Annotated in this window: 51 protein-coding genes and 2 pseudogenes (1 of these 53 only partly in view); 29 read left to right on the top strand and 24 right to left on the bottom strand. The window is 70.9% G+C overall.

The annotated features are described in order from the left end of the window. The 10 genes in view from ACFHWY_RS18215 to ACFHWY_RS18170 are tightly spaced (at most 10 nt apart) and all read right to left on the bottom strand, a layout consistent with a single transcriptional unit that may run on beyond the window. Positions 1-68: the start of an LLM class flavin-dependent oxidoreductase gene (locus ACFHWY_RS18215; protein WP_416581401.1), read on the bottom strand. It extends 916 nt beyond the left edge of the window; 68 of the gene's 984 nt are visible here — the first part of the coding sequence; its start codon is at positions 66-68; its stop codon lies beyond the left edge, outside the window. Next, positions 65-391 (bottom strand): TIGR04076 family protein, encoded by a 327-nt coding sequence (locus tag ACFHWY_RS18210; RefSeq protein ID WP_221084651.1) that lies wholly within the window; start codon positions 389-391, stop codon positions 65-67. The genes ACFHWY_RS18215 and ACFHWY_RS18210 overlap by 4 nt, the downstream gene beginning before the upstream one ends. Then, entirely contained in the window at positions 388-759 is a 372-nt protein-coding gene (locus ACFHWY_RS18205) for a nuclear transport factor 2 family protein (RefSeq protein WP_416581400.1), read from the bottom strand. The genes ACFHWY_RS18210 and ACFHWY_RS18205 overlap by 4 nt, the downstream gene beginning before the upstream one ends. 4 nt (positions 760-763) lie before the next feature. Further along, on the bottom strand, positions 764-2,437 hold the full coding sequence (locus ACFHWY_RS18200) for a DUF885 domain-containing protein (RefSeq protein ID WP_416581399.1): 1,674 nt from the start codon (positions 2,435-2,437) through the stop codon (positions 764-766). Continuing rightward, positions 2,434-3,672: an amidohydrolase family protein gene (locus ACFHWY_RS18195; RefSeq protein WP_416581398.1), complete on the bottom strand. Its 1,239-nt coding sequence runs from the start codon at positions 3,670-3,672 to the stop codon at positions 2,434-2,436. The genes ACFHWY_RS18200 and ACFHWY_RS18195 overlap by 4 nt, the downstream gene beginning before the upstream one ends. A gap of 10 nt (positions 3,673-3,682) precedes the next feature. Beyond that, positions 3,683-4,663, bottom strand: coding sequence for an ABC transporter ATP-binding protein (locus ACFHWY_RS18190; RefSeq protein ID WP_416581397.1), 981 nt, complete (start codon positions 4,661-4,663; stop codon positions 3,683-3,685). After that, on the bottom strand, positions 4,660-5,637 hold the full coding sequence (locus ACFHWY_RS18185) for an ABC transporter ATP-binding protein (protein ID WP_416581396.1): 978 nt from the start codon (positions 5,635-5,637) through the stop codon (positions 4,660-4,662). The genes ACFHWY_RS18190 and ACFHWY_RS18185 overlap by 4 nt, the downstream gene beginning before the upstream one ends. Before the next feature lies 1 nt (position 5,638). Next, positions 5,639-6,556, bottom strand: coding sequence for an ABC transporter permease (locus tag ACFHWY_RS18180; protein WP_416581395.1), 918 nt, complete (start codon positions 6,554-6,556; stop codon positions 5,639-5,641). Further along, entirely contained in the window at positions 6,553-7,644 is a 1,092-nt protein-coding gene (locus ACFHWY_RS18175) for an ABC transporter permease (RefSeq protein ID WP_416581394.1), read from the bottom strand. Before ACFHWY_RS18175 ends, ACFHWY_RS18180 begins: the two co-directional genes overlap by 4 nt. Before the next feature lie 10 nt (positions 7,645-7,654). Next, positions 7,655-9,262 carry an ABC transporter substrate-binding protein gene (locus tag ACFHWY_RS18170; protein ID WP_416581393.1) on the bottom strand — a complete coding sequence of 536 codons (1,608 nt, stop codon included), beginning with the start codon at positions 9,260-9,262 and terminating at the stop codon, positions 7,655-7,657. Positions 9,263-9,552: 290 nt separating this feature from the next. Between ACFHWY_RS18170 and ACFHWY_RS18165 the strand changes: the two genes are divergently transcribed. The 4 genes from ACFHWY_RS18165 (at position 9,553) to ACFHWY_RS18150 (ending at position 11,947) form a co-directional block, all read left to right on the top strand. Then, positions 9,553-10,089, top strand: coding sequence for a cupin domain-containing protein (locus ACFHWY_RS18165; RefSeq protein WP_416581392.1), 537 nt, complete (start codon positions 9,553-9,555; stop codon positions 10,087-10,089). Positions 10,090-10,355: 266 nt separating this feature from the next. Continuing rightward, positions 10,356-10,685, top strand: coding sequence for an ArsR/SmtB family transcription factor (locus tag ACFHWY_RS18160; RefSeq protein ID WP_416581391.1), 330 nt, complete (start codon positions 10,356-10,358; stop codon positions 10,683-10,685). Beyond that, positions 10,685-11,401 (top strand): cation transporter, encoded by a 717-nt coding sequence (locus ACFHWY_RS18155; protein ID WP_416581390.1) that lies wholly within the window; start codon positions 10,685-10,687, stop codon positions 11,399-11,401. The genes ACFHWY_RS18160 and ACFHWY_RS18155 overlap by 1 nt, the downstream gene beginning before the upstream one ends. Before the next feature lie 168 nt (positions 11,402-11,569). Further along, positions 11,570-11,947 (top strand): MmcQ/YjbR family DNA-binding protein, encoded by a 378-nt coding sequence (locus ACFHWY_RS18150; RefSeq protein WP_416581389.1) that lies wholly within the window; start codon positions 11,570-11,572, stop codon positions 11,945-11,947. Positions 11,948-12,049: 102 nt separating this feature from the next. Here the strand turns inward: ACFHWY_RS18150 and ACFHWY_RS18145 are convergent, their stop codons facing one another. After that, the gene (locus tag ACFHWY_RS18145) at positions 12,050-12,316 is read right to left on the bottom strand and encodes a metal-sensitive transcriptional regulator (protein WP_416581388.1); all 267 of its coding nucleotides are present in this window, start codon (positions 12,314-12,316) and stop codon (positions 12,050-12,052) included. 264 nt (positions 12,317-12,580) lie between these two features. Between ACFHWY_RS18145 and ACFHWY_RS18140 the strand changes: the two genes are divergently transcribed. The 4 genes from ACFHWY_RS18140 (at position 12,581) to ACFHWY_RS18125 (ending at position 16,835) form a co-directional block, all read left to right on the top strand. Further along, positions 12,581-13,171: a rhodanese-like domain-containing protein gene (locus tag ACFHWY_RS18140; RefSeq protein WP_416581387.1), complete on the top strand. Its 591-nt coding sequence runs from the start codon at positions 12,581-12,583 to the stop codon at positions 13,169-13,171. Continuing rightward, positions 13,168-14,931, top strand: coding sequence for a SulP family inorganic anion transporter (locus ACFHWY_RS18135; protein WP_416581386.1), 1,764 nt, complete (start codon positions 13,168-13,170; stop codon positions 14,929-14,931). The genes ACFHWY_RS18140 and ACFHWY_RS18135 overlap by 4 nt, the downstream gene beginning before the upstream one ends. 2 nt (positions 14,932-14,933) lie before the next feature. Then, positions 14,934-15,374 carry a carbonic anhydrase gene (locus ACFHWY_RS18130; RefSeq protein WP_416581385.1) on the top strand — a complete coding sequence of 147 codons (441 nt, stop codon included), beginning with the start codon at positions 14,934-14,936 and terminating at the stop codon, positions 15,372-15,374. A 72-nt stretch (positions 15,375-15,446) separates the two neighbouring features. Beyond that, positions 15,447-16,835 (top strand): MBL fold metallo-hydrolase, encoded by a 1,389-nt coding sequence (locus tag ACFHWY_RS18125; protein ID WP_416581384.1) that lies wholly within the window; start codon positions 15,447-15,449, stop codon positions 16,833-16,835. 108 nt (positions 16,836-16,943) lie between these two features. Here ACFHWY_RS18125 and ACFHWY_RS18120 read toward each other — a convergent pair whose 3' ends face one another. Further along, positions 16,944-17,324 (bottom strand): MmcQ/YjbR family DNA-binding protein, encoded by a 381-nt coding sequence (locus ACFHWY_RS18120; protein ID WP_416581383.1) that lies wholly within the window; start codon positions 17,322-17,324, stop codon positions 16,944-16,946. Between the two features lie 263 nt (positions 17,325-17,587). Between ACFHWY_RS18120 and ACFHWY_RS18115 the strand changes: the two genes are divergently transcribed. Then, the gene (locus tag ACFHWY_RS18115; protein WP_416581382.1) at positions 17,588-17,806 is read left to right on the top strand and encodes a hypothetical protein; all 219 of its coding nucleotides are present in this window, start codon (positions 17,588-17,590) and stop codon (positions 17,804-17,806) included. A 188-nt stretch (positions 17,807-17,994) separates the two neighbouring features. Beyond that, positions 17,995-19,437 carry a cellulase family glycosylhydrolase gene (locus ACFHWY_RS18110; protein WP_416581381.1) on the top strand — a complete coding sequence of 481 codons (1,443 nt, stop codon included), beginning with the start codon at positions 17,995-17,997 and terminating at the stop codon, positions 19,435-19,437. Positions 19,438-19,536: 99 nt separating this feature from the next. Here the strand turns inward: ACFHWY_RS18110 and ACFHWY_RS18105 are convergent, their stop codons facing one another. Then, positions 19,537-20,973, bottom strand: a complete 1,437-nt coding sequence (locus tag ACFHWY_RS18105; RefSeq protein ID WP_416581380.1) for a glucose-6-phosphate dehydrogenase — start codon at positions 20,971-20,973, stop codon at positions 19,537-19,539. Positions 20,974-21,105: 132 nt separating this feature from the next. Between ACFHWY_RS18105 and pgi the strand changes: the two genes are divergently transcribed. Further along, positions 21,106-22,740, top strand: coding sequence for a glucose-6-phosphate isomerase (pgi, locus tag ACFHWY_RS18100; protein WP_416581379.1), 1,635 nt, complete (start codon positions 21,106-21,108; stop codon positions 22,738-22,740). 223 nt (positions 22,741-22,963) lie between these two features. After that, positions 22,964-23,263 (top strand): BON domain-containing protein, encoded by a 300-nt coding sequence (locus tag ACFHWY_RS18095; protein WP_416581378.1) that lies wholly within the window; start codon positions 22,964-22,966, stop codon positions 23,261-23,263. A 60-nt stretch (positions 23,264-23,323) separates the two neighbouring features. Here ACFHWY_RS18095 and ACFHWY_RS18090 read toward each other — a convergent pair whose 3' ends face one another. Further along, a complete protein-coding gene (locus ACFHWY_RS18090) occupies positions 23,324-23,872 on the bottom strand; it encodes an STAS domain-containing protein (protein WP_416581377.1) in 549 nt (182 codons plus the stop codon). Positions 23,873-24,085: 213 nt separating this feature from the next. On the opposite strand from ACFHWY_RS18090, the gene ACFHWY_RS18085 reads away from it, so the two are divergent. Together ACFHWY_RS18085 and ACFHWY_RS18080 are read left to right on the top strand one after the other, a co-directional pair. Further along, positions 24,086-25,192, top strand: coding sequence for an L-dopachrome tautomerase-related protein (locus ACFHWY_RS18085; protein WP_416581376.1), 1,107 nt, complete (start codon positions 24,086-24,088; stop codon positions 25,190-25,192). A gap of 107 nt (positions 25,193-25,299) precedes the next feature. Next, positions 25,300-25,470, top strand: a complete 171-nt coding sequence (locus ACFHWY_RS18080) for a hypothetical protein (RefSeq protein WP_416581375.1) — start codon at positions 25,300-25,302, stop codon at positions 25,468-25,470. Positions 25,471-25,473: 3 nt separating this feature from the next. Here ACFHWY_RS18080 and ACFHWY_RS18075 read toward each other — a convergent pair whose 3' ends face one another. Further along, positions 25,474-27,219, bottom strand: coding sequence for a glycosyltransferase 87 family protein (locus ACFHWY_RS18075; RefSeq protein ID WP_416581374.1), 1,746 nt, complete (start codon positions 27,217-27,219; stop codon positions 25,474-25,476). A gap of 90 nt (positions 27,220-27,309) precedes the next feature. On the opposite strand from ACFHWY_RS18075, the gene ACFHWY_RS18070 reads away from it, so the two are divergent. Then, positions 27,310-28,671 carry a PHB depolymerase family esterase gene (locus ACFHWY_RS18070; protein ID WP_416581373.1) on the top strand — a complete coding sequence of 454 codons (1,362 nt, stop codon included), beginning with the start codon at positions 27,310-27,312 and terminating at the stop codon, positions 28,669-28,671. 208 nt (positions 28,672-28,879) lie between these two features. After that, the gene (locus tag ACFHWY_RS18065; RefSeq protein WP_416581372.1) at positions 28,880-30,484 is read left to right on the top strand and encodes an RICIN domain-containing protein; all 1,605 of its coding nucleotides are present in this window, start codon (positions 28,880-28,882) and stop codon (positions 30,482-30,484) included. 368 nt (positions 30,485-30,852) lie between these two features. Here the strand turns inward: ACFHWY_RS18065 and ACFHWY_RS18060 are convergent, their stop codons facing one another. From ACFHWY_RS18060 to ACFHWY_RS18050, 3 genes are all read right to left on the bottom strand, one after another. Then, positions 30,853-32,274: an endo-1,4-beta-xylanase gene (locus tag ACFHWY_RS18060; RefSeq protein ID WP_416581371.1), complete on the bottom strand. Its 1,422-nt coding sequence runs from the start codon at positions 32,272-32,274 to the stop codon at positions 30,853-30,855. Positions 32,275-32,475: 201 nt separating this feature from the next. Next, the gene (locus ACFHWY_RS18055; RefSeq protein WP_416581370.1) at positions 32,476-33,591 is read right to left on the bottom strand and encodes an acetylxylan esterase; all 1,116 of its coding nucleotides are present in this window, start codon (positions 33,589-33,591) and stop codon (positions 32,476-32,478) included. A gap of 21 nt (positions 33,592-33,612) precedes the next feature. Beyond that, on the bottom strand, positions 33,613-34,644 hold the full coding sequence (locus tag ACFHWY_RS18050) for a LacI family DNA-binding transcriptional regulator (protein WP_416581369.1): 1,032 nt from the start codon (positions 34,642-34,644) through the stop codon (positions 33,613-33,615). Between the two features lie 301 nt (positions 34,645-34,945). Here ACFHWY_RS18050 and ACFHWY_RS18045 point away from each other — a divergent pair, with 301 nt between their 5' ends. From ACFHWY_RS18045 to ACFHWY_RS18015, 7 genes are all read left to right on the top strand, one after another. Further along, positions 34,946-37,324, top strand: coding sequence for a glycoside hydrolase family 3 N-terminal domain-containing protein (locus tag ACFHWY_RS18045; protein ID WP_416581368.1), 2,379 nt, complete (start codon positions 34,946-34,948; stop codon positions 37,322-37,324). Continuing rightward, positions 37,321-38,292: an ABC transporter permease gene (locus ACFHWY_RS18040; RefSeq protein WP_416581367.1), complete on the top strand. Its 972-nt coding sequence runs from the start codon at positions 37,321-37,323 to the stop codon at positions 38,290-38,292. The genes ACFHWY_RS18045 and ACFHWY_RS18040 overlap by 4 nt, the downstream gene beginning before the upstream one ends. Then, positions 38,289-39,224, top strand: a complete 936-nt coding sequence (locus ACFHWY_RS18035; protein ID WP_416581366.1) for a carbohydrate ABC transporter permease — start codon at positions 38,289-38,291, stop codon at positions 39,222-39,224. The genes ACFHWY_RS18040 and ACFHWY_RS18035 overlap by 4 nt, the downstream gene beginning before the upstream one ends. Before the next feature lie 43 nt (positions 39,225-39,267). Then, positions 39,268-40,905: an extracellular solute-binding protein gene (locus ACFHWY_RS18030; RefSeq protein WP_416581365.1), complete on the top strand. Its 1,638-nt coding sequence runs from the start codon at positions 39,268-39,270 to the stop codon at positions 40,903-40,905. Between the two features lie 76 nt (positions 40,906-40,981). Next, complete coding sequence (locus tag ACFHWY_RS18025) at positions 40,982-42,511, top strand: GH39 family glycosyl hydrolase (protein WP_416581364.1); 1,530 nt, start codon at positions 40,982-40,984, stop codon at positions 42,509-42,511. Further along, a complete protein-coding gene (locus tag ACFHWY_RS18020; protein WP_416581363.1) occupies positions 42,508-43,191 on the top strand; it encodes a hypothetical protein in 684 nt (227 codons plus the stop codon). Before ACFHWY_RS18025 ends, ACFHWY_RS18020 begins: the two co-directional genes overlap by 4 nt. Beyond that, positions 43,188-45,212 carry a beta-galactosidase gene (locus tag ACFHWY_RS18015; RefSeq protein ID WP_416581362.1) on the top strand — a complete coding sequence of 675 codons (2,025 nt, stop codon included), beginning with the start codon at positions 43,188-43,190 and terminating at the stop codon, positions 45,210-45,212. The genes ACFHWY_RS18020 and ACFHWY_RS18015 overlap by 4 nt, the downstream gene beginning before the upstream one ends. Before the next feature lie 56 nt (positions 45,213-45,268). Here ACFHWY_RS18015 and ACFHWY_RS18010 read toward each other — a convergent pair whose 3' ends face one another. Then, a complete protein-coding gene (locus tag ACFHWY_RS18010; protein ID WP_416581445.1) occupies positions 45,269-46,111 on the bottom strand; it encodes a LysR family transcriptional regulator in 843 nt (280 codons plus the stop codon). Between the two features lie 101 nt (positions 46,112-46,212). On the opposite strand from ACFHWY_RS18010, the gene ACFHWY_RS18005 reads away from it, so the two are divergent. From ACFHWY_RS18005 to ACFHWY_RS17995, 3 genes and pseudogenes are all read left to right on the top strand, one after another. Next, complete coding sequence (locus ACFHWY_RS18005) at positions 46,213-46,947, top strand: SDR family oxidoreductase (protein WP_416581361.1); 735 nt, start codon at positions 46,213-46,215, stop codon at positions 46,945-46,947. A gap of 265 nt (positions 46,948-47,212) precedes the next feature. Further along, positions 47,213-47,293 (top strand): annotated as a pseudogene (locus ACFHWY_RS18000) (TetR family transcriptional regulator); the annotation flags it as partial. Positions 47,294-47,513: 220 nt separating this feature from the next. Continuing rightward, a complete protein-coding gene (locus tag ACFHWY_RS17995; protein ID WP_416581360.1) occupies positions 47,514-47,801 on the top strand; it encodes a hypothetical protein in 288 nt (95 codons plus the stop codon). Positions 47,802-47,825: 24 nt separating this feature from the next. Here the strand turns inward: ACFHWY_RS17995 and ACFHWY_RS17990 are convergent, their stop codons facing one another. Both ACFHWY_RS17990 and ACFHWY_RS17985 read right to left on the bottom strand, forming a co-directional pair. Then, a complete protein-coding gene (locus ACFHWY_RS17990; RefSeq protein ID WP_416581359.1) occupies positions 47,826-48,494 on the bottom strand; it encodes a class I SAM-dependent methyltransferase in 669 nt (222 codons plus the stop codon). Positions 48,495-48,605: 111 nt separating this feature from the next. Continuing rightward, positions 48,606-50,759 carry an alpha-glucuronidase gene (locus tag ACFHWY_RS17985; RefSeq protein ID WP_416581358.1) on the bottom strand — a complete coding sequence of 718 codons (2,154 nt, stop codon included), beginning with the start codon at positions 50,757-50,759 and terminating at the stop codon, positions 48,606-48,608. A gap of 176 nt (positions 50,760-50,935) precedes the next feature. Here ACFHWY_RS17985 and ACFHWY_RS17980 point away from each other — a divergent pair, with 176 nt between their 5' ends. Continuing rightward, entirely contained in the window at positions 50,936-51,340 is a 405-nt protein-coding gene (locus ACFHWY_RS17980; RefSeq protein WP_416581357.1) for a DUF2267 domain-containing protein, read from the top strand. On the opposite strand, the gene ACFHWY_RS17975 is transcribed toward ACFHWY_RS17980, so the two are convergent. Both ACFHWY_RS17975 and ACFHWY_RS17970 read right to left on the bottom strand, forming a co-directional pair. Beyond that, on the bottom strand, positions 51,337-52,032 hold the full coding sequence (locus ACFHWY_RS17975; RefSeq protein ID WP_416581356.1) for a roadblock/LC7 domain-containing protein: 696 nt from the start codon (positions 52,030-52,032) through the stop codon (positions 51,337-51,339). The genes ACFHWY_RS17980 and ACFHWY_RS17975 overlap by 4 nt on opposite strands. A 250-nt stretch (positions 52,033-52,282) precedes the next feature. After that, entirely contained in the window at positions 52,283-53,563 is a 1,281-nt protein-coding gene (locus ACFHWY_RS17970; protein WP_416581355.1) for a YncE family protein, read from the bottom strand. A 67-nt stretch (positions 53,564-53,630) separates the two neighbouring features. On the opposite strand from ACFHWY_RS17970, the gene ACFHWY_RS17965 reads away from it, so the two are divergent. Both ACFHWY_RS17965 and ACFHWY_RS17960 read left to right on the top strand, forming a co-directional pair. Then, on the top strand, positions 53,631-54,185 hold the full coding sequence (locus ACFHWY_RS17965; protein ID WP_416581444.1) for an RNA polymerase sigma factor: 555 nt from the start codon (positions 53,631-53,633) through the stop codon (positions 54,183-54,185). Further along, positions 54,178-54,912 (top strand): hypothetical protein, encoded by a 735-nt coding sequence (locus tag ACFHWY_RS17960; RefSeq protein WP_416581354.1) that lies wholly within the window; start codon positions 54,178-54,180, stop codon positions 54,910-54,912. Before ACFHWY_RS17965 ends, ACFHWY_RS17960 begins: the two co-directional genes overlap by 8 nt. A 1,039-nt stretch (positions 54,913-55,951) precedes the next feature. On the opposite strand, the pseudogene ACFHWY_RS17955 reads toward ACFHWY_RS17960, so the two are convergent. After that, positions 55,952-56,280, bottom strand: a pseudogene (locus ACFHWY_RS17955) (hypothetical protein); the annotation flags it as partial.

Raw genomic sequence — 56,280 nt, 5'->3', positions numbered from 1 at the left:
TCGGCCAGCTCTGCGTACTCGTCGGCGGACTTGTCCGACTGTAGGCCCACGCCCACCAGCCGGGTCACGTCAACTCCTCGGTGGGGATCTGCCGCCGGCCGGTGCGTTCGATCCGCATGATGACCCGCTCGTCCGGGTCCGGGCAGGCGACGTGGCTGTCCCGGGCCATCCAGTCCCCCTCGGCCAGGGCACGCTGCTTGGCCGGCAGCAGCGGCAGGCACGCGGCGAGGGCGTACAGGCAGAAGTGCTGGCCGGCGGGGATGCTGAGCCGGCACGACTCGGTCAGGTCGAGGTGGTCTCCGGGCTTCATGCCGCACACCGAACGGCCCTCGATGCGCTCCACCACGACCCGCAGGTCGTAGACGTCGGTGGTGGGCTGTTCGTCGCTCATCGGACGGCCTCCGCGTGGTGGTGCACGATCCGCCAGCCGGCGCCCTCGCGGCGCAGCACGTCGGTCACCCGGAAGCAGGTGTCCGGCCGGTCGCCGCCGTGGCGGGCCCGCAGCACGTACCGGACCAGGCCGGTGTCGCCCCACGCGTCGGCATGGAGCTGTTCGGGCGCCACGGTGAGCGGCGCCGGTCCGGCCGCCTCGGCCGCCCGCCGATCGCGCAGCGCGTGCAGATCGGCCAGGCCGTGCAGCAGCTGACCGGCGTCGCTCTCCCAGATGGTCAACTCGGGGTGCAGGTGGGCGTCGAAGGCGGACCGATCCCCCAGTGATCGGTACATCTGGCTGATCGTGGTGGTGAGTTCGACGGTCATCGGGTCACTTCCGGTCGAGGGCGGCGGCGGAGGGTCGGAACGTTTCGGCGAGGCGGTCACGCAGCGGCTCCAGGCCCATCGGCCCGAGCGCCAACGCGGTGTGGTGGAAGCGTTTGCGGTCGAAGGCGGCGCCGGCGCGCCGTTCGGCGTCCCGGCGGGTCTGCTGCCACAGCCGGGCGCCGACCTTGAACGCGAGGGCCTGCGCCGGCCAGCCCAGGTAGCGGTCGACCTCGAAGCGGGCGGTCGCGGCGTCCAGCCCGACGACCCGGGTCAGGAAGTCCACGGCCAGCGCGGGGCTCCAGCGCGAGGCGGCGGTGAACCCGTTGCCGGCCGGGATCGGCAGGTCGAGGTGCAGGCCAAGGTCGACGACGACCCTGGCGGCCCGCCACAGCTGTCCGTCGAGCATGCCGAGCCGCTCCGCCGGGCCGGTGTAGAGGCCGAGTTCGTCGGCGAGCCGTTCGGCGTAGTGCGCCCAGCCTTCGGCGTAGCCGTGCACGTGACAGCGGGTGCGTTGCCAGGGGTGCAGCTCGACGGTGGTGAGGGTGATGGCGTGCTGGAGGTGGTGGCCGGGCAGCCCTTCGTGGCACAGCGTCCCGACGTGTCGCCACACCGGCACGGTCGGCTCGCCCGGCGGCACCGACCACCAGATCCCACCGGGGCGGGTCAGGCCCGCGTCGGGCGGGGTGTAGTACATGACGCCGCCGGCGGTGGGGCTGATCCGGCATTCGACGTGCCGGGTGGCGGGCGGGATGTCGAAGTGGGTGCCGTCAAGCACGTCGGTGAGCTGCCCGGTCCGTTCCCGCAGCCACGCCTCCAGCGCGGGGCCGACCGGCACCCGGCGCGCGGGGTCGGCGTCCAGCGCGGCCCGTGCGGTGGGCGCGTCCGGGTGGCCGCAGTCGACGGCCGCTGCGCGCAGCTCGACGGCGGTGCGTTCCAGCTCCGCCCAGCCGTACGCGTACAGCTCGTCGAGGTCGACGGTGGCACCGAGAAAGGCGCGGGCGGTGACCTGGTAGAGGTCGCGGCCGACTCCGTCGGCGTCGGGAGCCGCCGGTGCCAGTTCGGCACGCAGGAAGGCGGCGAATCCCGCCGTGGCGGCAGTGGCCAGCCGCGCCCCGCCGGCCAGCCGGTCGGTGAGCGGGCCGCCCGGGTAGCCGGCGACGAGACCGCCGTAGAAGTCGGCGGTGATCCAGGAGGTGCACTGCGCGGCGACGGCCAGCACCTGCCGGCGGGCGACCAGTTGCCCGCGCTGCGCGGAGCGGCGCAGCGTGGCGGTGTACTGGTCGAGGGTGGTGGGCAGCCGGTGCAGGTGGGCGGCGACGACGGCCCAGTCGTCGGCGGTGGCCCGGGGCAGGTTGTCGAAGACCTGCCGGGCCAGGTGCACCGGGGTGGCCAGCGGGGCGAGCAGCCGGGTGGTGAAGCCGGCGTCGTGCAGCGCGACGTCGCTTTCGAGCCGGTCGGCCAGCGCACCGGCGAGGGCTCGTTCGGTCGGGCTGTGTGTGCTGACCGTGGCGACGGCGGTCGCGGTGGCGCGGGCCAGCTCCGCGCGGGCGTCGAACGCCTCCGGTGACAGGTCGGCCAGCTGGGACCCGGGGGTACGCCCGACTGCCTCGGCGGCCTGCGGGTCGAGCGCGGCCAAAGCGTGCAGGTAGTCGTCGGCGACCTCGGTGATGCCGGTCATCGGGGCGTCCGCACCCGGTGGTGGTCGTCGCGGTGGACCACCCCGCCCTTCATCACCACGTGCAGGGTGCGCAGCGCGGAGACCGAACGGGTCGGGTCGTCGCGCAGCACCAGCAGGTCGGCGTGTTTGCCGGCTTCGACGGTGCCGAGCGTGTCGGCCTGCCCGAGCCACTGTGCGGGGCGGATGGTGGCGGCCTGCAACGCGTCCGCGACGGTCATCCCGGCGTCCACCATGAACTCCAGCTCACGAACGGTCGCGGTGGTCTCGTCGTAGCCGGCGTGCGGCGGCATGTCGCTGCCCAACGCGATCGGCACGCCGTTGCGGATGGCGTGCCGGAGGCTCTCCCAGTGCCGGGGGCCGGCGGCCAGCGCGCGGTCCATCAGCCAGCCGGGCACCCCGGAGTCGCGGAAGAACTGTTCGCAGCGGCTGACCACGATGGTCGGGACGTACCAGACGCCCCGCTCGGCCATCAGGCGGGTCACCTCGTCGGTCAGCTGGTAGCCGTGCTCGACGCAGTCGAGGCCGAGTTCGACCGCCCGGCGTACGGTGTCGGCCGGACCGGCGTGCGCCGTGACCTTGCGCCCCCAGTCGTGGGCGACTCCGATGACGGCGGCCATCTCGTCGTCGAGCAACTGTGGGGTGTCGATCGCCTCGTACTGACCGGCGATGCCGCCGGAGACACACACTTTGATCAGGTCGGCGCCGGCCCGGATCTGCGCCCGGGTGAGCCGCCGGAACCCGTCCGCGCCGTCGGCCTCCAGGGCGTCGGCCTCCCAGCCGTGGCCGCCGGTGCAGCACAGCGCGTGCCCGGCGGTGAAGATCCGGGGGCCGTCCACCGCGCCGGTCTCGATGCCCCGACGCAGCGCGAAGTCGGCGTAGCGTCCCTCGCCGACGAGCCGGACGGTGGTGACCCCGGCGTGCAGTGTGCGCCGTGCCGAGTCGGCCATCAGCAGCACCAGCTCGGCCAGGTTGGACTGGTGCACCACGTCGGCGAGGTGGCCGGGCAGCCCGAGCGACAGGTGCACGTGCATGTTGGTCAGGCCGGGCATCACGACGTCGCCGCCGAGGTCGACCACGGTGGTGTCGCCGGCCTCGGCGAGCACGTCATCGACCGGGCCGACTGCGCGGATCATGCCGTCGGCGCCGATCCAGACGCCCCGGTCGGGCTGCAACCGGTCGTCGACGCCGTCGTAGAGGGCGAGGTTGACCAGGACCTGTTCGCTGGCGGAGTGCATCACGGATTCCTCAGTGGGCGGGCGCGGTGGCCGGGGTCGTCGTGGGTTCGGTGAGCCAGCAGGCGGCACTGCGGCCACCCAGCTCGACGGTGGGCGGCTCGGCGCCGCAGGGGGCGAAGGCGTGCGGGCAGCGCGGCCGGAACCGGCAGCCGGCCGGTGCGTTGGCCGGGTCGGGCACCTCGCCGGCGAGGGTGGCGGGCAGCCGTGGGGCGGGGCCGATCTGCGGCACCGCGTCGATCAGCGCCCGGGTGTACGGGTGCCGGGGGTCGCGCCACAGCTCGCGGGTCGGCGCGGTCTCGACGATCCGACCGAGGTACATCACGGCGGTGACGTCGGCGATCTCGTGCACCAGCGCGAGGTCGTGGGAGATGAACAGCATGCCCATGTCGAGGTCGCGGACCAGCCCGACGAGCAGGTTGACCACCTGGGCCTGCGACGAGGCGTCCAGGGCGGTGACCGGCTCGTCGGCGATGATCATCCGGGGTTGCGGGGCGAGTGCCCGGGCGATGGCGAGGCGCTGCCGTTGCCCGCCGGAGAACTGGTGCGGGTACCGCTCGGCGGCCGAGGCGGGCATGCCGACCCGGTCGAGCAGCTCGGGCACCCGGTCGCGGCGGGCCGCGCCGGTCACCGTCGCCGGCACACCGTCGAGCAGTTGCGCGCCGATGGTGCGCCGGGGGTTCAGTGAGGCGTACGGGTTCTGGAAGACCATCTGCAGGCCGATCTCGGTGTCCGGCCGGCGACGCCAACCCAACGGGGTGACCGGCTGCCCGGCGAGGCGGACCGTTCCGGCGCTCGGCGCGGCCAGCCCGACCGCTACCCGGGCCAGCGACGACTTGCCGCACCCGGACTCACCGACCAGGCCGACGACCTGCCCGGCTGCCACGTCCAGGCTGACACCGACGACCGCCGGCACCCGGCCACGTCCCCGGGACCGGTATTCGACCTCCACGTCGGTGATCTCCAGCAGGCTCGGCGTGTTCCGCTCGCTCATGCCGCCACCTCCAGATGCGGGCGGACCACGCAGGCCACCACGCGGTCGACGTCCGCCGGCGACAGTGGCGGCGGCGCATCCCCGCAGGACGGTTCGGCGTACCCGCAGCGGGGTTGGAACGGGCAGCCCGGCGGCGCCTGGCCCGGTGCCGGCGGTCCGCCGGGGATGGGCCGCAGCGTGCCCACGGACTGGGTGCCGTGCGGTCGGGCGCCGAGCAGCGCCGCAGTGTACGGGTGGGTGGGTGCGGTGAGCAGCGCGCCGGTGGGGCCGGTCTCCACCACCCGCCCTGCGTAGAAGACGTAGCCGCGTGTGGTCAGCGCGCTGAGCACCCCCAGGTCGTGGGTGATGAACGCGACGGCCAGCCCGGTCTCGGCGCGCAGCCGGTCGAACAGGGCGAGGATGCCGGCCTGCACGGTGACGTCGAGGGCGGTGGTCGGCTCGTCGGCGATCAGCAGTCGAGGGCGGGCGGCCAGGGCGATGGCGATGGCCGCCCGCTGCCGCATGCCACCTGAGAACTGGTGCGGGTAGGCCCGCAGGGCACGTTCCGGATCGGGGATGCGCACCTGGTCGAGCAGTTCCACCGCCCGCCGGGTCGCGGCGCGGCGGTCCAGCCGTAGGTGCACCCGCATGTGCTCGGTGAGTTGGCGACCGATGGTGAGCATCGGGTGCAGGGCGGCGGACGGATCCTGGAACACCATGGCGATGCCGGCGCCCCGGACCCGCTGCCAGCCCCGGCTGTCCAGGCCCAGCAGGTCGGTGCCGGCGAACCGGGCCGAGCCGCTGACCTGCGCGCCGTCCGGGAGCAGGCCGAGCAGGGTCTGCGCGGTGAGGCTCTTGCCGCAGCCGCTCTCCCCCGCGATACCGACCAGTTCTCCCTCGTCGACGGTGAGCGACACGTCGTGCAGGATCGGCAGCGGCCCGCGTGGGCCGGGCAGGGTGACGGCGAGGGAGTCGACGTCGAGCAGCGGCGCCATCTCAGCGTCCCTTCGCGTAGCGGGGGTCGAGCCGGTCGCGCAGCGCGTCGCCGAGCACGTTGAAGGCCATCACGGCGGTGAGGATGGCCAGGCCGGGGAAGACGCTGACCCACCACATCGACAGGTCCTGGGAGCCCAGGGCGACCATCGAACCCCACTCGGCGGCCGGTGGGCGGGGGCCCAGGCCCAGGAAGGAGAGCGCGGCGAGCAGCAGCACCGCGTTGCCGAGTTCCAGGGTGGCCAGCACGATCGCCGGGCCGATGCTGTTGGGCAGCACGTCGCGGCGCAGCGCGCGGACCGGACCGACGCCGAGCAGCCGCGCGGCACTGAGATAGTCGTCGCCGCGCATGCTGAGCACGGCGCTGCGGATGACCCGGGCGTAGACCGGCCAGGAGACGATGACCAGCGCGAGGACGGCGTTGCGGGTGTTCGGTCCGAAGGCGGCGGTCACCGCCATGGCCAGGATGATCTGCGGGAACGCGAAGACCAGATCGGTCAGTCGCATCAACGCCTCGTCGGCGAACCGGCCGACGTATCCGGCGACCAGCCCGAGTAGGCCACCGACGAGCAGGGCCAGCGAGACGATGGCCAGGGCCAGCGGGATGGACAGCCGGGCGCCGTGGACGACCCGGCTGAGGATGTCCCGGCCGAGCGAGTCGGTGCCGAACCAGTGCGCCTCCGACGGCGGTGCGTACCCGTCGGCGCTCTGGGCGAGCGGATCGTAGGGCGCGATGAGCGGGGCGAACAGCGCCACCAGCAGCCACCCGCCGAGGATGGCCAGGGCCGCCGCGGCGATCGGCTGCCGCCAGATCGGCCGGCTGGTCGGGCCGCCGCGCAGCCGGCCGAGCCAACGGCGCCGGGTCAGCGCCCGGTCCACCTTAGGGTCCGGGGCCACCGGGTCGGGGGCGATCGTCGTCATGACAGGCGGATCCTCGGGTCGATGAGCCCGTACAGCAGGTCGACGGTCAGGTTGACCAGCGTGTAGACCAGTGCCACGAAAAGGCTGACGCCGAGGATCGCGGGCAGGTCCAGGGCGGTGGCGCTGCGGTAGGCGTACTGGCCGAGGCCGGGCCAGCCGAAGATGCTCTCCACCAGCACCGTCCCGGACAGCAACGAGGCGAAGGCCAGGCCGGAGACGGTGACCACCGGGACCAGGCCGGCACGCAGCAGGTGCCGGCGCAGCACCACCCGGGTCGGCAGGCCCTTGGCGTACGCGGCCCGGATGTAGTCCTGCTGGAGCACCTCCAGCATCGCGGAGCGGACGAAGCGGACCAGCAGCGCCACGGTCAGTGACGTCAGTACCAGCACCGGCAGGACCAGGTGTTGGGCGGCGTCCCAGGCGACCGCCCACTGGCCGGCCAGCGCCGCGTCGACGGTGTACATGCCGGTGACGGTGGGCGGCGGGCTGTGGGCGGTGGAGAGCCGTCCACCGCTGGGGGCCAGGCCGAGCTGGTAGAAGAAGACGTAGAGCACCACGAGGGAGAGCCAGAACGGCGGGGTGGAGAGGCCGAGCAGGGCACCGACCCGGACGAGCTGGTCGGTGACCCGACCATTGCGGACCGCCGCGAGCATGCCGACGCCGGTGCCGATCAGCAGCGCCAGCAGCATGGTGGGAATGGCCAACTCCATCGTCGCCGGCACGTATCTCACCAGGTCGTCCAGGACCGCCCGCCCGGTCTGCTGGGAGGTGCCCAGGTCGCCGTGCAGCAGGTTGCCGAGGTAGTGCAGGTACTGCGCCCAGAGCGGCTGGTCCAGTCCCCACTTCTGGCGGAAGGCTGCCACCGTGGCCGGGTCGTTGAGCGCCTGGTCGGAGAGGTTGGCGGTGACCGGGTCACCGGGTACCACGTTGACCAGCCCGAACGTCACCACCGTGACGCCCAGCAGCAGGCCGGCGGTGATCGCCAGCCGCTTGGCCAGGAAGCCCAGCAGCGGGTACGCGCGTCGCGGCCGGGGCCGGGACGCGGTCGTGGTGACCGCGCCCGGCTCGCCGTTGTGGACCGTCGTCATGCTGCTCCGACTACTTGCGGCCGACCGCGGCCACGTCGACCTGCCAGCCGGCGGCGGAGTAGTCCGCACCGGTCAGGTCGGCGGTCGCCACCACCGTGGAGGAGTTGCTGGCCAGAACGATGTACGGCGACGACTGGTTCATCAGCCGCTGCCACTGCTGCATCGCGGTGGCGCGGGCGGCCAGGTCGAGGGTCTCGGTGACCTGCTCGCCGGCGGCCACGACGGCCGGGTCGGCCCGCTGCACGGTCCAGCCCGAGCGCAGCGCGGTGGCCTGGCCGGGCGCCATGTTGTTGATCAGTGAGTCGGCCACCGGGTAGTTCAGGCTCTGCGGGGTGAAGCCCAGGGGTGACTTCCCGCCGCGCATCTCGTCGAGGAAGGTGGTCAGCGGCTGCGGGTTCAGCTCCAGCGTGATGCCGGCCTCGGCGGCGTCGCCCTGCACCTTGGTGGCCACGGTGCCGAGATCCACCCCCTTGTAGGTGATCGCCGGATAGTTGAACTTCACCGTAGGGTTGTTGAGTCCGGCCTCGGCGAGCAGCGCCTCGGCCTTCGCCACGTCCCGGGTGGACGCCTCGCCCTCGGGCAGGGTGCCGGGGAAGGCCGGGGCGACCAGCCCGGCGCCGGGTGCGGCGCCCTCGCCGTACAGGGCGGCGATGCCCTGGTAGTCGATGGCGGCGCGCAGCGCCTGGTTGAACTTCGGGTTCGAGCTGACCGCGGACACGGCCGGGTCGGCGTTCAGAAAGAGGAAGTAGACGGTGTCCTGCACGCCGGAGGTCTGCAGGTTCCCGGGCAGGCCGTCGAGCAGCTTGCCGGAGATGTCCAGGGAGATCTCGGCGGCCTCCGCGCGCTGCATGGTCAGCTTCTGGGTCTGCACGTCCATGTTGCGCAGCACCACCCGGTCGAACTGCGGCTTGTCACCCCAGTAGTTCGGGTTGGCCTCCAGCACCACCTGGGCAGACGGGTCGTAGGACGTCAACACGTACGGGCCGCTGCCGATGGAGTTGGTGTCGAGGTACTGCTGCGCGGTGTCGCCCTGCGCTGCGTCCTCGCCGGCCTTGGCGCCGTTCTCCTGGGCGAGCTCGGCGTTGATCACACCGGTCGAGGGCATCGCCAGCACGACCGGCACGTTCGGGTTGGGCGTGGCCGAGGTGACCACGACGGTGCTGTCGTCGGTCTTGCTGACGCTCAACTCGCTGACGGTGACCGCTGGGCTGCCCTTGATGTTCTTCAACCGGTTGAGCGAGAACACCACGTCGTCGGCGGTGAGCGGGCTGCCGTCGGAGAAGGTCACGCCGGAGCGCAGCTTGAAGGTGAATCTCGTCGCGTCCGCCGACACCTGGTACGACTCGGCGAGCGCGGGGACCGGCGTGCCGACGTCGGAGCCCTCGAAGGTGAGCAGGGTGTCGTAGAGGGCGTGCACGGCGGTCAGGCCGGTTGCCTCGTAGACGCGGCCCGGGTCGAGGGTCTTGAGGACGAACGACGTGTTCACGGTGAGGGTCGTGGCCGCGCCACCGTTCGCGTTTCCACCGCCGCCACCCGCGGTGCAGGCGGTGGTGGAGATGACGGCCAGCGTCGCCAGAGCGAGTGCTCCGGCGCGGAGCCGGCGGGGGGACACCGACATGCTGTTCCTACCTTCGTGTGGCGCGGCTCGCTACTCGGATCCGCGGGGGCATCGACGGCCCGGCGGCACCACCATCCGGTGTGGGGTGCGCCCGGTTGCTGGTTGCGTCGGGTTTGGAAATGTGTCGTCGCAGGGTTGGATGTAGGCCGGACTCGCGTTCGTCCGGTTCATGCCCGGACGCGGCGTGTCTACCGGTACTAAACGACGCCATCTGTTGTTTGACCACCCTAAACAAAACCGTATAGCTTGGTCAAACATTTCCAGCCACACTGTTTCGGAGTGAGGACCCCATGCTCGGTGACCGACTGCGCGACCTGCGCCAGCAGCACTCCCTCACGCTGCGACAGCTCGCCACAGCCGCCGACGTGTCACCCGCCCTGCTCAGTCAGATCGAAAACGGCGCGACCGACCCGAGCCTGTCCACGCTGCGCAAGCTCGGCCAGGTCTTCGACAGATCCATCGCCGAACTCTTCTCCGAGCCGGAAGCGCCCCCGGTACACATCAGCCGGGTCGGCGACCGGAGCCTGCTCACCGCACCCCCCGGTCAGATCACCTACGAACGACTCACCCCCGGCCGGGGCGACCTTGAGGTGCTCCAGGCAAGACTCGCCCCCGGGGACGCCAGCTCGGCCGAGCCCTGGGCACATCCCTCCACCGAGTGCGCCATCATCGTCAGCGGCGAGGTGGTCGCCGAGATCGGCGGCGAGTCGTACACCCTGACCGCCGGCGAGGCCGTCACCTTCGACTCGCGCCTGGCCCACCTCTACCGCAACGCCAGCGACCAGCCGGCCCACCTGATCATCGCGGTCACCCCGCCCAACCCGTGACAGCGCGCCGCCGGGCGGCCCCTCGGCACAGCGAGTAGCGCCCGCCCCCGCCGTCAAGGGCTGGGCGCTACTCGTGCGCCTGGGTACCCAACGCCTCGGACTCCATGGTGACGGTCGTCGAGCAGGACGTGCCCGCGACGGCCGACCCGCCCGGCGACCTTGAAACGCAGGTCCAAGGTGATCTCCTGTCGCCGACATGGCGCCCGACACCGCCATAAACAGTTCAGCGTTTCGTTTATTCAGCATCTGCTGTACCGTATGCCTCCGTGGAGACACTGACCCTTGGCACCGTGCTGGCCCGCTTCGGGCATGCCCTGTCCGACCCGGTCCGGGCCCGCCTGCTGCTCGCCCTGCGCGAGGGTCCCGGCTACCCCGCCGAACTGGCCGACCTGCTCGGCACCAGCCGGCAGAACCTGTCCAACCACCTGGGCTGTCTGCGCGGTTGCGGCCTGGTCCTGGCGGTCACCGAAGGCCGCCGCTCCCGCTACGAGTTGGCCGACCCACGGCTCGCCCACGCGCTCGGGGACCTGATCGACCTCGTCCTGGCCGTCGACCCGGCAGCCTGCCCGACAGCCGACACCGACGACTGCTGCTGATGGGCGCGCCACTGCCGCTCGCCGCGAGCCTCCCGGCCGACGCCGCCGACGCCCGGCGGGTGGTGCTCGCCCGCCGGATCCGCTGGTTCGTCGCCGCCACCATCACCTACAACGTGGCCGAGGCCGTCGTCGCCATCACCGCCGGCACGATCGCGTCGTCCACGGCACTGATCGGCTTCGGCCTCGACTCGATCGTCGAGGTCTGCTCCGCCGCGGCTGTCGCCTGGCAGTTCAGCGGCGCCGACCACGAACGCCGCGAACGCGCCGCCCTCCGGGTCATCGCCATCTCGTTCTTCGCGCTCGCCGCGTACGTCGGCGTCGAGTCGGTACGCGCGCTGCTCGGCGCGGATCGGGCGGACCACTCCACCGTCGGACTCGTCCTCGCGGCACTGTCACTGGCGATCATGCCGATCCTGTCCGCCGCCCAACGCCGGGCCGGCCGGGAACTCGGCTCCGCCTCCGCCGTCGCGGACTCCAAACAGACGCTGCTGTGCACATACCTGTCCGCGGTACTGCTTGTCGGCCTGGCGGCCAACTCGCTCCTCGGCTGGTGGTGGGCCGACCCGGCAGCCGCCCTCGTCATCGCCGCCGTCGCCGTGAAGGAAGGCCGGGACGCCTGGCGGGGCGACGCCTGCTGCGCTCCCACCATCGATCCCGCGCGCCCTACCGACGGATGCGCCGCTGACTGCCGGTGCTCCGGCACCTGCGCGCACTGACCGGGGCCCGACGGCCGAGAACGAGCGCCCGCGCCAGCGGGGACGGTAGCTGACTGCCAACGGTCATGACTTCGTCCCGGCCGGGGTGGCCGCAGCCGGGCCGGCCGGTGGTCGGCCCGGCGCACCCGGGTGACGGCGACGACCATCCGCGTGACGTACGGTGAGACGATGACGGACATCGTGGCGACGATCCGCAGAGTGTGCCTGGACCTGCCCGAGGTGAGCGAGCGCCCGAGCCACGGCACTCCCGCCTGGTTCATCCGCGGGAAGAAGTCCTTCGCGCAGGTCTGGCCCGACGGCCACCACCAGAACGAGTTTCCCCACCTGTGGTGCGCCGCGCCGCCCGGCTCGGCCGTGGAGCTGATCGCGGCCAGCCCGCAGACGTACTTCCGTCCCCCCTACGTGGGGCATCGAGGCTGGGTCGGCGTACGCCTCGACACCGGCATCGACGAGGCCGAACTCGCCGAGGTGATCGAGGACGGGTACCGGTCGGTGGCCCCGGCGACCCTGCTGGCCCAGTTGGATTCGGCCGCCCCCCGGCAGTGACCCGCTGCGGACTGTAGCAGCGGGCACCGGACAGGGTTCAGGCGAGCGCCACGGCACCGTGCGTGGGGCACCGCAGCCCGAAGGCTCGCCGGCCGGGCCGCCTCAGGCCAACGACAGGAAGAGCTTTTCCATCTTCTCCAGGTTGACCTCCTGGTCCTCCCCGGGCGAGCCGCTGACGCACTGCTGCAGACCGCTGGCGATGATCTTGAATCCGGCCCGGTCCAACGCACGCGACACCGCCGCGAGTTGGGTCACCACCTCGGCGCAGTCACGCCCCTCTTCGAGCATGCCGATGACGCCCCGAATCTGACCCTCGGCCCGGCGGAGTCGCTTGACCACCTCGCCGACCGCATCATCGTCGACCTGCATCTCCCACCCCTCTCCACGTCCCGGCCAACAGTACACCGGGGGGTATGCCCAAGCCTTGACTCCGACCCGGGACGGGCACCCCTCACACCCCGCCGTTCCGACTCCTCTTCCGGCTGGCCGGATCACCGTACCGCCCCACACCTCCGTCGCTCGCGGCGCCGTTTGCGGTTGCCCGCTCGTTCGTACATACTCGGCACCACATACCCCAGGGGGTATACCGAAGATCATCGAACTGGACCGACGCTGCGACGGATGGAGTGTTCCGTGAACGCCAACAACAGCTCGCCGACCATTGACGTGCCCACCGCCCGGGCCCTGCTCGCCGCCAACCCGGACGTGCTGATCGTCGACGTGCGTACTCCCGGCGAGTTCGAGACCGCCCACGTCCCCGCCTCCATCAACCTGCCGCTGGAGCAGGTCGACGCACACCTGGGACGGATCGTCAACGACGCCGGCGGGCAGATCCTGCTGATGTGCCAGTCCGGCAACCGGGCCACCCAGGCCTGCACCAAACTCGCGAACGCGGGCCTCGACGGCGCCACCGTCATCACCGGCGGCATGAACGCCTGGATCACCGCAGGCGGTCCGGTCGAGCATGGTCGCGAGCGGTGGAACCTGGAGCGCCAGGTCCGCCTGGTCGCCGGTGGCATCGTCCTGCTCTCCGTCGTCGCCAGCATCTGGGTGCCGGCGGCACGGTTCGTGGCCGGCGCCGTCGGCGCCGGCCTGACCTTCGCCGCCCTGAGCGACACCTGCGCCATGGGTGCACTGCTGTCCCGGCTGCCGTACAACAGGGGGGCCGGCTGCGACGTCGACCGCTCCCTCACGCGGCTGCGCAACGAGAGGCGGGAGGCGTGAACGGTGCCGGCTACCCCCGGCCCGACCGCTCCGGCCCGGCCCGGGTGGTGCCGATGCTCGGGTGGCTACGTCACTACGAACGGGCCACCCTGCGCCACGACCTGATCGCCGGCCTGACGGTGGCGGTCATGCTGGTCCCCCAGAGCATGGCCTACGCGGCACTGGCCGGCATGCCACCGGTGACCGGCCTCTACGCCTCGATCGTGCCGCTGCTGGCCTACGCGCTGCTCGGCACCTCCGGCTCCCTCGCGGTCGGACCGGTGGCCATCACCGCGCTGATGACCGGCACCGCGCTGGCCCCACTCGCCGACGGCGACCCCACCCGCTACGCGGCACTCGCCGGCCTGCTCGCCGGCATGGTCGGGGTGATCCAGGTGTCGATGGGCGTGCTACGCCTCGGCGTACTGGTCAACTTCATGTCCCACTCGGTGCTGTCGGGCTTCACCTCCGCCGCCGCGATCGTCATCGCGGCCAGCCAGGTCAAGGACCTGCTCGGGCTCGACGCCGGACGGGCGGAGACCTTCCCGGAGATCGCCGGATCGCTCTGGCGCTCGGCCACCACCGCGCACGGCGTGACGATCCTCGTCTCGCTGGTCAGCATCGCCGGCCTGGTGCTGCTGCGCCGCCACGTGCCGAAGCTGCCCGGCGCCCTACTCGTGGTGGCCGGCGTCACCGTGCTCAGCGCGGCGTTCTCCCTAGGCGCCCGTGGTGTGGAGATCCTCACCGAGGTCCCCGGCGGATTGCCGGCACCCGTCCTGCCCACCCTGGCCGGCCAGGACGTGCGGGCGTTGCTGCCCGCCGCCGTGGCGATCGCGCTGGTGGCCTACATGGAGGGCATTGCCGTGGCCAAGGCACTCGCGGCACGGACCCGCCAGCAGATCAGCCCCAATCAGGAGCTGACGGCGGTAGGTTCGGCCAACGTCGCGGCCGGGATCTTCCAGGCGTTCCCGGTGGCCGGCGGCTTCTCCCGCAGCGCGGTGAACTTCTCCGCCGGCGCACGCACACCGCTGGCCACCGTGTTCACCGCGCTGATGGTGGCCCTCACCGCACTGTTCCTGACGCCCGCCTTCCACCACCTGCCCAAGGCCGTGCTCGCCGCCATCGTGGTGGTGGCGGTGCTCGGTCTGATCGACCGGAGGGCCGCGGTCACCGCGTGGCGGACCCGCCGGTCCGACGGTCTGACGCTCGCACTCACCTTCCTGGTCACCCTGATGCTCGGGGTCGAGCCAGGACTGGCGGCCGGCGTGGCGTTCAGCCTCTCGGTCTTCCTGTGGCGATCCGCCCGGCCACACCTGGCCGAACTCGGGCGCGTGCCGGACACGGACACGTACCGCAACCTGGACCGCCACACCGGCCTGCACACCGACCCACGGATCGCGATCGTCCGGGTGGACGGGCCGCTGTACTTCGCCAACGCCCAACACCTGGAGGATCGGCTGCTCGCCCTGGCCGAGCAGCGGGAGGCGCTGGACGCGATCGTGCTCGATGCGAGCGCGATCAGCGACACCGACGTCGACGGCGCCCACGCGGTCGCCGAACTGCGCGAACGCCTCGCCGGGCACGGCGTGGCGTTGCACCTGGCGACCGTCCGGGGACCGGTGCGGGACCTGCTCGGGCGGGCGGGCGTGTGGCAGCTGGTGCACGCGGCCGGCCACGTCCACCGGGATGTCACCGCCGCGCTCGCGGCCGTCGGTGGGCCACCGGGACCGCCGGACCGCCCGCAGGTCGTACCCGCATCCGTGCCGCAGGAGGTGCTGTAGCCGTGCCCGACCGATTCGCCACCATGTTTACCTGCATCGACGGGCGGATCCAGCGCCCGCTCGACAGTTGGGTACGAGGCCATCTCGCCGTCGACTACCTGGACACGATCACCGAGCCCGGACCGGAGGCCGTGTTGACCACCATCGGAGGATCGTGGCTGGACGCCCTCCTGGAGAAGGTGCGGATCTCCCAGCTGGCCCACGGCAGCGGGACGCTGGTCGTCGCGGCCCACTCGGACTGTGCCGGGAATCCGGTGTCGGTGGCCGAACACCACCGCCAGCTGCGCGAGGGGCTGGCCCGGTTGACCACTCGGCTGCCCGGCACCCGGCTGCTCGCCGTACACGCCGACCGGTGCGGCGATCGGTGCTGGGCCCCCGAACTCGTCGCGGAGATCTCCACCGCACTCGTCGCGGCGGTCACACCGGCGTCCGCCGCGCCCTAGTCGCAGGCAGACCCCGAGGTCCATCTCTGACAGAAGTCCATTGGCCGCGACCACTGAGAGAAGGAGCTGGCAATGCAGTTCACCCAGTACTATCTCGACTGCCTTTCCCAGGCGTCGTACCTGATCGCCGACGACACCACCGGACGGGCCGTCCTGGTGGATCCGCGCCGCGACATCGAGGAGTACCTCGCGGACACCCGTGCTCGCGGGTTGAGGATCGAAGGTGTGATCAACACCCACTTCCACGCCGACTTCCTCGCCGGCCACCTCGAGGTCGCCGCCGCGACCGGCGCCTGGATCGGCTACGGCCAACGCGCCGAGACCGAGTACCCGATCCGCAAGCTGACCGACGGGGAACGGATCAGCCTCGGTGACGTGACCCTGCAGATCATGGAGACGCCGGGCCACACCCCCGAGTCGATCAGCGTGCTGGTCCACGAGCACGCCGACGATCCCGTCCCGTACGGAGTGCTGACCGGCGACGCGCTGTTCATCGGCGACGTCGGCCGACCCGACCTGCTCGCCTCACTCGGCGTGACCGCCGACGAACTGGGCGTCATGCTCTTCGAGAGCGTGCACCACAAGCTCATGGGCCTACCCGACGAAGTGCGGGTCTTCCCGGCCCACGGCGCGGGTTCGGCCTGCGGGAAGAACCTCTCGACACAGCGCCAGTCCACCATCGGTGAGCAGCGCCGCACCAACTACGCCTGCGCCCCGATGAGCGAGGAGCGGTTCGTCACGCTGGTCACCGGCGGTCAGCCGGCGGCACCCGGCTACTTCGCCTTCGACGCGGTACTCAACCGCAAGGCCCGTGACCTGTTCGACCACGCCCGGCAAGCACGCCCGCTCGGGCCCGTCGAGTTCCTCGCCGCGCGAGCGGCAGGTGCCGTCGTAGTCGACACCCGCGATCCGCAGGCGTACGCCACCGGGCACGTCCACGGCGCGATCAACATTCCCGCCGGCGGTCGGTTCGCCGAGACCGCCGGCAGCGTCGTCGCGCCCGACCAGACCATCCTCGTGGTGGCCGACCCGGATCGCGAGGAGGAGATTGTCATCCGGCTCGCCCGGATCGGATTCGACCACGTCGCCGGTTTCCTGCGGGAACCCGAGCAAGCCTTCCTTGGGATGGTCGACGACCTGACCCGGGCCAGTCGGGTCACCGCCACCGAACTGAGTGAGGCGCTGGCCGGTAGCGAACCGCCGTGCGTACTCGACGTCCGCAAGGCCGGCGAACGCGACCAGGGTGCCATCGACGGCTCACTGCACATCCCGCTGGCGGAGCTGCCCCGGCGGCTTCACGCAGTGCCCGACGGTCGGCCCATCGTCGTGCACTGCGCCGGGGGCTACCGCTCCGCCGTCGCCGCCAGCCTGCTGCGCCAGGCCGGCCGGAAGGACGTCTCGGACCTGCTCGGCGGCTACGGCGCCTGGCAGACGCTTCGTCAGCCCACCCCGGCAGCCTGAGCACCGGCCCGGCGGGTGTGGCCAGGCAGACGACAGCCCACCCGCCCGGCCGGCACACCCGGCGGGGCCCGGCGGTCGGCGCCGCACGGGCCATGCCGGCTCGCGACGTCAGGGGACGGGTGCCCCGGCGTACAGGTCGCCGAGGAGCGCGGCCGGCGCCCGCATCCGCCAGGCGTCGGTGACCAGTTCGTCGAGCCGGTCGACGGATACCTCTGCCAACCGCAGCATGACCAGGGGCAGCCCCTCGTAGCCGGGCGTGGTGAAGAAGAGGTCAGGCTCGCCGAGGAGTAGTGCCTGCTTCTCGGCCTCGTCGCCGACGTAGAGCACCGCGATGTCGGTGCGGATGACCCGCGGCCTGCCGGGTTGACGCTCCGGGTAGGACCAGACGAACCCCTTGTCGGCGACCCGGAGGTCGAAGCCGTCACTGTCGATCTCCACGGCGTGCGGCAACGCCAGGGCCAGGCGCCGGACGTCCTCTGCATCAGCCACCGAAACTCCCCCGGGTCAACGACTGCGGCATGCCGACAGGTTAGTCATCAGGTCCGACAGCGCCCGCTGATCAGGGTGACGCGGCGGCCGGACCCGACAGTCGCGGTGTTCGCTGGCAGATGACCAGCCTCAGGGTAGTGAGCAGCGCAGAGCCTATCGCCACCACCTGCCCGGCCGAACCACCACAACGGGGGGCGCGGGTTTCGGCGTGCCCTCGTCGGGCAGGGGGATATCTGACAGGCAGTAGCGAGGAGGAGTACGCGATGACTGATCCCAGGTACCTGCCGATCGCGCTGACCACGACAGGCGAGCTGACCGCCGACCACGGCGACGACGGCACCGGCGACCTGGTCGGCGCGGACGACGCGGCGGCCGACACGGCCCGCACCGACGCCGACCTGACCGGAGCCCAGCGGGACACCGACCCGACTCCGGTCGGTGTCGCCGAGTCCGACCGGCGGCGCGTGGCCGGCGAAGGGTGAGACCGATCCGTCAGCGATGCGGCCCCGGGGCGGCGTCCCGAAGCCGCATCCGACCGTAACACTTCGACGCACCTAAATATTGCGTTGATGTTTCGACACGCCGTAAGCTGCCGTGGGAGCGCTCCCGGCGGCTCCGTCCATGCCGCCGGGGGTGCAATACCACCACGAGCAGATTGCGACGGTCCACCATGAAGCATCCACCGCGCCACCTGCGGCGCCTGCTGGTCGCGGCCGGCGCCGTCGGCGCACTTACCCTCGGCGCGCTGACGGCCCTGCCCACCACCAACGCGGTGGCCGCTGCCGGCTGCTCCGTGGCCTACTCCACGAACAGCTGGTCCGGCGGATTCACCGCGAGCGTCATCGTGACCAACCTCGGCGACGCGGTCAGCAACTGGACCCTGGGATTCGCCTTCCCGCACAGTGGCCAACGGCTCACCCAGGGCTGGTCGGCGACGTGGAGCCAGAGCGGCAACGCCGTCACGGCGCGGAGCCAGAGCTGGAACGGCTCGTTGGCCACCGGCGCCAGCACCAACATCGGCTTCAACGGCAGCTTCACCAGCGCCAACCCGTCGCCAACGTCGTTCACCCTCAACGGCACGGTCTGCACGGGCTCGACCACGCCGACCACACCACCGCCGCCCACCACACCGCCGCCCACCACACCGCCGCCCACCACACCGCCGCCGGGCGGCCAGACGCCGGTGGCCATCAACGGGCAGCTGCGGGTCTGCGGGGTCAACCTCTGCAACCAGCACGGCCGGCCGATCCAGCTGCGCGGCATGAGCACCCACGGCATCCAGTGGTTCGGCAACTGCTACAACAACGCCTCGCTCGACGCGCTCGCCACCGACTGGCGCTCCGACCTGTTCCGTATCGCCATGTACGTGCAGGAACAGGGCTACGAGACCGACCCGGCCGGGTTCACCAACCGGGTGAACAACCTGGTCGAGGAGGCTACCAGGCGGGGCATGTACGCGATGATCGACTTCCACACGCTCACTCCCGGTGACCCGATGTTCAACCTGGAACGGGCCAAGACCTTCTTCGCCGCGGTGTCGGCGCGGCACGCCTCGAAGAACAACGTGATCTATGAGATCACCAACGAGCCCAACGGCGTCAGCTGGTCGACCATCAAGAACTACGCCGAGCAGGTCATCCCGGTGATCCGGGCCAACGACCCGGACGCGGTGATCATCGTGGGTACCCGGGCGTGGTCGTCGCTAGGTGTCTCCGAGGGGTCCAACCACTCCGAGATCGCCAACAACCCGGTCAACGCCAGCAACGTCATGTACGCGTTCCACTTCTACGCCGCGTCCCACAAGGACAACTACCGCGCCGAGGTGGAGCGGGCCGCCGCCCGGCTGCCACTGTTCGTCACCGAGTTCGGCACAGTGGACTACACCGGCGACGGCGCGGCCGACCTGGCCAGCAGCACCCAGTGGCTCAACCTGCTGGACCGGCTGAAGATCGGGTACGCGAACTGGACGTTCTCCGACAAGGCCGAGGGCAGCGCCGCATTGCGGCCCGGCACCTGCAACGGCAGCAACTACACCGGTACCTCGGTGCTCACCGCGTCCGGCGCCTTCATGCGGGAGCGCATCCGTACGCCGGACAACTTCCCCACCAGCTGAACTGAGCGCACCACCACCCCTGCGGCCCCGGCGGAACACCGCCGGGGCCGCGGTGCGCGCAACGTGCGCCGCTGGCGCACCGGCCCGCCGGGCAGTCACTCACCCGCTCACCGGCTCGATCAGCGAGTCGGCCGGTCCGGACGAGCCCGCCGGATACTCCCGCAGCGGCACCGCGCCAGCCTGCCAGGCGGCCAGCACCGGCTCGACGATGCGCCAGCACTCCTCGGCCACGTCACCGCGCACCGACAGGGTCGGATCACCCTCGAACGCGCCGCGCAGCACCTCACCGTACGCCGGCAACTCGCCGGGGCCGAAGTCCGCCGTCAGCTGGACCTGGTCCAGGTCGAAGGGGTTGCCGGGGCCGTTGATGTTCAGGTCGAGGCCCAACCGGTCGGGACCGAAACCGATTCGTAGCCGGTCGGGTTGCTCGTAGCCGGTCAACCCGTCGGGCACCCGGGCCGGCTGTTTGAAGGTGATCACCGCCTCCTTGCGCACGGCGGCCAGGGCCTTGCCGGACCGCAGCCGGAACGGCACCCCAGCCCAGCGCCAGTTGTCCACGGCCAACACGATCTCGGCGAGCGTCTCGGTGCCTCGGGCCGGATCGACACCGGGCTCGGCGGCATAGTCGGGCAGCCGGCGTCCTTCCACCTCACCTGCCGCGTAACGGGCCCGTCGGCTGGCCGCCACCGGGTCGTCCCGCCACAGCCGGGTAGCCCGCAGCACCTGCGACTTTCGGCTACGCACCTCCTCGGCACCCAGCGTGGGCGGAGGCTCCATCGCGAGCAGGGCGAGTACCTGGAGCAGGTGGGACTGCACCATGTCCACCAGCGCACCGGCGCCGTCGTAGTAGCCGGCCCGGCTCTCCAGGCCGAGGGTCTCGTCGAAGACGATGTCCACGCAGGCCACGTGCGCCGAGTTGAGCACCGGCTCGAAGATCCGGTTGGCGAAGCGAAGACCGAGCAGGTTCAGCACCGTCGACTTGCCGAGAAAGTGGTCGATCCGGTGTACCTGGTTCTCCGGTACGAGGATGCCCAGCAGCTCGTTGAGTGAGCGGGCCGAGATCCGGTCGACGCCGAACGGCTTCTCCAGCATCAGCCGGGTACCGGGCGGCACGCCGATGCGGGCCAGTGCGGCGGCCGACCGGGCGGTCACCATCGGCGGCAGCGCAAAGAAGATCACCAGCGGCCCGGAGCAGTCCCCCAGCAGCAGCCGCAGGTCCTCCTCACTCGTCACGTCGGCAGGCACGTACCGCGTCTGTCGAATCACCTCGGACTCGACGTCACCGTCCGCGCCGACCGTGGCGAAGGCGTCGGCGACCCGGCCACGCCACCGCTCGTCGTCCCAGGCCTCCGTGCTGCTGCCGATCAGCCGCAGCCCGGGGACCGCCCCACTGGCCAGCAGCCGGCCCAACCCGGGCAGCAGCAGCCGCCCGGTCAGGTCACCGCTGGCGCCGAGCACCAGCAGCGTCTGCCGTACGACCGTGGTGACGGGATCTCCGGGAGCGGTGGTGGGGGCGTTCGGGGCCGGCTTCGTCATGCCACCACCATGCCCTGTCCCGGCGACGGGCAGACACCGGACCCCGGACGATCCACGTATGGCAGGCTGGTCTCACCCGCTGGCCGGACGACGCTGGTGGGGAGCCGACCCTGCGAGGAGACGATCTACCCGATGGCTGCGGACGTCACCACCACCGAGGAGTGGCAGGCCCTGCGCAAGCACGCCGACGAGATCCGCGGCACGCATCTGCGTGACCTGTTCGCCGCCGACCCGGACCGCGGCGAACGGCTGACCGTCGGGGCGGCCGGCCTCTACGTCGACTACAGCAAGAACCTGGTCACCGACGAGACGCTACGGCTGTTGACCGCGCTCGCCGAGCGGATCGGGCTCGGTGACCGGATCGCCGCGATGTTCGCCGGCAGCCACATCAACGGCACAGAGGATCGGGCCGTGCTGCACACCGCGCTGCGACTGCCCCGCGACGCCGCACTCACCGTCGACGGCCAGGACGTGGTGGCCGACGTGCACGCGGTGCGCGAACGGATGGCCGAGTTCGCCGACAAGGTCCGGTCGGGGCGGTGGCGCGGACACACCGGCGAGCGGATCCGCACCGTGGTCAACATCGGCATCGGCGGCTCCGACCTGGGGCCGGTGATGGCGTACGAGGCGCTCAAGGCGTACCGCGACGCGGGCGTCAGCTGCCGCTTCGTGTCGAACATCGACCCCACCGACATCCACGACACCACCGTCGACCTGGAGCCGGCCACCACCCTCTTCGTGGTGGTGTCGAAGACCTTCACCACCCAGGAGACCCTGGCCAATGCCGAGCAGGCCCGACGTTGGCTGCTGGCCGGGCTCGGCGCCGACGACGACGCGGTGGCGCGCCACTTCGTCGCGGTCAGCACCAACGCCCAGCGGGTGCGGGACTTCGGCATCGACCCGGCGAACATGTTCGGCTTCTGGGACTGGGTCGGTGGCCGGTACTCGCTGCCCTCCGCGGTCGGCCTGTCGGTGATGCTGGCCATCGGGCCGGTCCGCTTCGACGAGTTGCTCGGCGGCTACCACGCCGTGGACGAGCACTTCCGGACCGCGCCACCGGCCCACAACGCCCCCGTACTGCTCGGCCTGCTCAACATCTGGTACGTCAACTTCCTGGGCGCCCAGACCCACGCGGTGTTGCCGTACTCGCAGTACCTGCACCGTTTCCCGGCCTACCTACAGCAGTTGACCATGGAGAGCAACGGCAAGTCGGTACGCACCGACGGCCAGTCGGTGTCGTACGACACCGGGGAGATCTTCTGGGGCGAGCCCGGCACCAACGGACAGCACGCCTTCTACCAGCTGCTGCACCAGGGCACCCGGCTGGTGCCCGCGGACTTCATCGGCTTCAGCGAGCCCAACCACGACATCGGCGACATGCACGACCTGTTCATGTCGAACTTCTTCGCCCAGACCGCCGCTCTGGCCTTCGGCCGCACCGCCGAACAGGTCGCGGCAGAGGGCACTCCGGCGGAACTGGTGGCGCACCGGGTGATGGCCGGCAACCACCCGACCACATCGATCGTGGCCGACCGGCTCACCCCGGCCACCCTCGGAGCGTTGATCGCCCTCTACGAACACATCGTCCTCACCGAGGGCGCGATCTGGGACGTCAACCCGTTCGATCAGTGGGGTGTCGAGCTGGGCAAGGTGATGGCGAACCAGCTCGCCCCGCTCCTCACCGGCGACCGTCCGAAGCTCGACGACCTCGACTCCTCCACCGCCGCACTGATCGCCCGTTACCGCACCCAGCGACAGCGCGACTAACGAGTTGATCAGGGGGTTCTGGTCGCCATTTCGTCCCGCTTGACGCCTGGCGTCAGGTGCCGTAAATGCCCGACCGCACGAGAGCGGGTGGGCAGGCCGGCGATCTGTCATGCAAATGTCACGCAACCGTGCGGGTGGCTCCAAGGTCGTTGCGCAAGGTAGTGGTCGATCGGGACGGCGCGTCGGGTCGCCGACGTCGACGACGAAGGAGACCGCTGTGGTGATGCCGTGGCCTTGGCCGATGCCCGACGACCACTCCTTCCGCGCGCTCTGGGACCAGCCGCAGGAGCACGACGAGGATGTCCGTCTCGCCGCGCTGGTCGCCCAGCGGCTCAGCGCCGACTGGACGACCCGCCGGCAGCAGATCACGGTGATGGTGCAGAACCGGGTCGTGATCCTCACCGGTCTGGTCGCCAGCACCGAGACCCGCCGGGCCGCCGCCGAGTTGGCCTGGGACATCGAGGGCGTACTGGACGTGTGCAACGCCCTGCGGCTCGTCGGTCACCGACGCGGCCGGCGCTGAACTCCGGCCAGTTCGCAGCGCCCGGCACCGGCGCTGCGAACGGGCCGGACAGCCGCGTAATCAGCGGTGGGCTTGGAGCCCTGCGAGCGCCTCAGCCCGGCTGCGTACAACCGGGAACACCTCGTCGAGGCGGGTGACCTGCAGGACCTGACGGATCAACGGCGAGGTCGCCACGACGCAGAGCGACGCGCCACGTTCGGCGGCGGCCCGGTCCGCGCGGACGAGCAGCCCGAGGGCGGTGGAGTCGACAAGGTCCGTGCGGGCCAGGTCGACCAGGACATGCCCGCCCATGTCGGCCGCGTGCCGCAGCGCCATCCGCAGGGTGTCACCGGTGTCGAGGTCGACGTCACCCGCGACGGTCACCACGGTCACGTCACCGAGGTGCTCGATGCCGAGGATGCCACCGGGCCCCCCGCCGGAGGCCGGGCCGAGGCGGGTGCAGTGCGCGCAACGGTGTGCGCCGTCGGCCAGGGGAGAGCCACTCCAGCCGTACTCGGACACCAGTGGCCACACCACCTCACCGTCGGAGGGCACTCGGGGCTCGGCGACGGTGTCACCGCAGTTGTCGCAGGTCAAGGTGACCAGGTGGTCATCCAGGACGACGGCCATGGCGTGCTCCTTTCCCAGGTCGGACGGGCCGGTCCCCCACCTTGCCGGCGCCAGGTGGCGGGGATCGCGCGGACACGTGACGGTTGAGTGACGAATCGGCTTCCTGCTGCTGGCGGGTCGGATGGGTGACGGGAGGGCGACGCCCCTCGTCCGCTTTGAGATGATAGGCGCAGAGAGATCAACCAGTCACTGCACGCGACGGGAGGTCGCAGGATGCGAGCTGGATTGCCCACCGACGAACCAGTCGGCACCTTGGAAGTGGTACACCGCTTCCGGGGCCCGATGCCGACCGGCGTGACCGTCTCGCACCGCGGGCGGATCTTCGTGAACTTTCCGCGCTGGGGCGACGAGGTCCCGGCGACCGTGGTGGAGTTGCGCCGCGGACGTGAGGTCCCCTTCCCCGACCTGGAGTGGAACACCCCGTCCGGTGATGACGACGCGTCGGCGTTCGTGTCGGCGCAGAGCGTCGTGGTCGACCCCATCGACCGGCTCTGGGTGCTCGACACTGGTAGCCCGATGTTTCAGCCGACCTCGCCCGGCGGGCCCAAGCTGGTCCGGGTCGACCTGAGGACCGACACCGTCGCCCAGGTGATCACCTTCCCGCCCGACGTGGTGCTGTCCACGTCGTACCTGAACGACGTGCGCTTCGACCTGCGACGCGGGGAGGCGGGGCTGGCCTACATCACCGACTCCGCCGACGGCGCCCCGAACGCGATCATCGTGGTCGACCTGGCCAGCGGTATGTCATGGCGCCGGCTCAACGACCACCGGTCCACCAAGGCCGAGTCGCTGGCGAATTTCCGCCCGGTGGTCGAGGGGCGGCCATTCATGGTCCGCCCGCCGGACGGACCGCCCCAGCCGTTGGGCGTCGGCGTTGACGGCATCGCGATCTCCGCCGACGGCACCCGGCTGTACTACTGCGCCCTCGCCACCCGCCGCTGGTACAGCGTCGCCACCGACGTGCTGGCCGATGCCGCGCACAGCGAGGACGAGGTCGCCGCCACCGTGGTCGACGAGGGCGACAAGGGCGGCGGCGCCGACGGCCTGGAATCCGACGACGCCGGCCGGCTGTACCTGACCAACTACGAGCACAACGCGGTGCTGCGCCGCCGGCCCGACGGCGAGTACGAGACGGTCGTGCACGACGCCCGCCTGCTCTGGCCGGACACCCTGAGCGTTGCCACGAACCGGCACCTCTACGTCATCGCCAACCAGGTGCACCGCCAGCCTCCGTTCAACCGCGGGCGGGACCTGCGACGCAAGCCGTACGCCCTGTTCCGCACCCGGATCGACGCCGGGCCGGTTCTGCTGCGGCCATGACCGCCGGCGCGCACCTCGATCGGGTGGTCGTACCGCCCGATCGGGGTGCCCTGCCGGTTGCCCCCGTAGCGTCGGGGCGGAAATGCCGACGAGGTGAGGAGCGGGTCGTGACCGAGCCGGAGGAAGAGCGCGAGAAGAGCGCGAAGACCGATCCGGTGTTGTTCTCCCCCGACGGCGACCCGCACCACAACCTGGCGCAGGCGCCCCAGCCCGACGAACACCTCCCGGCGACGTACTCCCACGACGGTGAGACCGACGTGGTCGACGGCGACCAGTAGGGGTCAGGACGTCGACCGGGCGGCGGCCAACTCATCGGCGTACTCGGCCAGCTCACGCCCGTCCGCGGCGTAGGCGACGAGCCGGCCGTGGACCATGGTGGCCGAACGGAACGAGAACGTCCGGACGCCCGGATAGGCGGCCAGCAGTGGGATGGTGCGAGGCGGGCCGCCGGGTGCGGAGTGGTAGTCGAGCCGGGCCACGTGATCGGCGACCACGCCGTTGACCCGTACCTTGGTCTTCTCGCTCCGGGTGTCGAAGGTGACCGGCGCTTCGGTGCCGTAGCGGACGCACTCCACCTGCCCCCGGCACACGAAGAAGTAGCGCGGGTTGGCCACGTCCGCCAGGCGGTACGCCTTGAAGGTGGGATCCGCGCCGGCGGGCAGCGGCTGCACGGCGAAGAACGCCAACACGCCGACGGACGCGACGGCCGCGCGCAGCCGCGCCCGGCCGCTGGTGGTCGGACGCCCCGGTCGGCCGGCCACGACCGCGACCGCGCCGAAGCCCGCCACGCAGAGCACGCCCACGCCGAGCGTACGGGCGTTCTCGAAGAGGAACTGCACGCCGGACCGGGTCGAGACGGGACCCAGGACCGCGCCCAGCGACAGCACCATGCTGGCCAGCAGGACGACCCCGGCCAGCCGCCGGGTCACCCCGACGGAACCGACCAGCAGCATCGCCGCCAGCACCGTCCACACCTGGTGGTGTGTCCAGGAGACTGGGGACGCGGCGACGGTGGCGCAGCCGACCAACACCGCGGCGTGTCCGGGGTGGCCCTGCCCGGCCAGCCGCCGGGCCCGCAGCAACGCCAGCGCGCAGATGCCGGCGACCAGAGCGGCCCAGACCAGCGGCAGGGACCTCTGGTCCATGCCGAGCCGCAGCAACATCCCGTGTACGGACTGGTTGCCCAACGACGCCAGGTTGCCGATGCGGGAGGTCTGCGCGACCGTGCCCGCCCAGTAGGTCAGGCTCTCCGCCGGCAGGAACACCAGTGCGAGCGCGCCGCAGGCGACGAAGGTGGCGCTCGCGCGAGCCGCGTCACGGTACCGCCCACAGACCAGGAAGTAGAGCACGAACAGCAACGGAGTCAGCTTGATCGCGGCGGCCACCCCGACCAGCACCCCACGCACCCGCGAGGGCGCGGCCGTGCCGTCGAGCAGCGCCATCAGCACGATGAAGATGCTCACCTGGCCGAATCGCAGGTTGCTCTGCACCGGCGCGGAGAGCATCAGGACCGTGGCGACCGCCGCGACCAGCACGGGTGTCGACATTCGGACGCGCGCGACGTCGTGATCCAGGCTCCGGGGATGCGCCACGGTGTGACCGGTCGCCAACACGCGACCGACCGGTACGGCGATGGCGACCACCGCCGCACAGGTTGCCGCCAGCCAGAGCGCCTCGACCACGCCGAGCGGCAGGGCGGTGATGGGCCACAGGACCAGGGCCGCGAACGGCGGATAGGTGAACGGTCCCCCATTGTCCGCCACGTACTCGTACAGCGGGCGACCGGCCCGCAGGTCGGCCAACGCCCCGTGGTAGATGTGCAGGTCGGACAGGCGGTCGGAGCGCCGGAGCACCAGTGCGATGGAGACCAGCGCGGCCAGCGAGAAACCCGCCCACAGCAGTCCGACCCGACGATCCCCCATGGACAGATAGTAGAAGTTCGGGACCGCTCGCCGCAGCCTCGGCGCCGCTCGCCGCTGTGCCGTCGCCGCGCCCTGTTCCGCGCTGCGGAATGCCACGACAATCATCTATGTTCCTGAGCCGGACGAGTTGGGGCATCGGGCAGCCCTCGATCGGAACGTCGCCCTGTCCACTCTCCGTCCGGAGGACTTTGTTCAATGAGAACGACGATCAGACTGTGGTGTGCCGCCCTGGCGGCCCTCGCCCTGGCGGCGCTGGCCGCGCTGTCGGTCCCGGCACCGGCGTCGGCGGCGACGCTGACCGAGGTGACCAACTTCGGCACCAATCCGAGCAACCTACGCATGTACCTGTACGTCCCGGACCGGGTCGCACCTCGACCGGGCCTGCTCGTGGCAGTGCACTACTGCACCGGCACCGGCCCGGCGATGCACTCCGGCACCCAGTTCGCGACCCTGGCCGACCAGTACGGCTACATCGTGATCTACCCGTCGGTGACCCGCAGCAGCCAGTGCTTCGACGTGTCCTCGCAGCAGGCGCTGCGCCGTGGTGGCGGCAGTGACCCGGTGGGCATCATGTCGATGGTGGACCACGTCCGGGGGCGCTACGCCATCGACCCAGCCAAGATCGCCGTCGCCGGCACCTCGTCGGGAGCGATGATGACCAACGTCCTGCTCGGGCTCTATCCGGACGTCTTCCGCGCCGGAGCCGCTTTCGCCGGTGTACCGTTCGGCTGCTTCGCCACCACCGGAGGCTCGGAATGGAACAGCGAGTGCGCCAACGGGCAGCTCATCCGGACCCCACAGCAGTGGGGTGACCTGGTCCGCAACGCGTACCCCGGGTACTCCGGTGCGCGGCCACGGATGCAGATCTGGCACGGCACCAACGACGAGATTTTGCGCTATCCGAACTTCGGTGAGCAGATCAAACAGTGGACGAATCTGCATGGACTGAGCCAGTCACCTACCTTCACCGACACCCCGCAGTCCGGCCTCACCCGCACCCGCTACGGCGGTTCGGGCGGCACCGCGCCGGTCGAGGCGATCAGCATGCAGGGGGTGTCGCACAACCTGCCGGTCGACGCCCGCCAGGCGATTCGGTTCTTCGGCCTGGACAACGCCACTCCCACCCCCACCCCGACCCCCACCCCCACCCCGACCCCGACCCCCACCCCCACGCCGACCCCCACCCCGACCCCCACCCCCACCCCCACCACTCCCCCGCCGACGACGCCGCCGCCGGGCGGCGGCTGCCGGGTCGGATACGCGGTCAACGCCTGGAACACCGGGCTGACCGCTTCGGTGACCATCACCAACACCGGTGGCACGGCCGTCAACGGCTGGAGCCTGGCCTTCACGCTGCCCGCCGGGCAGACGATCACCAACGGCTGGAACGCCACGTACTCCCCGACCTCCGGGGCGGTGACCGCCCGTAATGTCTCCTACAACGGCACCATCGCGCCCAACGGGTCGGTCAGCATCGGCTTCCAGGCCACCCACACCGGCAACACCGGCCGCCCGGCCTCGTTCACCCTCAACGGCAGCCCCTGCACGGTCGCCTGACCCCAGCTGACGCCGACCCGTACGGCGCCCCGGTGCCGGTGCTCGCGCGGCCTTCCGTCGCACGGGCGCCGGCACCGGCGCACACCTGTTGGTTTTATCGAAGGGTCTCTATATATTTGACCGGACCAGGAAAGCGCTTGCCCCGTCCGTCACGACTCGCCACTCCGGCAGGCGCTCCACCACCCAACCGCACCCGGAGGAACCTCGGATGCAACTGCGCACAACGAGCCGGCAACCCCGCCGCTGGCTGCTCGCCGCCGCCACCCTGTTGCTGCTCGGCGCCGGCCTGACGGTGGCGCCGCCACCCGCAGCAGCCGCCACCGTCGACCCCAACGCCACCTACGTGTTCGTCAATCGGCACAGCGGCAAGGCGATGGACGTGTGGAACTGGTCCACCGCCGACAACGCCCCGGTGAACCAGTTCACCCGCAACAACGCCGCGGTCCAGCAGTGGCGCTTCGTCGATGTCGGCAGCGGCTACTACCAGATCCGCTCCGTACACAGCGGCAAGGTCCTCGAACTGCCGAACGCCACCAACGGTGTCCAACTCGTACAGAACGCCGCTGCCGGCGGCAACACCCGGCAGCACTTCCGGCTCGCCGACGCCGACGGCGGCCACGTCCGGTTCATCAACCGGCACTCCAACAAGGCCCTGGACGTGTGGGGCTGGTCCACCGCGGACGGCGCCATGATCTCCCAGTACCAGGACGTCGGCGGCGCCAACCAACAGTGGCAGCTCGCCGTCCTCGGTGGCGGCGGCAGCGGCTGCGGCAGCGGCGCGTTCCAGGCCGAGGCGGTGCTCAGCGGCGGCACGTGGACCTCCCGCAACGGCGGCAGCACGGTCTACACCGGCACCGACATGCGGGCGGCCGTGCAGGCTGCGGTGAACAGCCTCGGCGCCGGCCGCACCAGCAAACAGCGGGTCGTTGTCCGCGGCTCCGGCTCGATCAGCGCCGGCTCCCGCATCTCGCTGCCGAGCTACACGGCGATCGACGTCTGCGGCACCATCAACGTGACCGGCTCCGGCTCCGGTGACCAGGCACCTATCTATTCGCGCGGCACCACGCAGGTCGAGGTACAGAACCTGACCGTCACCGGCGCCCCGCTCTACGGCATCTTCATGCGCAACGTCACCAACGTGATCCTCGGGCAAATCGACCTGCGGCTCTCGGCCGGACTGGGCGTACGCATCGACAACCGCGGCGACACCAGCCAGTGGACCCGCAACGTCCGCATCGACAACGTCTCCGTCTCCGGTGCCAGCACCCACGGCGTGGAGACCTACGGCGTGGACGGGCTGACCGTCGGCACCGTGACCGCCCGCAACGTCGGCGGATCGGGCCTGCAGCTCAACGAGACCATCAACGCCACGGTGAGTACGGTCGACGCCGAGAACGCCGGCACCGGCACCGGCTACGCGGCGTTCCGGACCGCCAACCGCGCCGGACGGATCGGCTCCAGCTACCCGACCAACATCCGGGTGGGTACCGTCCGGGCGCGTGGCGGCGGCCGGGGCGTCTTCTGCGTCTCGGAATCCGGCGGCGTTGCGATCAACCGCGTCGACCTCGCCAACACCGGGAACAACGCGATCCTGATCGAGAACTGCTACGGCGTGGACATCGCGGCGGGCGGCGGCACGATCAGCGGTGGCGGCGAGGTACGACTGGCCGCGCGCACGGAGTTCCCCGGCAACCGGGACATCACCCTGCGCAACTTCACCCTGACCAACAGCCGGATCCTGGAGAGCCCCTGCGCCACCAATCTGACCATCAGCAACATCACCCTGACCAACTCGACCATTCGCCGCTGCTGAGCGGGTCGAGGGTCACTCACCCGCGCGTCGCCATCGGGTTAGCCGCACCACACCCTGGGAGCGAGCCGGACTTCGCCGTCGACCTGCACCGAGTCGCACGACCGATTCCGGCTCGCCTCCCGAGGCCACCCGTCAGCGCATCGCACGAGTACGTCGTGCGGCCACGTAGCGCCGGATCCGCTCGGTGGTCCCGCAGTCGTCCATGCCGCACCAGCGGCAGCTGCGTTTTCTGACTTTCGTCGACGACGAAGACGAACCGACAGTCGAGCGCGTATCCGGCCCGCCGTCAGCAAACCTCGATTGGGGTCGGTCGGTTGATAGGGCCCCTTCCTACACGCCAGGCGTTAAGAAGGGGCCCTCCTTTCACTTCAGCTGCCGGTGCAGGTGGGGGTGCCGGACGGGCCGGTGCCGGTGCCCTGGAAGCCGAACTCGGTGCTGGACCCGGCGTTGACCGTGCCGTTGTAGCTGACATTGCGGAAGGTCACGTTTCCGCTGCTGCCACTGGCCTGGGCGTTCCACGTGTTGGTCACCGTGGCGCCGCCCGGCAGCGAGAGGTTGACCGACCAGCCACTCAGCCTGGCGGAGCCGGCGGTGACCCGTATCGTGGCGACGAAGCCGCCGTTCCACTGGTTCAGCGACACCGATGCGGTGCAGCCGGCCCCACTGGGCGGCGGAGTCGGCGGCGGCGGAGTGGTCGGCGGCGGAGTGGTCGGCGGCAGAGTGGTCGGCGGCGGAGTCGTGCCACCGGCGTTCAGCGCTTCCAGCGTCGCGTTGTACGCGGCCTTCTTGTTGCCGTTGCACTCGAAGAGCAGCGGGGTCCCACCGGACCGCCACGAGTCGCAGTCCCGCACACCCCACACGGTGATGCCGTTGCAACGCGCGACCGCGAGGCAGTCGTTGACCACGTTGCGGTAGGTGTTGGCCTGCGTCGAGCCGGAACCCTCGATGTCCAGCTCGGTGATCTGCACGTCCACCCCGAGCGCGGCGAAACTGGACAGGGTGGTGCGGTAGTTGCTCGGGTACGGCGAGCCGCTGTTGAAGTGCGACTGGAGGCCGACGCAGTCGATCGGCACGCCACGCTGTTTGAAGTCCTGCACCATCCGATAGACGGCCTGCGTCTTGGCGTGGGTCCAGTTGTCGGTGTTGTAGTCGTTGTAGCAGAGCTTCGCGCCCGGGTCGGCAGCCCGCGCGGCACGGAACGCCGCCTCGATCCAGTCGTTGCCAGTGCGCTGCAGGTTCGAGTCACGCCGGGCACCACTGCTGCCGTCGGCGAACGCCTCGTTTACCACATCCCACGAGTGGATCTTGCCTCGGTAGTACGTCGCCACCCGGGTCACGTGGTTGAGCATCGCGTTGCGCAAGGCGGTGCCGGACATGCTCCGCATCCAGCCCGGCTGCTGCGAGTGCCAGGCCAGAGTGTGACCGCGCACGGACATGCCACGGGAGATGGCGTGGTTGACGATCCGGTCCGCGTTGGCGAACGTGAAGTTGTTCTGCTGCGGCTCGGTCGCGTCGATCTTCATCTCGTTCTCGGCGGTTACCGAGTTGAATTCGCGGTTGACGATGCCGATGTAGGTGGAGTCCGAGAGCTTGTTTGCGGCGATGGCGGCCCCGAAATACCGGCCCTTCTCCGCAGCGGATGCACCCAGCGTGGTCGCCGCGCTGGCGCTGGAGGCCACCACCACACTAGTGGCGACGAGAGCGAGACCGGCCACGGCCGAGACCAGCGCCGTGCGCGGTCGCAGTCGGGTCGGCGGGCGCCCGCTGGCGCGGGCGAACGGGTTGTTCATGGCGTGAGCCTTTCGACGAAGCCGTGGTGATGGAAGCCGGCCCCGACCACTGCCCAGCATGGTGGCTCTCCGTCGTCGACGCGGTCGCCCGAAAGCCGCGCCGGCCGGTGCGCTTACGCCGGCCACCATGAGTAGATCGAGACTGTTGTATCGAAAACAGTAACGAAACACGTCCGAAAGCTCAACGCGCTCCGGAACACTTTAAGCTCGGTCCGGGCCGTCGTCCGCTGTGTCTGTTGCCCGTCCGCCACGGCGAAGGTGGCTAGTCGGGTCAGGCCGGGAGTCCGGAAGTTTCGGCGGCACCGGCCGGTCAGCGCCTACAGCCGTCGTGCCGAGGACGTCGGCCAACCAGCGTAGCTGCCGCCGCACCTGGGTCGAGTCCCCATGCTCGTGGCCGTTGAACGGATAGACGTGCATCGTCCGGTCGGACAAGGGCTGGCCGGTGGCGGCAGCACCGTACTGGTTGTACGCCGCGAACCCGGTGCTCGGTGGGCACACCATGTCGCGCAGCCCGATCCCGAAGTGTGCCGCGGCGTTGGCCCGTCGGGCGAAGTTGACCCCGTCGAAGTAGGAAAGGGTGCGTCGCACGGCCGGCTCCGCGTCGCGATTGACCGCGAGGTAGTTGACGATCTCGCCGTACACCCCGACGTCGGTGATCTCGATTGCCCGTTGGACGTGACAGAGGAACGGTGCGGTGGCGATCACCGCGGCGAGGTCGGGCACGAGCCCGGCGACCGCGAGGGCCAACCCGCCGCCCTGACTGTTGCCCGCGGCGACCACCCGCTGCGGGTCGACGCCGGGCAGCGCCCGGGCGGCCTGGATCGCGCGCACCGCGTCGGTGATGAGACGGCGGTAGTAGTAGCCCTCCGGTGTCATGATCCCCCGGGTCACCGGGGACGGCCCGCCCGGCGCCCCGCCGTGTGGGTCGGGCGTGGCCCCCGCGCCGTACAGGCCCGACTGCCCCCGGGCGTCCATCAGCAAGTGGGAGTAGCCGGCGACCGGCCAGGTCAGGCGTTCGTGCGGCAGACCCCGACCACGGCCGTAGCCGACGTACTCGACCACGACCGGCAGCCGTTCGTCCACACCGTATGGTCGGGTGTACCAGGCCCGGACCGGGTCGCCGGCGAAGCCGGCGAAGGTCACGTCCCAGCTGTCGACAAGCCGCAGGTCGGTGGGTTCCGGACGGACGTCCACCAGGACCGGTGGCGCCGCCGCCGCTTGCAGGGTGGACTGCCAGAACTCGTCGAACCCGGCGGGCTCCACGACGGTGGGCGCGTACCGCCGCAGTTGGTCGAGGGGCAGGTCGAACAGGGGCATGACACCTCGCAGGGGGATTGGTCAGGGACGCGGGGGCGGAGCGGTACTCTCCCGCACCACCAGCTCAGCGACCAGGTCGATCCGGCTGGTGGGCAGGGCGTTGCCGCGCGCGAGGTCGAGCAGCATCCGGGTGGCGGTGCCAGCCATGTCGCGCAGCGGTTGGTTCACCGTGGTCAGCGCCGGGCCGATCCAGGCGGAGACCGGAAGGTTGTCGTAACCGACGACGGACAGGTCGGCGGGTACGTCGAGACCGAGTTCACGGGCCGCGCGCAGCACCCCCAACGCCTGGAGATCCGAGCCGGCGAAGATCGCCGTCGGCCGGTCCGGCCGGCTCAGCAGCTCGATGCCGTGGGCATAGCCGGCGTCGAGATGGAAGTTGCCGTGGCGAACCAGCTCGGCATCGATCGAGACGCCGAGTTCCTCGTGGGCGCAACGGAATCCCGCCGTCCGGGCTCGGGAACACAGCACGTCGAGGGGGCCGGAGATCATTGCGATACGGCGATGGCCCAGGTCCAGTAGATGGCGGGTGGCGAGCAGGCCGCCGCTCCAGTTGTTCGAGCCGACGGCCGGCACGGAGGCCGCGCTGGCGCTGTAGGTGTCGATCACCACGACGGGGATCGACTGGCGCCGCAGTTGCTGGCGCTGCTGTTCGGTGAGGCTGCACATGACCAGCAGCACGCCGAGTGGACGCCGGGCGATCACCGAGTCGACCCAGAGTTGCGGCGGCCGGTGCCCGCCGCCCAGCTGAGACAGCACGACGTTCACCTCGTGGGGGGTGGTGACCGCCTCGACGCCGCGGATGATCTCCAGGGCCCAGTCGGAGCCGAACTCGTGGAACATCAGGTCGATCTGACCCTCGCCGGAGGAACGTCGGGCACGACGACGGTAGCGGTGCCGTTCCAGGCTCGCCTCGACCCGAGCCCTGGTCCCGGCGGCGACGTCCGACCGCCCGTTGAGGACCTTGGAGACCGTGGCCGAGGAGACACCGACCTCCCGCGCGATGGTGGCGATGGTGGCGGAGCCGGGCACTGCCGGCGAACGCTTCTCTGCCATCCGATCCCTACTACAGAGCAGTGCCGAAAATTTCGGAGAACTGTAACACGATCGGAACCGGTCGCCGATGACGCCGATCGATGACAGGAAGGCCACCACCGGACCTCAGGCAATCGCTTGCCTACGCCGCAAGTGCAGGGTGGACAGTCTATCCCCGGCCTCTTGACACACCTTGTCGACGCCCATAGGTTCCCGACACAGGTGACGAACTGGTGCCCGATAATTTCGAGGATCGCCGTGCTTCGCGGCGGTCGGCGTGGCCTGCCGGGACGACCTCCCGGCCCCGGCCGGAGGGGTTCGCATGACAAGTCAGCTGCCCGTCGACGATCGATTGGCGTCCTCCGGCGCGGATCGCTGGCGTGACCCGAGGCTTCGACCGGACGACCGGGCCGACGCGCTCATCCCGCTGTTGTCGCTGGAGGAGAAACTCGCCCAGCTGGTCGGTCTCTGGGTCGGCGCTGATGCCTCCGGCGAGGGTGTCGCCCCCCACCAGACCGACATGGTCGAGCACACCCCTCCCTGGGTGGACGCGATCCGGCACGGCCTCGGCCAGCTGACCCGGCCGTTCGGCACGGCCCCGGTCGATCCGGTTCTCGGCGCCCGGTCCCTGGCGGCCTCGCAGGCGCAGATCGTGGCGGCGAGCCGGTTCGGGATACCGGCCCAGGTACACGAGGAGTGCCTCACCGGCTTCGCGGCCTGGCGCGCGACGGTGTACCCGGCGCCGCTGAGCTGGGGAGCTGCCTTCGACCCCGAGCTGGTGCAGGAGATGGCCGGGTTGATCGGCCGGTCCATGCGGGCGGCCGGCGTCCACCAGGGACTCGCACCGGTGCTGGATGTGACCCGCGACTACCGCTGGGGGCGCACCGAGGAGACGATCGGCGAGGACCCTTACCTGGTCGGTACGACCGGCGCGGCCTACGTGCGTGGCCTGGAGCTGGCCGGCGTGGTGGCGACGTTGAAGCACTTCGCCGGCTACTCGGCCTCCCGGGGCGGCCGGAACCTGGCACCGGTACCGATGGGCCACCGGGAGCTTGCCGACGTGATCCTGCCACCGTTCGAGATGGCCCTGCGGCTCGGTGGCGCCCGGTCGGTGATGCACTCCTACGCCGAGATCGACGGCGTGCCGGTGGCCGCCGACAAGGAGCTGCTGACCCAGGTGCTGCGCGAGCGGTGGGGGTTCGACGGGGTGCTGGTCGCCGACTACTTCGCCGTCCGGTTCCTCCAGTCCCTGCACGGCGTCGCCGCCGACGCCGGGCAGGCGGCCCGGCTCGCCCTACACGCCGGCATCGACGTGGAGCTGCCCACAGTGGACGCATACGGCGCACCGCTCGCGGCGGCGGTACGCTCCGGCGCGGTCCCCGAGGCCCTGGTCGATCGGGCCCTGCGCCGGGTGCTGATTCAGAAGATCGAGTTGGGGTTGCTCGACGAACAGTGGTGCGAGTTGCCCGCCGACGTCGACCAGCTACGCCTCGACGACGATGCAGGTCGGTCAGTCGCGCTGCGGTTGGCCCGTCAGGCCGTCGTCCTGCTGCGCAACCAGGACGGACTGCTGCCGCTCGCCGTCGACAGGCGGGTCGCGCTGGTCGGGCCGGTCGCCGACGACCCGATGGCGATGCTCGGCTGCTACACGTTTCCGCTGCACGTGGGCGTGCAGTATCGCGAGCACGGCACCGGAGTGGAGATCCCGTCGCTGCGCGAGGCGCTACAACGGCTGCACCCGCAGCTGCGCCACGTGGCGGGCACCGGTGTCACCGGGGACGACACCTCCGGCATCGCCGCGGCGGTCGAGGCCGCGGCCGACGCCGACGTCTGCATTCTCGCGGTCGGCGACCGGGCCGGCATGTTCGGCCGGGGCACCTCCGGCGAGGGCTGCGACGCGGCGGATCTCCAGCTACCCGGGGTGCAGGGCGAGCTGGTACGTGCGGTGCTCGCCACCGGCAACCCGGTGGTGCTGGTGGTGCTCTCCGGCCGGCCGTACGCGCTCGGCGAGGAGGTGGCCGGCGCGAAAGCGATCGTGCAGGCGTTCTTCCCCGGTCAGCTCGGCGGCCAGGCCCTGGCCGAGGTGCTCACCGGTGAGGTCAACCCCTCCGGCCGGCTGCCGGTGAGCGTGCCCCGGCACGCCGGTGGCCTGCCCGGCACCTACCTCGCCCCCACCCTCGGCCGCCGCACGCAGGTGTCGTCGGTGGACCCGACGCCAGCGTTCCCGTTCGGTCACGGGCTCAGCTACACCACGTTCGAGTGGAGCGACGCCGAGGTGACCGGCGGGTCGGTGGACTGGCCGGTCGACGGTGAGGTGACCGTCGGCGTCACGGTAGGCAACACCGGTTCGCGGGCCGGCGTCGAGGTCGTCCAGCTCTACCTGCACGACCCGGTGGCACAGACCACCAGGCCGGTGGTCCGCTTGGTCGGCTACGCCCGGGTGCCGGTGGCGCCGGGTGAGGCGGCCCGGGTCACCTTCGTGGTCCCCGCCGACATCGCCTCCTTCACCGGCGTCACCGGCCGGCGCGTCATCGAGCCCGGTGACGTGCAACTGCGTCTCGGTCGTTCCAGCGGCGACCCGGTGGCGAGCCTGGCGCTGCGGCTGGTGGGCGACGAACGCGAGGTCGGCCACCACCGGCAGCTGGTGTCCCGGGTCCGCGTCGAGCCGGCGGGTGAAGCCACCTCGGGAAACCGGTCATGAGTACCCCCACGGTGACCTCACCGGGTTCCGGCACGGTGACGCCGACCCCGCCGCCGCGCCCCAGAAGCCAGACCTGGCGCCGGGCGCTGCGGCGGGACTGGCAGCTGTACTCGCTGGCTGTCCTGCCGCTGCTGTTCTTCCTGGTCTTCCGGTACCTGCCGATGCTCGGCAACATGATCGCCTTTCGTCGGTTCCAGCCCGGCGGCAACATTTTCGGCGAGTACTGGGTGGGCCTGCGGTATTTCAAGATGTTCCTCGACGATCCGACCTTCTGGAACGTCTTCACCAACACCCTGGTGCTGGGCGCGCTGACCCTGCTGTTCTGCTTCCCGCTGCCGATCGTGCTGGCGCTGCTGCTCAACGAGGTGCGGGCCCGCAAACTCAAGCGGTTCGTGCAGTCGGTCTCCTACCTACCGCACTTCCTGTCCATCGTGATCGTGGCGGCGATCGTGATGCAGTTGCTGTCCATGGACGGCACGGTCAACCAGCTCGTCCGCGCGGGCGGCGGCGAGGCGATCCCGTTCCTGCAACGACCGGAGTGGTTCCGCACCATCTACGTCTCCTCCGAGGTCTGGCAGACGGTGGGCTGGGGAACGATCCTCTACCTGGCCGCACTGACCACCATCGACGAGGACCTCTACGAGGCGGCCCGGATCGACGGCGCCAACCGGTGGCGGCAGACCTGGCACGTCACGCTGCCGGGTATCCGGCCGACCATGGTGACGCTGTTGATCCTGAACATCGGCGCCTTCATGGCGGTCGGGTTCGAGAAGATCCTGCTGCTCTACAACCCGCTGACCTATCCGACGGCCGATGTTCTCTCCACATACCTGTTCCGGATGGGCTTCGCGTCCAGCAACTTCAGCTACGCCGCCGCGATCGGGCTCTTCGAGGCGGTGATCGGGTTGATCCTGGTCATCTCGGCGAACCTGATCGCCCGCCGCACGGTAGGGACGAGCCTGTGGTGACCGTCGAGGCCGCCGAGCGGCCCAACGAGACCACGGCGCGCCCGCGCGGGCGGCGCGGCATCCAGCAGACCCGGGGCTACCGGGTCTTCCAGGTGGCCAACGGGTTGGTCCTGACCCTCGTGGTGGTCGTGACGCTCTACCCGTTCCTGAACATCGTCGCCCGGTCCATGAGCCACGAGTCGTACATCATCGCCGGTCAGGTGAATCTCGTGCCGCGCGGTTTCACCCTGGACACCTACGGACTGCTGATGTCCGACCCGCTGTTCTGGACGAACTATCGCAACACGGTGTTCTACACGGTCACCGCCACGGTCATCTCGATCGTGTTGACCACCTGCTACGCCTACGTACTGTCCAAGAAGCAGCTCAAGGGGCGCGGCGCGCTGGTCGGCATCGCGGTCTTCACCATGTTCTTCAGCGGCGGCCTGATCCCCAACTACGTCCTGGTCACCAGCCTGGGCCTGAAGAACAGCGTCTGGGCCATCGCGCTACCCAACGCGATCAACGTGTTCAACCTGCTGGTGATGAAGGCGTTCTTCGAGAGCCTGCCGGGCGAGTTGGAAGAGGCCGGCGCCGTCGACGGGCTCAACACGTACGGGATCCTGCTGCGAATCGTGCTGCCGCTGTCGAAGGCCATCGTCGCCACGATGGTGCTCTTCTACGCGGTCGCCTTCTGGAACTCCTGGTTCGCGGCGTTCCTCTACATGGACCGACAGGAACTCTGGCCGGTCACCGTGTACCTGCGCAATCTCATCGCCGGTGCCACCGGCGCGGAGAACGTCGGGGCGATCACCGAGGCCAACGAGGTTCAGGCCGAGGCGACGCTCAAGGCCGTGACCATCGTGCTCACCACCCTGCCGATCCTCCTGGTCTACCCCTTCGTCCAGCGGTACTTCGTCCGGGGCATCATGCTCGGCGCGGTGAAGGGCTGACCGGCGTGTCCACCCTCCCACCACCAAGTTGAAAGGATCCGCCATGTTCCGCAGATCGTGGCGCCATGCGGCGGCAGCCACTGCCGCGCTGTTTGCCCTGACCAGCATCACCGCCTGTGGCGACGACCCGTCCGACGCCGAGGACCTGTCGGGCAACCGGGTCGGTGCGATGGAGAACTACGCCGCCGGTACGCAGTTCAAGGCCACCGAGCCGCTGTCCTTCTCCGTCCTCTACAACAACCACCCCAACTATCCGTTGAAGGAGGACTGGCTGTTCTGGACGGAGTTGACGTCCCGGACGAATGTCAGCCTCGACAAGGTCGCCGTGCCGCTGAGCGACTACGGCCAGAAGCGAAGCCTGCTCATCGGCGCCGGTGACGCCCCGCTGCTCATCCCGAAGACCTACCCGCCGGACGTGCACGCGTACGTCTCCTCGGGGGCGATCCTGCCGGTCAGCGACTACCTCGACCTGATGCCGAACCTCAAGGACAAGATCGAGAAGTGGAACCTGAAGCCGGAGATCGACACGCTGCGCCAGCAGGACGGCAAGTTCTACCTGCTGCCCGGCATGCACGAGAAGGCGTGGCACGACTACTCCCTGGCGGTCCGCACCGACATCCTCGAAGAGCTGAACCTCCAGGTCCCGAAGACCTGGGACGACGTGTACACCATGCTCAAGGCGATGAAGGCGGCGTACCCGGAGGTCTACCCGTTCTCCGACCGGTGGAGCCAGCCCAGCCCGACGGGTAACCTGCTGAACCTCCTCGCCCTGTCGTACGGCTTGGAGGGCGCGGGTTGGAACTTCCAGCACGTCAGCTGGAACGCCCAGGCACAGCAGTTCGAGTACACCGGCGCCACCGAGCAGTACAAGCAGATGTTGCAGTACCTCAACAAGCTGGTGTCGGAGAAGCTACTCGATCCGGAGAGCTTCACCCAGACCGATGACCTGGCTCGGCAGAAGCTCACCAACAGCAAGTCCTTCGTGATCAGCGCCAACGCCCAGGCCGTGGTGAACGACTACCGGCCGGACCTGGCGGCGACCAATCCGAAGGCGAAGATCACCAAGATTCCGCTGCCGACCGGCCCGGCCGGTGAGATCAACCCGGCCAGCCGGCTGGAGAACGGCATGATGATCTCCTCGAAGGCCCGCGACAGCGAGAACTTCGTGGCGATGATGCAGTTCGTCGACTGGCTGTGGTACTCCGACGCAGGCCAGGAGTTCGCCAAGTGGGGCGTCGAGGGCACCACCTTCGTCAAGGACGCCGCGGGCAAGCACACCCTCGCGCCCGAGGTCGATGTCGTCGGCCTGAACCCGGGCGCGCCCAAGCACCTGCAGAAGGACTTCGGCTTCTACAACGGTGTGTTCGCCTACGGCGGCAAGCCCGAGCTGGTGCAGGCATTCTTCTCCGAGGAGGAGCAGCAGTTCCAGCAGGTGATGAACGCTCGAGCGCCGAAGTCGCCGCAGCCGCCGTACCCGCTCAACGATGAGGAGCGGGAGCAGGTGTCGCTCTGGGAGACGCCGCTGAAGGACCACGTCTACCAGGCGACGCTCCAGTTCATCCTCGGGCAGCGAGACTTCGCCGAGTGGGACGCGTACCTGAGCGAGCTGACGAGCAAGAAGATGGACACCTATATGGAGACGGTCAACAACGCACACATGCGCTTCCGGGAAAGCAGCTAGAAAGCCGTCCGGTCCGGTCGTGTCGGTGCGACCGGACCGGGCATTCTCCACCCCGAGCACGAGGACGAGGACGACGATGCGCATCACCGTTGCGGAGCAACCCGTCGGCCGGCTGGGCGACGCGTGGCGCCGCGCCGTCGGCACCGGCCGGTTCGACCTGGCGCTGCGGCGCGACTACCAGGACTCCCTGGCCCTGGTCCAACGCGAGATCGGCTTCCGGCACATCCGCGGGCACGGCCTGCTCAGCGACGGTGTCGGCGTGCACCGGCCCTACGAGTACCGGGGCGAGCGCCACGTCCGGCACGCCTTCGGCTACGTCGACCAGGTCATCGACGCATACCTCGGGCTGGGCATCCGGCCCTTCCTGGAGCTGGGTTTCATGCCGTCGGGCCTGGCCAGCGGCGTACAGACGGTGTTCTGGTGGCACGGCAACGTCACCCCACCCCGGTCCCACTCCGAGTGGGCCGAGCTGGTCCGGGCCACCGTCGGGCACCTCGTCGACCGGTACGGCCTCGACGAGGTGCGCGGCTGGCCGATCGAGGTGTGGAACGAGCCGGACCTGAAGGACTTCTGGCAGGGCGCGGACGCCGACGCCTACCACCGGCTGTACGAGGTGACCGCGCACGCCGTGAAGGAGGTGGACGCCGAGCTCCAGGTCGGCGGGCCGGCCATCTCCCCCGGCGCCGACGACGGATGGCTGCCCCGGTTCGCCGACTTCGTCACCGACCGCGCGGTGCCGATCGACTTCGTCAGCCGGCACGCCTACACCTCCGGCCCGGCCCAGCACGTGCCGTTCGGCGTACACCAGAGGCTGGCACCGGCACGACGGTTGCTGGAGCAGTTCGCCGGCCCTCGCCGGCAGCTCGCCGGCACCGCTCTGGAACAGCTGCCGGTGCACGTCACCGAGTTCAACTCCTCCTACCGGCCGGACAACCCGATCCACGACACCGCCTTCCACGCCGCGTACCTCGCCCCGGTCCTGGCCGAGGGCGGCGACCTGGTCGACTCCTTCGCGTACTGGACGTTCAGCGACGTGTTCGAGGAGGTGGGGATCCCGACCACGCTGTTCCACGGCGGCTTCGGCCTGCTCACCCACCGCCAGATCCGCAAACCCACCTACCACCTGTACGCCTTCATGAGCCGGCTGGGTGACCAGGTGCTCGCCCGCGGCCCCGACCATCTGGTCACCCGCGACGACACCGGTCGGATCGCCGTGCTGGCCTGGGCGCCGGTCGACGTCACCGGCCGCGAACCGGTCGACGGCCACACCGTTCGCCTGTCGCTGCCCGTCGCCTCGGCGACCGCCCGCACCGCCTTCCTGCTGCGCTCCTCGGTCAGCGAGGAGGCGGGCAACGCCTGGCGGGCGTGGTGCGAGCTGGGCCGGCCGCCCGCTCCGACCACCCGCCAGCTGGACGTCCTGCGGGAGGCCGCCGAACCGGCCCGGCGGCACACCTCGCTGCCGGTGGTGGCCGGCCGCGTCGAGCTGGACCTGCACCTGGAACGGCACGAGGTGACCCTGGCCGAGGTGACCCCGGTGACCGACGAGACGCCACCATGGTGGGACGAGCGCCGACTGCTCGGCCATGAACCGTCGGCGACGCCGTGAGTACCGCCGCCCGCCGTGATTTCGGCGCCGGCCCGCTGTCGCGGGGTGCCGCGCTGGTCTACACCCTCCTCGTCGTCGAACTGCTGCTCGTGCTCTGCGCGGCTCCCGGCCTGGTGGCGCTCCTCGCGTTGGAGCGGCACGCCAGCAACCTGCCGCTGGCCGCCCTGTGCGCGGTACCGCTCGGTCCGGCGCTCTGCGCCGCGCTGTACGCGCTGCACCACCAGCGCCTCGACCTGACCGAACTGCAGCCGGGCCGGCTGTTCTGGAGCGGCTACCGCACCAACCTGGCCGGCTCGCTGCGGGTCTGGATGCCGACACTGCTGTGGCTTACCGTCATCGCGATCAACCTGGTCAACCTGCCGGCGGCCGGGCTGCCCGGCTGGTGGTCGGTGCCGCTGATGCTGGTCGGCGCCGGAGTGGCCGTGGTCGGGGTCATCGCGCTGGTGATCACCTCGCTGTTCACCTTCCGGCTGCGCGACGTGCTCCGGCTGGCCGGGTACTTCGTGCTACGTACCCCGGTGGTGGCCGTCGGGGTTGGGCTGCTGCTGGTGGCGGCGACACTGCTGACCCTGGTCGTCTCGGAGGCGGCACTCGCGGCGCTCGGCTCGGTGCTGGCGCTGGCGCTGGTCCGCGGAGGTGGACCAATGATCGACGTCATCCGGAGGGAGTTCGTACAGTGAGCCTGCCGATCACCGCCAAGGTTCCGTTCGGTGGGGACTACAACCCCGAGCAGTGGCCCGAATCCGTGTGGGAGGCCGACGACCGGCTGTTCGAGCTGGCCGCGATCGACACCGTCACGCTCGGCGTCTTCGACTGGGCGCTGACCCAGCCTGCCCCAGACCGGTACGACTTCTCCCTGCTGGACCGCATCGTGGACCGGGCCAACCGGCGGGGCCGGATGATCTGCCTGGCCACCGGCACGGGTGCGCATCCGGCGTGGCTGGCCCGCGCCCACCCGGAGGTGACCCGGGTCGACTTCGAGGGGCGCCGGCACCGGTTCGGGCAGCGGCACAACTCCTGCCCCAGCTCGCCGGTGTTCCGCCGGCTCTCCACCGAGTTGGCCCACCGGGTCGCCGGCCGCTACGCCGGCAACCCGGCCGTGGTGGCCTGGCATGTCGGCAACGAGTTCGGCGGCGCCTGCTACTGCGACCTCTGCGCGGCGGGCTTCCGGCTGTGGCTACGCGAGCGCTACGGCACCCTGGCGGCGCTGAACGTGGCCTGGTACACCACGTTCTGGTCGCACACCTTCTCCGACTGGGACGAGATCGAACCGCCGTCGGCGCTGACCGAGCACTGGCGTGGCCCGGACCACACCGCCTTCCAGGGCATCACGCTGGACTACCGACGGTTCACCTCCGAGGCGATGCTGACCAACTTCTGCGACGAGAAGGCGGCGATCCGCGAGGCCAGCGACCTCCCGGTCACCACCAACTTCATGGGCATGTACCGGCCGATCGACTACCACCGCTGGGCCGAGCACCTGGACTTCGCCTCGTGGGACAACTACCCGCCCGAGGGCAGCTCACCGGCGTGGATGGGGCTGAACCACGACCTGATGCGGGGCCTCAAGGGCGGCCAGCCGTTCTGGCTGATGGAGCAGACGCCGAGCATGACGGCCTGCCGGGACGTCAACCCGCTCAAGCCGCCCGGGGTGATGCGGCTGTGGAGCTGGCAGGCGGTCGCACACGGTGCCGACGCGGTGCTGTTCTTCCAGCTGCGGGCGTCGCGGGGAGCGAGCGAGAAGTACCACGGTGCGGTCGTCGGGCACGCCGGCCGGGCCGACACCCGGGTCTTCCGGGAGGTCGCCGAGCTGGGGGCGGAGCTACACCGGCTCGGTGACGCGACCCTCGGCGCGCGGACTCCGGCCCGGGTGGCGCTGCTGTTCGACTGGGACAGCTGGTGGGCGTTGGAGATGTCCGACGGCCCGTCCCGGCTGGTCCGCTACCAGCAGGTCGTGCTCGCCTACTACCAGGCGCTGTGGGACGCCGGGGTGGACGTGGACGTGGTCGCGGTCACCGCCGATCTCGCGGGCTACGACGTGGTCGTCGCCCCGGCTCTGCACCTGGTCGACGGCGACCTGGCCGACCGGTTGGCGCAGGTGGCGCGGCGGGGCGGCTCGGTGCTGACCACCTTCCTCTCCGGCCGGGTGGACGTCGACGGCAATGCGTTCCTGGCGGACGTGCCGGGCCCGCTGGCCCCGTTGACGGGTGTCCGGGTCGACGAGTGGGACGCCCGCGCGGCGGAGGTGGCCAACCCGGTGTGCCTGGGTACCGGCGCCGACCGGGTCGAGGTCGCCGCGCGGCTGGTGTTCGAGCTGGTCGTCCCCGTGTCCGCGGAGGTGGTGGGCAGCTACCGGGCCGACTGGTACGCCGGCACCCCGGCGGTCACCCGCAACTCCTACGGCACCGGCCACGGCTGGTACGTGGGCACCGCGCTGGACCAGGCCGGCGTCTGTTGGGTGGTGCGGCAGGTGCTGGCGCCGCACGGCCTTCTCGGGCCGTACCCGGACGTGCCGGGCCTGGAGACGGCGGTACGGGTCGCCCCGGACGGCACCCGGCTGCTGTTCCTGCTCAACCACGGCACCGATGCGGTCGAGGTGACCGCCACCGTGGCCGGCGTCGACCTGCTCACCGACGTCCGGGTTGCGGTGGGTGACCCGTTGCGACTCGAACCCGCGGGCGTCGCCGTCATCCGTGGATGACCGAGCCTTTCACCACGGCCGCTCGGCAGACGTCGTCCACCCCGCTGGCCGTGACCTCATCGCAGCTGGGTTGCCGTGCGGACGAGCGCGGCGACGGCCCGGGAGCGGCTGTGCGGGGACCAGGCGAGAACGGTGGTGACGTGCGGTGCGTCGGTCAGGGGGACGGCGGCGTGCGCGTTCCACAGCCAGGATCGGGAGGAGGCGCAGAGGACGGCCGTGGTGTGGCCGAGGGCGATCAGCTGGGCCAGCTGCGACAGGTCGTGGATCTCGGGGCCCCGGCCGGGTTCGTAGCTGCCGTCGTGGCGGGGCCAGCGGGCGACCGGCAGATCCGGCTCGCCGCTCAGGTCAGCCATGGTCAGCGCGGTACGCCCGGCGAGCGGATGCCCGGCGGGCAGGATGGCGACCTGCTGTTCGGTCAGCAGGTCCTCGGTGTCGAACCCGGTGAGGGCGTCGAAGGGCCGCTGCATCAGCGCCACGTCGGCCCGGCCGTCGCGCAACATCCGCGCCTGTTCTCCCATGCCACACAGCAGCACCTCGATCTCGGCCGCCCCGGGTCCGGCGGCGTGGGCGTCGAGGAGCTTCCGGAGCAGCTCGTGATTCGCGCCGGCCTTCGTCGCCAGCGTCAGCCCGTTCGTGACCGACGCGGCACGCCGGGTTCGGCGGGCGGCCGCTTCGGTCGCGTCGAGGATGGTCCGCGCCTCGTCGAGCAGCACCTGACCGGCGCCGGTGAGGGTGACACCGCGACGGTCGCGTTCGAGCAGAGCGACACCGAGGCGCCGTTCGAGCTGCTGAATCGCCCGGGACAGCGGGGGTTGGGCGATGCCGAGGCGCTCGGCCGCCCGGCTGAAGTGCAGCTCCTCGGCGACGGTGACGAAGTACCTGAGCTCGCGGGTTTCCAGCGCATCCACGCTGCGACGATACTGCGGTGATACCGGCCGGGTATGACAGCGCACCCAGACGGTGTAACGACACCGGTCGCCGCCGAGCCACCATCGGCGTCATGAGCGACAAGAAAACCGCGCTGGTCACCGGCGCGAACAAGGGACTCGGATACGAGATCGCGGCCGGGCTGGGCTCGCGCGGCTACCGCGTTGCGGTCGGCGCCCGCGACGCAGCCCGTGGCGAGTCGGCCGTGAAGACGCTGCACGCCGCCGGAGTGGACGCGTTTGCGGTCCCACTGGACGTGACCAGCGACCGCAGCGTCGCCGGGGCCGCCGAACTGGTCGAACACCAGGGCGGACGCCTGGACGTCCTGGTCAACAACGCCGGCATTTCGGGAGAGACCGGGCCGGGATGGGTACAGGACCCGACCACCCTCGACCTCGACGTCGTCCGGGCCGTCGTGGACACCAACGTCTACGGCGTGATCCGGGTGACCAACGCCCTGCTGCCGTTGTTGCGACGCTCGGCCTCCCCGCGCATCGTCAACATCTCCAGCAGTGTCGGGTCGGTGACCTGGCAGGCGGACCCGGACATCGAAGTCGGCCCGGTCATGGCGGCCTACTCACCGACGAAGTCGTACCTGAACGCCATCACCGTGCACTACGCGCGACAGTTCACCGGCACGGCGATCCTCGTCAACGCCGCCTGCCCGGGTCTGGTCGCGACCGACTTCACCGGCTACCAGGGTCGGCCCGCCCACGAGGCCGCGACAACCGCGATCCGGCTCGCCACACTGCCTGACGGCGGCCCGACGGGCTCGTTCTTCAACGACGACGGCGTCATCCCCTGGTGACTCCGACAACTCCTCGACAACGTGGTGACGCTACTCAGGCGGTGTTCGCCAGCGGCGACGGGTTGAGCCTGGCGAAGCCTTCCTGCCGCTGGTAGGGGAAGTACGGGTACGGCGCGGTCCTGGTGCTGACCGCGTCGAGCCAAGCTGTCTGTTCGGGCGTGAGCGACCAACCGACGGCGCCGATGTTCTGCCGGAGCTGCTCCTCGTTGCGGGCCCCGATGATGACGGTGGCCCCGGAGGGCGGACCGCCCGGGTCCGTGCCGCCGTGCTGCGGGCTGCCAGTGACGCGCTCGTCGAGCACGGCTTCGACCGGCTCGACCTCGCCGACGTGGCGCGCCGCGCCGAGGTGGGCAAGACGACGGTCTACCGCCGTTGGGGTACGGCCGCCGGCCTCGTCGCCGCCGTCGCGAACTGGATCGCCACCGACCGGCCGGGCGGCACCCGGACCACTGTGGCCGGTCAAGACCTCCCAGACGGGCGGAAACGGTCTCGCCTGATCGCGCCATTCGCGTTACGGGCAGGTGTCATGACGCGAACCGGCGTGGCGCACGATAGTCTTGCCGGATATGGCTACCTATCGCAGCGCCTCAGTCCTTCTCTCCTCGGACGGCACCAGGACCCCCGGCACCGCCGCCCTCTTCGCCGAGCCCGCCCGCAAGGGTGGAACCCCACCGTGGGCAGGCGACTTCCGGCCCGCCAACAGCGCCGGCAACGGCCCCAAGAACGCGGTCGGGAAGACCTTCACGTTGGAACTGCCCGACGGCAGCACCGGCACGGTCGTGGTCCAGAGCCTCAAGCGCGGGAAGGGAGGCGTCGTGCTGGCGTTGATGGGCGAGGACGCGCCTCCCTTCTGATCGCGACACCGATCGCCGCCGACGTCACCGGTCGGAGACAGGTGCCGGGCCGTGCTTCGTGGCGTACACCCGCTCCACCGTGCCGGCCTTGAGCCGTTCGGTCTCGACGATCTGGAAACCGGCGGCGCGCACGAGCGGTAGCTGGCGGCGGGTGAGGTGCTCCCCCGCGGTCCGGATGGTGAACCGCTCGACGAGCCACTGCAGGGCGTACACCGGTGGCCAGGTGCTACCGACGTGGTCGAGTAGAAGCAGCCGGCCGCCGGCGACGAGGACCCTCCTCATCTCGGCGAGCGCCGCGACCGGATCGGGGATCGTGCACAGCGACAACGCGCAGACCACGGTGCCGAAGGAGGCGTCGGGATACGGCAGCCGCGTCGCGTCGCCCTGCCGTAGCTCGGCGCGGCGGCGCAGGGCGCTGGCCCGCCGACGGGCGACGGCGAGCATCGCCGGGCTCAGCTCGATCCCGCTGATGTCGGCGTCCACCGGGTAGTAGGGCAGGTTGCGACCGGTGCCGACCGCGACCTCCAGGATCCGCCCGTGGGCCCGGTTGGCGAGCCACTCCCGGCCGCCGCCGAACAGGTGACGTTCGAGCAGGCCGATCTGCCGGTCGTAGCTGCCAGCCGCCCGGTCCCAGACGCGCCGTTGCCGGTCCGTCGGGTCTTCGTGCCGGTTGGTCCCTGCGGTCCAGCTCACGTGCTACCCCCTGGTCCACTCCATCGTCGCCGGTCCGGACGCCGAGCGCCGACGGCCCGCCACGAACGGTAGCGTCCGACACCTGGGCGGCGTGTCCGCCGATGGGACGGATCAGTGCAGAGCCCGGCCCTGGGCGTCCGGTACGCCCGACTTCCGGTAGAAGTAGGCGTTGACCTGGTCGCACCACTCCTGGGCGCACCGCAGTTGCTCGTCGAGGCGCTCGCCGACCCGGGCGTGCACGGCGGCGTCCACCAGCCCGGCGAGCGAGGTCCACCGGCGGCGCGTCTCCGCCACCTCCGCCACCCCGTCGAAGTGGGTGTCGTAGATGTGCTGGATCACCGTGCGACCGCTGTGCAGCAGGTGGCCGTACGGCACGTGGTGGAAGAAGAGCACAAGCTCGTCGGGGCAGGAGGCCGTCGACTCGTACACCTGCGACCAGGGCGGCGGGTACTGGCCGGTGAAACCGGTGCCGGTGGCCCGGGTCCGGTCCACGCCCACCCCGTCGCGGTCGGCGAAGTGGTAGGTGCCCCAGGAGGTGTACTCGTACCCGTCGACGTCGGGACCGTAGTGGTCACTGGGCCGCACCATGAAGCCCACTCCCAGCGGGGCGGAGTACCGCTCGTAGCTGCGCCACGAATCGTCCATCACCTCGTGCAGGGTACGACGCAGCGTTTCGGGGTCGGCCGTGGCCGCCGGGTCGAAGGTCAGGTCGATCCACTCGTCGAGCACCGCCTGCGGGGTCAGCCGTGGATCCCAGGCGAGCCGGCCGAAGGCGTACAGGTTGGCCTGGGCCAGCGGATGGCCGGTCCAGAACGGGTCGTCACCCACGTTGGAGACGGCGACCAGGCCGCCCCCGTCGACGGCCACATCGGCGACCGTCCGCCCTTCGTCGCCCCAGCCGAACCGCAGCACCTCGCTCCACGAGGGCGCCAGGTAGCACACGTGGCGCTGCTGGCCGGTGTACTCCTGGGTCACCTGGAACTCCACGGCCAGCCGGGTGGCGGACATCGCCATGATCACCGGCGAGACGGGCTCCCGGGTCTGGAAGTCGATCGGACCGTGCTTGACCTGCACTACCACGTTGTCCCTGAAGCGACCGTCGAGCGGGGCGAAGTGGTCGTGGGCGGCCCGGGCCCGGTCGGTCGAACGGTCCCGCCAGTCCTGCCGGTGGTCGTAGACGAACGCGCGCCAGTGCACCACACCGTCGTGCGGCGCCAGCGCCTCGGCGAGCAGGTTCGCGCCGTCGGCGTGATCGCGCCCGTAGCTGAACGGGCCCGGTTGGCCCTCCGAGTCGGCCTTGACCACATAACCGCCGAAGTCGGGGATGCGGGCGTACACCCGTCGGGTGGTCTCGGCCCACCAGGCCCGCACCGCGTCGTCGAGCGGATCGGCGGTGGGCAGAGCGTCGAGGACGACGGGCGCGGCGAAGGTGACCGACAGGTGCACCCGGATGCCGTACGGCCGCAGCACGTCGGCGATCTCGGCGACGTCGTCGAGCCGCCCGGTCAGCAGCCGCGCCTCGGTGGCGTGCACGTTGACGTTGTTCACCGAGACCGCGTTGACCCCACAGGCGGCGAGCAGCCGCGCGTACGCCCGCAACCGGGCGTGGTCGCGGCGGGGCCGGCCGTCCCGCCAGAAGATCGACCCGCCGGCGTAGCCGCGCTCTACCTGCCCCATGACCGGGTGCACGTCGACGTTGTCCCAGTGGTCCAGCATCCGTCGCCGGGCCGCCGGCCGGTGCACCCGCGCCGGGTACGGCGGGCCGAACGCCGCCTCACCGCGGCGCACCACCTCGAACAGCCCGTAGAGGAGTCCGGCGGGCTCCTCGGCCAGCACCACGGTCACCTCGCCCTGGCGGGTCACCGCGAAGCCCTCAGCGCCCAACGCCCCGACCGCCGTGGCGCCCAACCCGGCCCGCGCCGCCTCGACGGGGTCACCGTCGGCGGACCGGACGGCCTCGCCGCGGAACCCCGGGGCGGGGCCGGGAACGGTCGCGGTCAGGGCGAACACGAGCTGCGCCGGTGTCGCGGCGGCTTGCGCGCGGGCGGCATCCGGGCCGCCGGCCGTCGCCGGCACGCCGTGGTGCGGGTCGGCCGCCCGTCGAACGGTGCCGCCGTTCGCGGCGCAGGCCCGCTCCACCTCGTCGAACAGGGTGTCCACGAGCATGCCGTCGCCGTGAACGAGGGTGCGCCGGGAACCGACAGCGCGAAAAGCCTCAACCGGCAGCCAGGCCGGGTGCACGTCGATCAGGTCTGGGGTGGTCACCCCGAAGAGCCTAAAAGCCTCCTCACATACGTCAAGGTACTTCCGGAACCTTTCAGACGTACCGATCGGAGTAGGACCAGGATCGCCCGGTCGCGGCGCCGACCCCGCGCCAGAGCGTCGTTTGACCCGCCTCCCCACGGGTAGACGCCGGTCCGTTGCGAGAAGGGGCCGGCCAGGTGGACGATCACCAGTTCATCGACTCCGTGGCACACCGCACCGGCACGTCAGCCGAACTGGCGACGGCGATGGCGTGGGCCACGCTGACGACCCTGGCGGAGCGACTCGACGGCGCAGCCACACGTGATCTCGCCGATCGGCTGCCCGAAGGACTACGGGCGTACACCTTCGCGCCCACCACCGCCGCCGAGCGGTTCGAGCTCGACGAGTTCGTGCAGCGGGTCAGCGGGCGGGCAGATGTGGATCCCGACCTGGCCGCGGCCGGCATCCGGGCGGTCCTCGACACCCTCCGCGACACGGACGCCGTCGGGCAGCAGGACGACGTCGTCGGCGAGCTGCCGGCAGAGCTGTGGCAGCTGGCAAACCCGGCACCGCAGTACGACGCCCACCGCGACCGAGGTTAGGCCGACACGGCCGCCACCGGCACCCGGGCCGGCTCCAGGTACACCGGAAGGTGGTCACCGGCCTGCGCGACGAACATCGCGACCTCGTATGCCATGTCCCCGACCTCGGCCTCGCCGTCGACTCCGACGGCGAGGACGGCCCCGTTGCCGGTGGTGGCGTGGAACAGGAACGCCTGCGACATCTGCACGACGACCTGGTGCAACTCGCCGTCGCCACACACCTGGGCAGCGGCCAGGCCGAGCGCCTGGAGCCCGCAGACCATACCGGACAGTTGGGTGGCGAGTTCGTCGTCGATGCCCCGGGAGGCACCCAGCAGGTGACCGTCCGGGGAGAGCACCACCGCGAACTGGGCACCCGGCACGCGGCCGACGATGCTGTCGAGCGCTCGGCCGAGCCTTTCGGCGGTGGGCGCGGCAGGAGTCATGGAAATGTCCTCTCGTTGGGGATGGAGCCGGTCATCGATGGCGCTCATGTCGTTGCCGGTTGCGGCCAGCCCTGTCCGCTGGTATACGACGAATCCGCCAAAATGGTTCGAAGCTGGGTCCAACAGGTCGGTGCGGCTGGCCGCCTGCCCGGCCGGTCGAGCAGCCCGCGGGCGTAGCTCGGGTCGGCTCCAGCTGCCGTCGCGGTGGCGGGCGACCACGGCGACGGTGCTGGTGTTGCCGATGTGTATGCCGAGCACGTGGGGCATCTACTTTCATCCTTGACCGTGTCGGCCGTGCGGTGGGCCCGACAGGCGCCCGCCACGCGGCGGGCCACCTGGGGGCTCCTACGTTCGGACCAGACACATTCCGGCATCAGGAGCCCCAACTTGCACCAACCTCGCCTTTCGTGCCCCTAACGTACGAGAGGCGGTTCGCCCCTTGTCGAACGGGTCGGGTCGCGGAGCCCTCCCCGCCGTCCGGCTCGGCGTCGGCGACGACCCGCCCCTCCGCCTGCGCTCAGGCCGACACCCCGTGCAGCCCCCGCAGGCCGGGCACGGCGGCCCGGCCGAGTTCACCGCCGGAGTCGGGGTCCTGCCAGGCCACCGCGGCGCGCTGGCCCACGTAGAGGCGGCTGCCGTCGCCGCTCAGGACCAGCCCGGTGACCGGTTCACCCACCGGCCGATGGGCGGCGACGGTCAGGCCCGCCAGATCGACGGACCGCACGGCGGCACCGGCACCGAGGAACAGCCGTTCGTTGTCGGCCGCCGCGAACGCCGGACCGGCACCGGTGGCGAACGTGGCGGTCCGGCGTACGGTCAGCTCCTCGGTGGAGATCTCCGCAACGGCGCCGGAGCCGAGGTCGGCGACGTACAGCCGGCCGCCGTCGGGGGTGATCGCCATGGCGTGACCGTCGGCGGCGCCCTCGCCGAACGGGTGCGGCAGATCCACGCAGTACGCCCACCGTTGGTGCAGGTGCAGCGTGTGCACGAAGGCGTGTACGTCGCTGCCCGGCCGGCCGCTGATCCGGTCCCGGGTGTGCTGGTGGTCGGGCTGGTGGGTGTAGAGCGTGAAGAGCACGGTGCGGTCCGGGGCGAGCACCGCCTGCCGTCCGTCGCCGCGCATCTCCTCCTCCGCGCCCGACGGGACCGGCGCCTTGTCGCGGATGAACAGCGGGCCGGGCACACCGGTGGCGAGGTCGACGACCCGGACCCGGTAGCGGTCCGGGGCGTCCGGCGGCAGCCACTCCAGGACGAAGAGCCCGGCCAGGTCGGCGGTGAACGCCTCCGGCACGACATTGCCCGGCAGCTGTAGCCGTTGCCGCACGCCACCGGCGTCGGCGATCAGCACCGGTGTCACGTCGCGGCCGGCGGGACGTTGCTTGGTGGCGCTGACCCCCTCGGTGGTCAACGCCAGCCGGGTGCCGTCGGCGGAGACGGTCTGCGGCACCCATCGGCCGGGCAGCCGGACCCGGTCGGAGGCGGTGCCCCGGCCGGCGTCGATCCGCCACACGGCGGTGTCGGCGCCGTCGGCGGCGCTCGCGTACACCAGCCGCCCGTCGGCGGTGGCCACGCCGTGCGGGGCCGCCTGCCGCTCGGTGCCGCGCAGCACCCCGAGGCCGCCGTCGACCTCCACGAGCAGCGGGTCCGGCAGGAGAGCGGCGGGGGTCGGTGCCGCCGGGTCACAGCCGGCCAGGGCGGCGGCGCCCGCGCCGGCCAGGGCGGTCAGCAGGGTACGCCGCGAGATCGTCGTCTTCGCCATCATGACCCGGTGACACCGCCGGGCCGGCGGAGGTTCCATCGCGGCGAACGTGGAACCCGGACGGCCCAGGCGGTGTCAGTACTGGTGATCCCCACCGGAGGTTGCACTGGACGACGAGGAGTTCGTCACCCGCGCGCAGACCGGTGACCTGGAGGCGTACGAAATCCTGGTCGCCCGGCACACCGCGTCCGCGTACCGGACCGCGGTGCTGCTCGGCGCGGGTCCGGACGCGGACGATGTCACTCAGGAGGCGTTCGTGAAGGGTTACCGGAAGCTCGACCGCTATCGCGGCGAGTCGTCCTTCCGGTCGTGGCTGCTGGCGATCGTGGCGAACGAGACCCGCAACCTGCACCGGACGCGGGACCGACGGCACGGGCTCACCCTGCGGGCCGCCAGGGTGGACCCGCGATCCGAGGTCGCCGAGGACGGCGCTGTCGCGGCGGTGCTCGCCGGGGAGCGGCGCGCGACGCTGCTGCGAGCCCTGCGGTCGCTGCCCGCCAGGGACCGGGAGGTGATCGTCTGCCGCTACCTGCTCGATCTCAGCGAGGACGAGACGGTCACCATGCTGGGCTGGCCCCGGGGAACCGTGAAGTCCCGCACCTCCCGGGCCCTGGTCAAGTTGCGCGGCCTGCTCGCGGTCGAGGAGGTCAGCCGTGGATGACCTGGAACGGGAGCTGCGCGAGCTGTCCACGTGGCTGGAGACCCCCGCACCGCCGGACGTCACGGCCCAGGTCCGCGCCCGGCTGGCCGCCGCGCCGCACTCCCGCCGCGCAAGGCTCCGACGCCGATGGCGGTACGCGCTGGTGGCGGCGCTGGCCGCGATCCTGGTGGCCGTGCTGCCGCCCGGCCGGGCCGCCGTCGCCGACGCGGTGGCCGGCCTGCTGCGCTTCGCCGGCATCACCATCAGCACCTCCTCGGGCCCCGACCGTCCGACCGGCTCCCCGTCCCCGCTGCCGGCGCAGCGACCGGCCGCGTTGGAGGAGGCGCGGCGGCTGGTCCGCTTCCCGATCCGGACGCCGACCGCGCTGGGACCACCGGAACAGGTGCTGGTCGCCGACCCGGACGGCACCGGCAGCCACCGGGTGGCGACCCTGCTCTACCGTGGCGGCGCGCTGCGCCTGGACGCCTTCGACGGCCGGCTCGACCCGGTCTTCTTCAAACAGGCCAGCGGGCCCGCCACGGAGTGGACCCAGGTCGGCGGGGCGCAGGCGATCTGGGTCGGCGGCCCGCACGCGCTCTCCTATGTGGACCGCAACGGCACGGTACGCCAGGAGAGCGCCCGGCTCGCCGCCGCGACCCTGATCTGGGAGGACGCCGGGGTGACCCACCGCCTGGAGGGCTCGCTGACCCGGGCCGAGGCCGTCGAGATCGCGACCTCCCTCAACTGACAAGGACGTCCTGGTACTCGGGCCGAAGGATACGCCGCTGACCCCCGATCGCCGGGCGCGTCCGCGCCAAGGCAAGACCGACGTCCACCCAGGGAGGATCGGCGCAGGTGAACCACCTCCGCTATCGGGGTCCAGACCGACTCGATCACCGCATCGAATGGATCCTCCGCGTATCGGAAACTGATCCCGGCACCTCCCGACCGACGTCGACGTCCCGGCGACGACGACCTCTCGCGGGCTGCGAGCCACCCACCATGAGGGTGTCACCACCGCCGCCGGCCGCTCCATCCAACCACCAAGGGTTTGTCGCAGGTCGGCACGTCCATCATGGGTGGAGAGTCGGCCGCGAGCGCCTTTTCGACCATCGCCATCCGCTACGCTCAACCTCACGTTTCGCCGCCCGCACACACCCAACTCCCGACCCGAGCGGCAAAGGAGCCTGGCGATCTTGAGACGCAAAGTGAAGAAAACAGCGAACTTGATCTTTAGCGCCCCAGGTCAGAAAGCCTGCTCCCCGCGCACGCGGGGGTGATCCGATCACATACTTGAGCGCCGGATGCCGCTGGCTCTGCTCCCCGCGCACGCGGGACGCTGTGTCGGCCCCCGCAGCAAGCGGGCTGATCATCAAGCTGGCGCCCTGCGTAGTCATCCAAACACCCACCCGACCGGCGGCCGGCTCGCGGTTCCCCGTGTCGTAGGGAAGTTTCCTAGTGGCGGCTAGATGCGTAACGTCGTGTCATAGATAGGAATTAGGAACGGCTGGATCGGGGATGGTGGCGTGTCCGAGGGACAGTCGGAAAGCCTGCGTCGGCAGCAGGCGTGCCTTGCTGCCGAGTTGCGGTCGTCTGGAAAGACCTGGGTTGAGTCCGCCGTGATATTCCAGCAGCGGTTCCGACTGAATCCCCGGGTGGCGTTCCGGGTGGTGCGGGGGTGGAGTCAGGCGCGGGCAGCTGAGGAGTGGAATCGGCGCTGGCCGCACGAGCCAAAGACCTTCAAGAACTTTTCCTACTGGGAGATATGGCCGGGCCGCAGTGGGCACTCACCGTCGCAGGGCCCCGGCAAAGTCGTCAGGTGATGCCGAGTAGCGCCAGCGGCGGGTGCTGTCGCGGGCGTGGTGACGGTTGGCGGCGGCAATGTTGGTGACTCCGGTCAGGCGTAGGACGCCGATGGTGGCGTTGCGCAGTGCGGCCATGACCTCGGGGCCGGTGCCGGTGCGTTTCTGGGATCGGTCTTCGTCGTAGGTGACGTCGCGAACCCAGTGGACCTTGTTCTCGATCGACCAGTGGCCGCGTACCCACGCGGCCAGTTGTGCCGGTTTCGCCTCGTGGACGCGCAGGTCGGTGATGGCGTAGACGGTCTCGGTGGTGA

Origin of the sequence: Micromonospora sp. LOL_024 (genome assembly GCF_048060415.1) — a bacterium.
Taxonomy (GTDB): domain Bacteria; phylum Actinomycetota; class Actinomycetes; order Mycobacteriales; family Micromonosporaceae; genus Micromonospora.
This window is presented reverse-complemented; position numbering and strand designations above follow the sequence as displayed.

Excerpts from the sequence above, each read along its gene's own strand:
- ACFHWY_RS18025 (WP_416581364.1), top strand. The coding sequence starts at position 40,982 with ATGCGCATCACCGTTGCGGAGCAACCCGTCGGCCGGCTGGGCGACGCG.
- ACFHWY_RS18195 (WP_416581398.1), bottom strand. The coding sequence starts at position 3,672 with ATGCACTCCGCCAGCGAACAGGTCCTGGTCAACCTCGCCCTCTACGAC.
- ACFHWY_RS17995 (WP_416581360.1), top strand. The coding sequence starts at position 47,514 with ATGGCTACCTATCGCAGCGCCTCAGTCCTTCTCTCCTCGGACGGCACC.
- ACFHWY_RS18155 (WP_416581390.1), top strand. The coding sequence starts at position 10,685 with ATGGGCGCGCCACTGCCGCTCGCCGCGAGCCTCCCGGCCGACGCCGCC.
- ACFHWY_RS18175 (WP_416581394.1), bottom strand. The coding sequence starts at position 7,644 with ATGACGACGGTCCACAACGGCGAGCCGGGCGCGGTCACCACGACCGCG.
- ACFHWY_RS18105 (WP_416581380.1), bottom strand. The coding sequence starts at position 20,973 with ATGACGAAGCCGGCCCCGAACGCCCCCACCACCGCTCCCGGAGATCCC.
- ACFHWY_RS18050 (WP_416581369.1), bottom strand. The coding sequence starts at position 34,644 with ATGGCAGAGAAGCGTTCGCCGGCAGTGCCCGGCTCCGCCACCATCGCC.
- ACFHWY_RS18005 (WP_416581361.1), top strand. The coding sequence starts at position 46,213 with ATGAGCGACAAGAAAACCGCGCTGGTCACCGGCGCGAACAAGGGACTC.
- ACFHWY_RS18185 (WP_416581396.1), bottom strand. The coding sequence starts at position 5,637 with ATGGCGCCGCTGCTCGACGTCGACTCCCTCGCCGTCACCCTGCCCGGC.
- ACFHWY_RS18180 (WP_416581395.1), bottom strand. The coding sequence starts at position 6,556 with ATGACGACGATCGCCCCCGACCCGGTGGCCCCGGACCCTAAGGTGGAC.
- ACFHWY_RS18085 (WP_416581376.1), top strand. The coding sequence starts at position 24,086 with ATGCGAGCTGGATTGCCCACCGACGAACCAGTCGGCACCTTGGAAGTG.
- ACFHWY_RS18125 (WP_416581384.1), top strand. The coding sequence starts at position 15,447 with ATGCAGTTCACCCAGTACTATCTCGACTGCCTTTCCCAGGCGTCGTAC.
- ACFHWY_RS18065 (WP_416581372.1), top strand. The coding sequence starts at position 28,880 with ATGCAACTGCGCACAACGAGCCGGCAACCCCGCCGCTGGCTGCTCGCC.
- ACFHWY_RS18045 (WP_416581368.1), top strand. The coding sequence starts at position 34,946 with ATGACAAGTCAGCTGCCCGTCGACGATCGATTGGCGTCCTCCGGCGCG.
- ACFHWY_RS18205 (WP_416581400.1), bottom strand. The coding sequence starts at position 759 with ATGACCGTCGAACTCACCACCACGATCAGCCAGATGTACCGATCACTG.
- ACFHWY_RS18150 (WP_416581389.1), top strand. The coding sequence starts at position 11,570 with ATGACGGACATCGTGGCGACGATCCGCAGAGTGTGCCTGGACCTGCCC.
- ACFHWY_RS18110 (WP_416581381.1), top strand. The coding sequence starts at position 17,995 with ATGAAGCATCCACCGCGCCACCTGCGGCGCCTGCTGGTCGCGGCCGGC.
- ACFHWY_RS18055 (WP_416581370.1), bottom strand. The coding sequence starts at position 33,591 with ATGCCCCTGTTCGACCTGCCCCTCGACCAACTGCGGCGGTACGCGCCC.
- ACFHWY_RS18210 (WP_221084651.1), bottom strand. The coding sequence starts at position 391 with ATGAGCGACGAACAGCCCACCACCGACGTCTACGACCTGCGGGTCGTG.
- ACFHWY_RS18145 (WP_416581388.1), bottom strand. The coding sequence starts at position 12,316 with ATGCAGGTCGACGATGATGCGGTCGGCGAGGTGGTCAAGCGACTCCGC.
- ACFHWY_RS18190 (WP_416581397.1), bottom strand. The coding sequence starts at position 4,663 with ATGAGCGAGCGGAACACGCCGAGCCTGCTGGAGATCACCGACGTGGAG.
- ACFHWY_RS18060 (WP_416581371.1), bottom strand. The coding sequence starts at position 32,274 with ATGAACAACCCGTTCGCCCGCGCCAGCGGGCGCCCGCCGACCCGACTG.
- pgi (WP_416581379.1), top strand. The coding sequence starts at position 21,106 with ATGGCTGCGGACGTCACCACCACCGAGGAGTGGCAGGCCCTGCGCAAG.
- ACFHWY_RS17975 (WP_416581356.1), bottom strand. The coding sequence starts at position 52,032 with ATGCCCCACGTGCTCGGCATACACATCGGCAACACCAGCACCGTCGCC.
- ACFHWY_RS18040 (WP_416581367.1), top strand. The coding sequence starts at position 37,321 with ATGAGTACCCCCACGGTGACCTCACCGGGTTCCGGCACGGTGACGCCG.
- ACFHWY_RS17970 (WP_416581355.1), bottom strand. The coding sequence starts at position 53,563 with ATGGAACCTCCGCCGGCCCGGCGGTGTCACCGGGTCATGATGGCGAAG.
- ACFHWY_RS18090 (WP_416581377.1), bottom strand. The coding sequence starts at position 23,872 with ATGGCCGTCGTCCTGGATGACCACCTGGTCACCTTGACCTGCGACAAC.
- ACFHWY_RS18095 (WP_416581378.1), top strand. The coding sequence starts at position 22,964 with ATGCCGTGGCCTTGGCCGATGCCCGACGACCACTCCTTCCGCGCGCTC.
- ACFHWY_RS18075 (WP_416581374.1), bottom strand. The coding sequence starts at position 27,219 with ATGATTGTCGTGGCATTCCGCAGCGCGGAACAGGGCGCGGCGACGGCA.
- ACFHWY_RS18115 (WP_416581382.1), top strand. The coding sequence starts at position 17,588 with ATGACTGATCCCAGGTACCTGCCGATCGCGCTGACCACGACAGGCGAG.
- ACFHWY_RS18165 (WP_416581392.1), top strand. The coding sequence starts at position 9,553 with ATGCTCGGTGACCGACTGCGCGACCTGCGCCAGCAGCACTCCCTCACG.
- ACFHWY_RS18170 (WP_416581393.1), bottom strand. The coding sequence starts at position 9,262 with ATGTCGGTGTCCCCCCGCCGGCTCCGCGCCGGAGCACTCGCTCTGGCG.
- ACFHWY_RS18030 (WP_416581365.1), top strand. The coding sequence starts at position 39,268 with ATGTTCCGCAGATCGTGGCGCCATGCGGCGGCAGCCACTGCCGCGCTG.
- ACFHWY_RS18200 (WP_416581399.1), bottom strand. The coding sequence starts at position 2,437 with ATGACCGGCATCACCGAGGTCGCCGACGACTACCTGCACGCTTTGGCC.
- ACFHWY_RS18070 (WP_416581373.1), top strand. The coding sequence starts at position 27,310 with ATGAGAACGACGATCAGACTGTGGTGTGCCGCCCTGGCGGCCCTCGCC.